The 48,625-nt window shown below is 63.6% G+C and carries 47 protein-coding genes and 1 pseudogene; 21 read left to right on the top strand and 27 right to left on the bottom strand.

The window, feature by feature from the left end:
• The first annotated feature begins 98 nt into the window (after positions 1 to 98).
• The 5 genes from dctP to ABMC89_RS18485 all read left to right on the top strand — a co-directional run bounded on the left by dctP (position 99) and on the right by ABMC89_RS18485 (position 4,518).
• Positions 99 to 1,097, top strand: coding sequence for a TRAP transporter substrate-binding protein DctP (dctP, locus tag ABMC89_RS18505; protein WP_349570628.1), 999 nt, complete (start codon positions 99 to 101; stop codon positions 1,095 to 1,097).
• Positions 1,098 to 1,152: 55 nt separating this feature from the next.
• Positions 1,153 to 1,659, top strand: coding sequence for a TRAP transporter small permease (locus ABMC89_RS18500; protein WP_349570626.1), 507 nt, complete (start codon positions 1,153 to 1,155; stop codon positions 1,657 to 1,659).
• Positions 1,659 to 2,966 (top strand): TRAP transporter large permease, encoded by a 1,308-nt coding sequence (locus ABMC89_RS18495; RefSeq protein ID WP_349570624.1) that lies wholly within the window; start codon positions 1,659 to 1,661, stop codon positions 2,964 to 2,966. The genes ABMC89_RS18500 and ABMC89_RS18495 overlap by 1 nt, the downstream gene beginning before the upstream one ends.
• Before the next feature lie 104 nt (positions 2,967 to 3,070).
• On the top strand, positions 3,071 to 3,835 hold the full coding sequence (locus tag ABMC89_RS18490) for a MipA/OmpV family protein (RefSeq protein ID WP_349570622.1): 765 nt from the start codon (positions 3,071 to 3,073) through the stop codon (positions 3,833 to 3,835).
• 8 nt (positions 3,836 to 3,843) lie between these two features.
• Positions 3,844 to 4,518 (top strand): nitroreductase, encoded by a 675-nt coding sequence (locus ABMC89_RS18485; RefSeq protein WP_349570620.1) that lies wholly within the window; start codon positions 3,844 to 3,846, stop codon positions 4,516 to 4,518.
• A 7-nt stretch (positions 4,519 to 4,525) separates the two neighbouring features.
• Here the strand turns inward: ABMC89_RS18485 and ABMC89_RS18480 are convergent, their stop codons facing one another.
• Positions 4,526 to 4,927 carry a c-type cytochrome gene (locus ABMC89_RS18480; RefSeq protein WP_349570618.1) on the bottom strand — a complete coding sequence of 134 codons (402 nt, stop codon included), beginning with the start codon at positions 4,925 to 4,927 and terminating at the stop codon, positions 4,526 to 4,528.
• Positions 4,928 to 4,952: 25 nt separating this feature from the next.
• Between ABMC89_RS18480 and ABMC89_RS18475 the strand changes: the two genes are divergently transcribed.
• The 8 genes from ABMC89_RS18475 (at position 4,953) to ABMC89_RS18440 (ending at position 12,576) form a co-directional block, all read left to right on the top strand.
• A complete protein-coding gene (locus ABMC89_RS18475) occupies positions 4,953 to 5,213 on the top strand; it encodes a hypothetical protein (protein WP_349570616.1) in 261 nt (86 codons plus the stop codon).
• A 226-nt stretch (positions 5,214 to 5,439) separates the two neighbouring features.
• Entirely contained in the window at positions 5,440 to 7,173 is a 1,734-nt protein-coding gene (locus tag ABMC89_RS18470; protein WP_349570614.1) for a class I adenylate-forming enzyme family protein, read from the top strand.
• Complete coding sequence (locus tag ABMC89_RS18465; protein WP_349570612.1) at positions 7,170 to 8,459, top strand: 3-hydroxyacyl-CoA dehydrogenase; 1,290 nt, start codon at positions 7,170 to 7,172, stop codon at positions 8,457 to 8,459. Before ABMC89_RS18470 ends, ABMC89_RS18465 begins: the two co-directional genes overlap by 4 nt.
• Positions 8,456 to 9,235, top strand: coding sequence for an enoyl-CoA hydratase-related protein (locus ABMC89_RS18460; RefSeq protein ID WP_349570610.1), 780 nt, complete (start codon positions 8,456 to 8,458; stop codon positions 9,233 to 9,235). The genes ABMC89_RS18465 and ABMC89_RS18460 overlap by 4 nt, the downstream gene beginning before the upstream one ends.
• A 75-nt stretch (positions 9,236 to 9,310) precedes the next feature.
• Entirely contained in the window at positions 9,311 to 10,597 is a 1,287-nt protein-coding gene (locus ABMC89_RS18455) for an acyl-CoA dehydrogenase family protein (RefSeq protein ID WP_349570632.1), read from the top strand.
• Positions 10,594 to 11,364 (top strand): SDR family NAD(P)-dependent oxidoreductase, encoded by a 771-nt coding sequence (locus ABMC89_RS18450; protein ID WP_349570608.1) that lies wholly within the window; start codon positions 10,594 to 10,596, stop codon positions 11,362 to 11,364. Before ABMC89_RS18455 ends, ABMC89_RS18450 begins: the two co-directional genes overlap by 4 nt.
• A 4-nt stretch (positions 11,365 to 11,368) precedes the next feature.
• Positions 11,369 to 12,142, top strand: a complete 774-nt coding sequence (locus tag ABMC89_RS18445) for an SDR family oxidoreductase (protein WP_349570606.1) — start codon at positions 11,369 to 11,371, stop codon at positions 12,140 to 12,142.
• 62 nt (positions 12,143 to 12,204) lie between these two features.
• The gene (locus ABMC89_RS18440; protein ID WP_349570604.1) at positions 12,205 to 12,576 is read left to right on the top strand and encodes a VOC family protein; all 372 of its coding nucleotides are present in this window, start codon (positions 12,205 to 12,207) and stop codon (positions 12,574 to 12,576) included.
• Between the two features lie 96 nt (positions 12,577 to 12,672).
• Here the strand turns inward: ABMC89_RS18440 and ABMC89_RS18435 are convergent, their stop codons facing one another.
• From ABMC89_RS18435 to ABMC89_RS18355, 17 genes are all read right to left on the bottom strand, one after another.
• Entirely contained in the window at positions 12,673 to 13,557 is an 885-nt protein-coding gene (locus ABMC89_RS18435; RefSeq protein ID WP_349570602.1) for an acyl-CoA thioesterase, read from the bottom strand.
• 12 nt (positions 13,558 to 13,569) lie between these two features.
• Entirely contained in the window at positions 13,570 to 15,522 is a 1,953-nt protein-coding gene (locus tag ABMC89_RS18430; protein ID WP_349570599.1) for an acetoacetate--CoA ligase, read from the bottom strand.
• Positions 15,519 to 16,718 (bottom strand): serine hydrolase domain-containing protein, encoded by a 1,200-nt coding sequence (locus ABMC89_RS18425; RefSeq protein WP_349570597.1) that lies wholly within the window; start codon positions 16,716 to 16,718, stop codon positions 15,519 to 15,521. The genes ABMC89_RS18430 and ABMC89_RS18425 overlap by 4 nt, the downstream gene beginning before the upstream one ends.
• Positions 16,718 to 17,401 carry an ABC transporter ATP-binding protein gene (locus ABMC89_RS18420; protein WP_349570630.1) on the bottom strand — a complete coding sequence of 228 codons (684 nt, stop codon included), beginning with the start codon at positions 17,399 to 17,401 and terminating at the stop codon, positions 16,718 to 16,720. The genes ABMC89_RS18425 and ABMC89_RS18420 overlap by 1 nt, the downstream gene beginning before the upstream one ends.
• A 14-nt stretch (positions 17,402 to 17,415) precedes the next feature.
• Positions 17,416 to 18,177, bottom strand: coding sequence for an ABC transporter ATP-binding protein (locus ABMC89_RS18415; RefSeq protein WP_349570594.1), 762 nt, complete (start codon positions 18,175 to 18,177; stop codon positions 17,416 to 17,418).
• The gene (locus tag ABMC89_RS18410) at positions 18,174 to 19,505 is read right to left on the bottom strand and encodes a branched-chain amino acid ABC transporter permease (RefSeq protein ID WP_349570592.1); all 1,332 of its coding nucleotides are present in this window, start codon (positions 19,503 to 19,505) and stop codon (positions 18,174 to 18,176) included. The genes ABMC89_RS18415 and ABMC89_RS18410 overlap by 4 nt, the downstream gene beginning before the upstream one ends.
• The gene (locus ABMC89_RS18405; RefSeq protein WP_349570590.1) at positions 19,502 to 20,458 is read right to left on the bottom strand and encodes a branched-chain amino acid ABC transporter permease; all 957 of its coding nucleotides are present in this window, start codon (positions 20,456 to 20,458) and stop codon (positions 19,502 to 19,504) included. Before ABMC89_RS18405 ends, ABMC89_RS18410 begins: the two co-directional genes overlap by 4 nt.
• Before the next feature lie 85 nt (positions 20,459 to 20,543).
• On the bottom strand, positions 20,544 to 21,788 hold the full coding sequence (locus tag ABMC89_RS18400; protein WP_349570588.1) for a branched-chain amino acid ABC transporter substrate-binding protein: 1,245 nt from the start codon (positions 21,786 to 21,788) through the stop codon (positions 20,544 to 20,546).
• Between the two features lie 422 nt (positions 21,789 to 22,210).
• On the bottom strand, positions 22,211 to 23,002 hold the full coding sequence (locus tag ABMC89_RS18395) for an IclR family transcriptional regulator (RefSeq protein WP_349570586.1): 792 nt from the start codon (positions 23,000 to 23,002) through the stop codon (positions 22,211 to 22,213).
• 3 nt (positions 23,003 to 23,005) lie between these two features.
• Positions 23,006 to 24,034, bottom strand: coding sequence for a phosphotransferase family protein (locus tag ABMC89_RS18390; protein WP_349570584.1), 1,029 nt, complete (start codon positions 24,032 to 24,034; stop codon positions 23,006 to 23,008).
• 9 nt (positions 24,035 to 24,043) lie between these two features.
• Positions 24,044 to 24,694 carry a histidine phosphatase family protein gene (locus tag ABMC89_RS18385; RefSeq protein WP_349570582.1) on the bottom strand — a complete coding sequence of 217 codons (651 nt, stop codon included), beginning with the start codon at positions 24,692 to 24,694 and terminating at the stop codon, positions 24,044 to 24,046.
• Positions 24,695 to 24,826: 132 nt separating this feature from the next.
• Positions 24,827 to 25,819, bottom strand: a complete 993-nt coding sequence (locus ABMC89_RS18380) for an NAD(P)H-dependent flavin oxidoreductase (RefSeq protein WP_349570580.1) — start codon at positions 25,817 to 25,819, stop codon at positions 24,827 to 24,829.
• 120 nt (positions 25,820 to 25,939) lie between these two features.
• Positions 25,940 to 27,136, bottom strand: a complete 1,197-nt coding sequence (locus ABMC89_RS18375) for an acetyl-CoA C-acyltransferase (protein WP_349570578.1) — start codon at positions 27,134 to 27,136, stop codon at positions 25,940 to 25,942.
• Between the two features lie 23 nt (positions 27,137 to 27,159).
• Positions 27,160 to 28,086, bottom strand: coding sequence for an SDR family NAD(P)-dependent oxidoreductase (locus tag ABMC89_RS18370; protein ID WP_349570576.1), 927 nt, complete (start codon positions 28,084 to 28,086; stop codon positions 27,160 to 27,162).
• A complete protein-coding gene (locus ABMC89_RS18365) occupies positions 28,086 to 28,907 on the bottom strand; it encodes an SDR family oxidoreductase (protein ID WP_349570574.1) in 822 nt (273 codons plus the stop codon). Before ABMC89_RS18365 ends, ABMC89_RS18370 begins: the two co-directional genes overlap by 1 nt.
• Positions 28,908 to 28,909: 2 nt before the next feature.
• Positions 28,910 to 30,025, bottom strand: a complete 1,116-nt coding sequence (locus tag ABMC89_RS18360; protein ID WP_349570572.1) for an acyl-CoA dehydrogenase family protein — start codon at positions 30,023 to 30,025, stop codon at positions 28,910 to 28,912.
• Positions 30,022 to 31,194 (bottom strand): acyl-CoA dehydrogenase family protein, encoded by a 1,173-nt coding sequence (locus ABMC89_RS18355; RefSeq protein WP_349570570.1) that lies wholly within the window; start codon positions 31,192 to 31,194, stop codon positions 30,022 to 30,024. The genes ABMC89_RS18360 and ABMC89_RS18355 overlap by 4 nt, the downstream gene beginning before the upstream one ends.
• 142 nt (positions 31,195 to 31,336) lie before the next feature.
• On the opposite strand from ABMC89_RS18355, the gene ABMC89_RS18350 reads away from it, so the two are divergent.
• Complete coding sequence (locus tag ABMC89_RS18350) at positions 31,337 to 32,335, top strand: NADPH:quinone oxidoreductase family protein (protein ID WP_349570568.1); 999 nt, start codon at positions 31,337 to 31,339, stop codon at positions 32,333 to 32,335.
• 70 nt (positions 32,336 to 32,405) lie between these two features.
• Here ABMC89_RS18350 and ABMC89_RS18345 read toward each other — a convergent pair whose 3' ends face one another.
• On the bottom strand, positions 32,406 to 33,071 hold the full coding sequence (locus tag ABMC89_RS18345) for a histidine phosphatase family protein (protein ID WP_349570566.1): 666 nt from the start codon (positions 33,069 to 33,071) through the stop codon (positions 32,406 to 32,408).
• A gap of 48 nt (positions 33,072 to 33,119) precedes the next feature.
• On the opposite strand from ABMC89_RS18345, the gene ABMC89_RS18340 reads away from it, so the two are divergent.
• Both ABMC89_RS18340 and ABMC89_RS18335 read left to right on the top strand, forming a co-directional pair.
• Positions 33,120 to 34,124: an NADP-dependent oxidoreductase gene (locus tag ABMC89_RS18340; RefSeq protein WP_349570564.1), complete on the top strand. Its 1,005-nt coding sequence runs from the start codon at positions 33,120 to 33,122 to the stop codon at positions 34,122 to 34,124.
• An 11-nt stretch (positions 34,125 to 34,135) separates the two neighbouring features.
• Positions 34,136 to 34,606 carry a MaoC family dehydratase gene (locus ABMC89_RS18335; protein WP_349570562.1) on the top strand — a complete coding sequence of 157 codons (471 nt, stop codon included), beginning with the start codon at positions 34,136 to 34,138 and terminating at the stop codon, positions 34,604 to 34,606.
• Between the two features lie 99 nt (positions 34,607 to 34,705).
• Here the strand turns inward: ABMC89_RS18335 and ABMC89_RS18330 are convergent.
• Both ABMC89_RS18330 and ABMC89_RS18325 read right to left on the bottom strand, forming a co-directional pair.
• A pseudogene (locus ABMC89_RS18330) lies at positions 34,706 to 34,907 on the bottom strand (ABC transporter permease); the annotation flags it as partial.
• A 101-nt stretch (positions 34,908 to 35,008) separates the two neighbouring features.
• Positions 35,009 to 35,689, bottom strand: a complete 681-nt coding sequence (locus ABMC89_RS18325; RefSeq protein ID WP_349570560.1) for a hypothetical protein — start codon at positions 35,687 to 35,689, stop codon at positions 35,009 to 35,011.
• Positions 35,690 to 36,168: 479 nt separating this feature from the next.
• Between ABMC89_RS18325 and ABMC89_RS18320 the strand changes: the two genes are divergently transcribed.
• Together ABMC89_RS18320 and ABMC89_RS18315 are read left to right on the top strand one after the other, a co-directional pair.
• Positions 36,169 to 37,464, top strand: a complete 1,296-nt coding sequence (locus ABMC89_RS18320) for an AAA family ATPase (RefSeq protein WP_349570558.1) — start codon at positions 36,169 to 36,171, stop codon at positions 37,462 to 37,464.
• Positions 37,465 to 37,467: 3 nt separating this feature from the next.
• Positions 37,468 to 38,592, top strand: coding sequence for a ParB/RepB/Spo0J family partition protein (locus ABMC89_RS18315; protein WP_349570556.1), 1,125 nt, complete (start codon positions 37,468 to 37,470; stop codon positions 38,590 to 38,592).
• Here ABMC89_RS18315 and ABMC89_RS18310 read toward each other — a convergent pair.
• The 6 genes from ABMC89_RS18310 to ABMC89_RS18285 are packed head-to-tail and all read right to left on the bottom strand — an operon-like array spanning position 38,577 to position 45,719.
• Positions 38,577 to 39,962 (bottom strand): FAD-dependent oxidoreductase, encoded by a 1,386-nt coding sequence (locus tag ABMC89_RS18310; RefSeq protein WP_349570554.1) that lies wholly within the window; start codon positions 39,960 to 39,962, stop codon positions 38,577 to 38,579. The genes ABMC89_RS18315 and ABMC89_RS18310 overlap by 16 nt on opposite strands.
• Positions 39,946 to 40,806: an isocitrate lyase/PEP mutase family protein gene (locus ABMC89_RS18305; protein WP_349570552.1), complete on the bottom strand. Its 861-nt coding sequence runs from the start codon at positions 40,804 to 40,806 to the stop codon at positions 39,946 to 39,948. The genes ABMC89_RS18310 and ABMC89_RS18305 overlap by 17 nt, the downstream gene beginning before the upstream one ends.
• Entirely contained in the window at positions 40,803 to 41,405 is a 603-nt protein-coding gene (locus ABMC89_RS18300) for a cysteine hydrolase family protein (RefSeq protein WP_349570550.1), read from the bottom strand. The genes ABMC89_RS18305 and ABMC89_RS18300 overlap by 4 nt, the downstream gene beginning before the upstream one ends.
• Positions 41,402 to 43,462 (bottom strand): hydantoinase/oxoprolinase family protein, encoded by a 2,061-nt coding sequence (locus ABMC89_RS18295; RefSeq protein ID WP_349570548.1) that lies wholly within the window; start codon positions 43,460 to 43,462, stop codon positions 41,402 to 41,404. Before ABMC89_RS18295 ends, ABMC89_RS18300 begins: the two co-directional genes overlap by 4 nt.
• Entirely contained in the window at positions 43,459 to 45,156 is a 1,698-nt protein-coding gene (locus ABMC89_RS18290) for a hydantoinase B/oxoprolinase family protein (RefSeq protein WP_349570546.1), read from the bottom strand. Before ABMC89_RS18290 ends, ABMC89_RS18295 begins: the two co-directional genes overlap by 4 nt.
• Positions 45,153 to 45,719, bottom strand: a complete 567-nt coding sequence (locus ABMC89_RS18285) for a tautomerase family protein (RefSeq protein WP_349570544.1) — start codon at positions 45,717 to 45,719, stop codon at positions 45,153 to 45,155. The genes ABMC89_RS18290 and ABMC89_RS18285 overlap by 4 nt, the downstream gene beginning before the upstream one ends.
• A 125-nt stretch (positions 45,720 to 45,844) precedes the next feature.
• Here ABMC89_RS18285 and ABMC89_RS18280 point away from each other — a divergent pair, with 125 nt between their 5' ends.
• The 3 genes from ABMC89_RS18280 to leuD form a co-directional block, all read left to right on the top strand.
• Positions 45,845 to 46,678, top strand: a complete 834-nt coding sequence (locus ABMC89_RS18280) for a GntR family transcriptional regulator (protein WP_349570541.1) — start codon at positions 45,845 to 45,847, stop codon at positions 46,676 to 46,678.
• Positions 46,675 to 48,066: a 3-isopropylmalate dehydratase large subunit gene (leuC, locus tag ABMC89_RS18275; protein ID WP_349570539.1), complete on the top strand. Its 1,392-nt coding sequence runs from the start codon at positions 46,675 to 46,677 to the stop codon at positions 48,064 to 48,066. The genes ABMC89_RS18280 and leuC overlap by 4 nt, the downstream gene beginning before the upstream one ends.
• Positions 48,063 to 48,625: 3-isopropylmalate dehydratase small subunit (leuD, locus tag ABMC89_RS18270; protein WP_349570537.1), on the top strand; the 563-nt coding region annotated here is incomplete at its 3' end. The genes leuC and leuD, both read left to right, overlap by 4 nt.

The raw sequence follows: 48,625 nt of genomic DNA, 5'->3' as shown, positions 1-48,625 counted from the left end.
GTACCCGTGGGCGGAGCCCACAACCTGAAAGACAGCGCGGGAAAAATCCGCGTTCAAAAAAGACGCGACATGCGTCTCTAACAAGGGAGAAAGACCAAATGAAACATACAATCCTTGGCGGGATTCTCGCCACGACGGCACTGGTAGGAACGGCACAGGCACAAGAGACGCTGACAGCCGTGCACGCCTTTCCGGAATCGTTGATCTATACCCAGTCGTTTCTTGAATTCGTCGAGAAGGTGAATGCCGCCGGTCAGGGCGTGATCGAGATCGAAGTGCGCGGCGGCCCCGAAGCCATCGGCATGTTCCAGCAGCCCGACGCGGTGCGCAACGGCGTGGTCGACATGGTCTATACGCCCGGCAGCTTCTACGCGGGTGCCTTGCCCGAAAAGGACGCGCTTGTGACCTCGAACAAGGTGGCGGCAGAAGTGCGCGAGAACGGCGGCATCGAGCTGATCGACCAGATCCATCAGGAAAAGATGGGTGTGAAATATCTCGGCTGGTTCGACAGCGGCGTGTGCTACAACCTGTGGACCCGCAACGAGCCGACACTGGACGACGGCGGCAATCTGGATGTGTCGGGTCTGAAGCTGCGCGGCAACGCGGTCTATAACGCCTTCTTCACCGACTACCTTGGCGCGCAGGTGATCGACCTGCCGACAACCGAGGTCTACTCGGCGCTGGAGCGTGGTGTGGTGGATGCGACCGGTTGGACGCAGATCGGCCTTATCGATCTGAAATGGAACGAGTTCCTGAACTACCGGATCGAGCCGTGCTTCTTCTCGACCGATCTGGGTGTGATCGTGAACCTCGAAAAGTGGAACAGCCTGAGCGATGACGCCAAGACCATCCTTCAGGATGTGGCCATCGCCCACGAACAGGAATCGGCGCAGAAGCTTCAGACCAAGCGGGACGAGGATTTCGCCGCGCTGGAAGAGGGCGGCATGGAAGTCGTGACGCTGGAGGGCGATGCCGCCGAAGCCTATCTGGCGGCCGCGGTCGAAAAGACCTGGGACCGGATGAAGGGCCTGATGGAGGAATCCCCACAGGGTGCGGGCAACTACGACAAGCTGATCGAGCTGTTCTACGAGCAATAAGACCAGTTGCGCCGGGGATATTCCCCGGCGCTTTTTTGGTGATTGAAGGTGCGCCATGGCAGGACTGAACAGACTCTATCTGGGGATATTATACGCCATGGCGGGTATCGCGGGGGCGATGCTGGTATGGCTGATGATCTCTGTCGTGGTGTCGGTCACGATGCGCAATCTGGGGCTTCAGCCCTTCGCATGGCTGTTCACCTCCAGCGAATACGCAATTCTCTACATGACCATGCTGGGCGCGCCGTGGCTGGTGCGTGAAAAAGGCCATGTGCATATCGAACTGGTGACCGCAGCCTTGCCCGGCCCCGCGCGTCGGATCGTCAGCCGCACGGTGGCGGCGATTTGCGTCGCGGTTTGCGCCATGCTGGCCTGGAAGGGCGGAGAGCTGATGCTGACCAATATCGCGCGCAACGATCTGGATGTGCGCGCCTATTACTTTCCGAAGTGGATCCTGACCGCCGCTTTCCCCGTCAGCTTTGGTCTGATGGCGGTCGAATTCGCGCGGTTCGTCTTTGGCGATGATCTGCTGCACTCTGGCGAAGCGGGGATTCACGAGTAATGGAATGGTTCGAAGCTCTCGGCCTGCTGATCGGGTCGATCCTTGTGCTGATGGCGATCGGGATGCCGGTGGCGCTGGCGTTCCTTGCCGCCAATATCGTCGGCGCGTGGTTTTTCATGGGCGGCGCACGGGGCGTGACCTTGATGCTCAACAACGGCTTCGGGGGGCTGACCAACTTTGCGCTGGTGCCGATCCCGCTGTTCCTGCTGATGGGCGAGATTTTCTTTCATACCGGGCTGGGTGCGCGGATGTTCAACGCCATCGACAAGCTGCTGGGCCGGCTGCCGGGGCGGTTGTCTTATGTCACGGTTCTGGGCGGCACGGCCTTTTCGACGCTGTCCGGATCGTCCATGGGGTCGACCGCCCTGCTGGGCAGCCTGATGGTGCCGGAGATGACGAACCGGGGCTACAAGAAACATATGTCCATCGGTCCGATCCTCGGCACGGGCGGGCTGGCGATCATCATTCCGCCCTCGGCGCTTGCGGTGCTGCTGGCGACGCTGGCGCGCATCGACGTGGGCGCGCTGCTGATCGCTGGGATCATTCCGGGGCTGATCCTGGCGTCCTTCTATATCGCCACGATCTATATCCAGACCCGTATCGATCCCGATGCCGCGCCCGCCTACGATGTCGAGCCGATGTCGGCGGGCCAAAAACTGGGCCTTTTGTTCAAGGATATCCTTCCGATGCTGTCGGTGATGGTGATCATCGTCATCGGCATGGTCGGTGGCCTGATCACCCCGTCCGAGGCCGCGGCCTTCGGTGCGCTCGGCGTGCTGATCCTCGGGGTCGTGTTCCGGTGCCTGACATGGGAGGCGATGAAGAAATCCATCGTCGGCGCCCTGCGGGTGACGCTGATGGCCTATCTCATCGTCTTCGGGTCGGCGACGTTCAGCCAGCTGCTTGCCTTTTCGGGAGCGTCCTCGGGTCTGATCCGCTGGGCCACCTCGTTCGACCTTGCCCCGGTCGCGATGCTGCTGGTGATGTTCGCGGTGCTGCTGCTTCTGGGCATGTTCATGGAGCAGATCTCGATGATGCTGCTGACGGTTCCGATCTTCTTTCCGCTGGCGGCGACGCTGGGGTTCGATCCGATCTGGTTCGGGCTGATCATCCTGCTGGCGCTCGAGATCAGTTTCACCACCCCGCCGTTCGGGTTGCTGCTGTTCGTGATGAAGGGGGTCGCCCCGAAGGATACGACCATGCGCGATATCTACGGATCGGCAATTCCGTATATGGGCTGTTCAATGATCCTCGTCGCCCTACTTATCGTGTTCCCGCAATTGGCGCTCTGGTTGCCGGGATTGTAACGTGGCGGTGATTGCGTGACTTGGGTGTGTACCTCGCGGCGCTCTTCGCCTATTGAATAGGGAAAGCGGGCAGCTGCGTCCGCAGGTTTGTTTGGAGTTTTGTGATGCGGTTCGCTCTTGCTGCAACTGTCGGTTTTTCGGTTCTGTTGGCGCTGCCCGCCGCGGCGCAGGAACGGTCGTTCAATTTTGCCCTGCGCGGCGGTGTCGCGGCGATCCCGCAATATCCCGGTTCTGACGATTACGAGGCTGCGCCGGATTTCGGCTTCACCTTCGGTGCGCTGCGCTGGGGGGGGCTGAATGTCGGCAACGGTGTGCGCGCGCTTCCCGATAACGGCCTGTCGTTCAAGGGCGCGTTCAAGGTGATCGGATCGCGCGACGACGAGGATGCGCCCGAACTGGCCGGGCTTGACGATATCGACACGGCGGTCGAACTGGGCTTTGGCTTGACCTATCAGGAAACCAACTGGCGTGCGTTCGGCGAAGTGCGCAAGGGCGTTACCGGCCACTCCGGCGTGACGGGCACAGTGGGGGCCGACGCGATTTACCGCCCGACCGACCGCTGGTTGTTCACCTTCGGGCCGCGCGTCTATTTCGGTGATGACGAATACGCCAGCACCTATTTCGGCGTCAGCGCCGCCGAGGCGGGGACATCCGGCTTTGCGGCCTATGACGCGGACGGCGGTACGCTTGGCGCGGGGGTCGAACTGCAGGGGACGTATTTCCTGTCCGACCGTTGGGCGGTCGAGGGGGCCGTGACCTATGAACGGCTGCTCGGCGATGCGGGCGACAGCCCGATCACCCTGCAAGGGTCGGACGACCAGTGGCGCGTGCGACTGGGCCTGAGCCGGGTCTTCACACTGAATTTCTAAGGCACTTCATGAATATAGAAGAAGCGATGGCGACACGGCGCTCTATCCGTGGCTTTCAGGACAAACCTGTTTCAAGGGAAACCATCGAAGAGATCATCGCGCTTGCCAACCGTGCGCCATCCTCGATGAACACGCAGCCGTGGCATTTTCACGTTCTGACCGGCGAGCCGCTGGAAAAGGTGCGCGAAGGCAATTCCTCGCGGATGCTGAACGGTGTGCCGCCCGTGCGAGAGATCGTGGATCACGGCGCGTATGAGGGGCCGCACCGCGATCGTCAGGTCGAAATCGCCAAACAGCTTTTCGCCGCGATGGGAATTGCGCGCGAGGACAAGGAAATGCGCCAGGACTGGGTGATGCGCGGCTTTCGGCAGTTCGATGCACCCGTATCCATCGTCGTGACCTTCGACAAAAGCCTTGAGGGCGGGACCATCGCGCATTTCGATCTGGGCGCGGTGACCTACGGGCTGGTGCTTGCCGCTTGGGCGCGCGGCCTTGGCTGCGTCATCAACGGGCAGGGCATCATGCAAAGCCCGGTGGTGCGCGAGCACGCGCAAATCCCCGAGGACGAGGTTATCATGACCTGTGTCGCGATGGGCTGGCCGGATGAGGAATTCTCGGCCAATGCGGTCGTGTCCAACCGGCGCGAGGTGGCCGAGGTCGCCCGTTTCGTCGGCTTCGACTGATCGCGCGTCAGTCCTGTATCGCTTCGAGGTAATCCAGCAGATCGGCAAGCTGTGCGGGCGCGGGCGACATGTGGCCCGCCAGCGGTTTCTTGCGGTCGAAGCCTTGATTGCTGAAATCGGGCATAGGTGCCTCGGGGTCGGCCAGACCGTCCTGCCCGCGGATCATCCATGCCACGTAGAGACGCGGGAAATCGCCGCCGTAGGTCTCTGACAATCCGCGCAGGGAGGGCGGCACCACGCCCAGCCCCAGCGAAGCCGGACCGCCGCCGCGTGCGTCATCGCCGTGACATTGCAGGCAGTTGTTCTCGTAAATCTGCCGCCCACTGGCGTAGGATGTCGGCGGCTCCGTGCTGCATGCCCCCAGCACCGCCATCCCCAGACCAATCGCTGCGATCGCATCCTTGCGCATTGCCCATGCCCCCCGATAGCCGGTTTTGCCATTGATAGAACTGTATCAATCGCCGCCGAGCATAGCAAAAGACTATTCACACCCGTTGGCCGGGCGCAAAGGGCATCATCAGCTGGCGTACCGCCCGAGACTGGAACCGGTTTTCGCCGCAACAGGTGCCTTGCCAAGAATTCCGGAATCGATTGCCCGCATTGCGGTCTTGATTGCACCCGCGCCGGGGCTGGCGCAGCTGCTTTGGCTTGGTGTATTGTTGAAAGGGTTCTTTGCTCCGCGTTCGGTGGGCTGACGAGCCGTTACAGTTCCCTGATTCCGGGGTTGGTTGCTTGGAGTGAGACCATTCATAACATAACTTGTGTTATCACGGAAACGCCGTTGAGGATTCTGCGAAACGTAGTTCCGACATGCGGGATTGTCGCCCGTGTCTTTTGCCCCTAGTCTACCCCCAATCACAGAGTCGCGCGCAAACTTTGGAGGAGGGTTGCGCGCTGGCCAGAAGACTTGGGAGGGTCACCGTGACAGAAGCCGACGCCGCACAGCCCAGTGCCGCCATGACGCCGGAAGAGGCCGTGGCACATGTGGTTGCGACCAACCCGACCTTTGCCGTCGCCCCGACCGAGGTGCGCGGTGTAACCTTTCGGGCGTTCCAGAATATCCCGCCGACCGTGCCCGCGCTGATGGCCGCAGGCGTCGCCCAGCACGGCAACGGCGAATGGCAGTATCTTCTCTATGAGGGCGAACGCTGGACCTACAACCAGTTTTGCGCCGATGTGAACCGCCTGTCGCATGTGCTGCATGCGACGTTCCGCGTGGGCAAGGGCGACCGCGTGGCGATTGCCATGCGCAACTATCCCGAACTGCTGGCATCCGTCCTCGCGATTTCGGCCACCGGCGCGACGGTCGTTTTCGTCAACGCGTGGTGGACCACCGAAGAGCTGGAGTATGCGCTGCGCGACAGCGGGGCGACGCTGGTTCTGGCGGACGGGCCCCGCGCCGAGCGGCTGGCCCCGCTGAAAGACGCGCTGGGGCTGACTGTCATCGGTGTGCGCGACGGCGAGAGCGTGGGCGATCATGCCTATTCCGCGCTGCGCGACGCGGCGCCGAGCGACGCGCCGCTGGCGGTGGAGATCGACACCGACGACGATTTCGCGGTCATGTATTCCTCAGGGACGACGGGCCATCCGAAAGGTGTCGTGCAGACCCACCGGTCGGCGGTCAACGCGGTCTTCAGCTGGCTGATGCAGGCGGTTGTTGCCCCGCTTGTCGATCCGCCCGCCCCCGGCGATCCCGAAAAGCCGCGCCCGTCGGCGCTTGTGGTGACGCCGCTGTTTCACGTCACGGCGACGCATCCGCTCTTCCTGCTCAGCCTCGTGGCGGGGGCGCATGTGACCCTGATGTACAAATGGGATCCGCAGGAAGCGGTCCGTTTGATCCAGGAAGAAAAAATCACCCGTTTTCTGGGCGTGCCGACCCAATCGGCCGAGCTGATGGAGGCCGCGAAGGCGGCAGGCGTTACGCTCGATACGCTCGATTATCTGGGTGCGGGCGGCGCAAAGCGCCCCGGTGCGCAGGTGGCGCAACTGGCCGAAGCCTTTCCCAATGCGGGCATCGCGACCGGATGGGGCATGACGGAAACCAACGCGCTGGGGATCGGCATGATCGGCGACGATTACGTCAAGCGCCCCGAGAGTGCCGGCAAGCTGCATCCGCCGGTGCAGGAACTGCGCCTGCTCGACGATGCGGGCAACGAGGTGCCCTTGGGAGAGCTGGGCGAGATCACCGTGAAATCCCCCGCCAACATGCGCTGCTATCTGAACAAGCCCGAAGCGACCGCCGAGGTGCTGTCGGACGGCTGGCTGCGTACCGGCGATCTGGCCATGATGGATGCCGAAGGCTTTGTCACCATTCTGGACCGCAAGAAAAACATCATCATCCGGGGCGGTGAAAACATCGCCTGTCTGGATGTCGAGGGGGCGCTGCACAAGCTGCCGCAGGTGCTGGAAGCCTGCGCCTTCTCGGTGCCCGACGAAAGGTTGGGCGAAGTGGTTGGCGCGGCGGTTCAATTGCGCGAAGGTGCAACCCTGACACGCGGGGAAATGGCCGAAGCGCTCGGCGGGCACCTCGCTGGTTTCAAGGTGCCGCAGTATCTTTGGACACAACACGCGCCGCTCCTGCGCGGGGCGACCGATAAAATTGACCGGCGTGGACTGCGCAAGGTTTGTCTGGAAAACGAAGAGGCAAAGACATGACACCAACAGAAGAAGAAATCGGCCAATACATCGCCAAGGCGGGACAGAAGGCGTGGGAGGTACCGGGCCTCGATGCCGGAACGGCCCACCGCGAGATCAAGACAGTCGGCATCATCGGTGCGGGCACCATGGGCGGCGGGATCGCGATGAACTTTGCCACCGCAGGCTATCAGGTCAAGATCGTCGAGACGACGCAGGAGGCGCTGGACCGCGGTCTGAAAGTGGTGCGCGGCAACTACCAGCGCTCCGCCGACAAGGGCCGCTTTCCGCAGGACGAGGTCGAGGCGCGGATGAACCGTTTCGACGGGCGGCTTGAGCTTGCCGATCTTGCGGAATGCGATCTGGTGATCGAGGCGGTGTTCGAGGACATGGGCCTCAAGCGGAAGATCTTCACCGAACTCGATCGCGTGATGAAGAAGGGTGCGATCCTCGCAACCAACACATCGGCGTTGGACATCAACGAAATCGCGGGCATGACGCAGCGCCCCGAAGACGTGATCGGCCTGCACTTCTTCTCGCCCGCGAACGTGATGAAGCTGCTGGAGATCGTGCGCGCCAAGCATACTGCCGACGACGTGGTCGCAACCTGCATGGCGCTGGCCAAGGATATCAACAAGATCGCGACGCTTGTCGGCGTCTGCCCCGGCTTTGTCGGCAACCGGATGCTGTTCCAGCGCCAGAAGCAGGCCAACAAGCTGCTTCAGCAGGGCCTGATGCCGTGGGACGTGGACGCGGCGCTGAACGCCTTCGGCTTCAAGATGGGGCCGTTCCAGATGAGCGACCTTGCCGGTCTGGACATCGGCTGGTCCAAGGGGGCGACCACCGACAATCCGATCCGCGACGCGCTGTGCGAAATGGACCGGCGCGGGCAGAAAACCCAGGCGGGCTTCTACGATTACGACGAGAACCGCAAACCGATCCCGTCGGAGGTGACCGCCGGCATCATCCGCGAGATCACCGGAGCCGAACCTTCGACCATGAGCGAAGAAGAGATCATCGAGATCTGCATCTACCCGATGATCAACGAGGGGGTGAAAATCCTCGAAGAGAACAAGGCGCAGCGCCCGTCCGACATCGATGTGGTCTGGCTGAATGGCTACGGCTGGCCTGCCGACAAGGGCGGCCCGATGTTCTACGGTGATATGGTCGGTGCCGACGCGGTGCTGACACGCATGGTCGAACTGGGGGCAGAAGATGATGAATTCGCCCCCGCCGAATTGCTGCGCAAGCTGGCCGCCGATGGCGGCAAGTTCACACAGATCGACACCGGAGGGCTGAAAGTATGAGCTTTGAATTCATCACCACCGAAAAGCGCGGCCATATCCTGCTGGTGACCATGAACCGTCCCGAGGTCTACAACGCCGTGCACGCCGATATGCACCACGAGATGGCCCAGTGCTGGGACGATTTCGCAGCCGATCAGGACCTGTGGGTCGCGGTGTTGACCGGTGCAGGTGACAAGGCGTTTTCGGCCGGGAACGACCTGAAGGCGACGGCGACGGGCGGCAACAGCAAGGGGATGCCCGACAGCGGCTTCGCCGGTCTGTCCTCGCGGTTCGATCTGGAGAAACCCATCATCGCGGCCGTCAACGGTTTCGCCATGGGCGGCGGTTTCGAAACCGCGCTCAGCTGCGATATCCTGATCGCGTCGGAGAATGCGAAATTCGCCCTCCCCGAGGTCAAGGTCGGCTTCTTTGCCGCCGCGTCCGGGGTGCAGCGCCTGTCGCGGTATATCGGACGTCTGGCCGCGCAGGAAATGATGTTCACCGGTCGCACCATCATGGCCGACGAGGCGCTGAAGATGGGTTGCGTGAACGAAGTGGTTCCGCACGACCAGCTGATGGACCGCGCGATGGCCAAGGCCGAAGAGCTGTGCACCGTGTCGCCCTCGGCTGTGAAGGCGACCAAGCGGGTGCTGAACGAAATGGCCAAGGCCGACGGCATGGCCGCCAGCATCGACTATTCGCGCGAGGTCATCAAAGACCTCAGCAAGACCGAAGATTTCAAGGAAGGCGTGAATGCCTTCGTCGAAAAACGCAAACCCCAGTGGGTCAACAAGTAAATCACATAAACTGAAACAGGCGCGCAGCCGTGCGTGCAGGAATAGGAAAAGCATATGCCCGAATCCAGAATGGAAATGAACAACCTCGAAATGTCCGAGAAGAACAAGCCGCTGCTGGCGGCTGTCATCAAGCACATCCGCGAGAACGTCGACCCGATCACCGAAGAATACTTCCGCCTCGGCGAGGGCCGTGCGGACCGCTGGTCCCACGCCCCCGGTCAGCTGGAACTGCTGGAGACCGCCAAGCAGAAAGCGCGCGAGAGCGGGCTTTGGAATTTCTTCCTGCCCAACGCCGAAACCGGTGAAGGCCTGCCAAACCTCGACTACGCCTATATCGCCGCCGAACTGGGCAAGAGCCCGCTGGCCTCGGAAACACTGAACTGTTCGGCCCCCGATACCGGCAACATGGAAGTGCTGGAGCGGATCGGCACGAAAGAGCAGAAAGAACAGTGGCTGAAGCCGCTTCTGCGCGGTGAAATCCGCTCTGCCTTTGCGATGACCGAACCCGATATGGCGTCGTCGGATGCCAAGAACATCTCGACCTCCGCCGTTCTGGAGAATGGCGAATGGGTCATCAACGGCGAGAAATACTATATCTCCGGTGCCGGCGATCCACGCTGCAAGATCATGATCACCATGGTCAAGACATCGCCGGACGCCGAACCCTTCCGCCAGCAGAGCCAGATCCTCGTGCCGATCGACACCCCCGGCGTCGAGATCGTCGGCCCGATGCATGTCTTCGGCCACGACGACGCGCCCCACGGACACATGCACATCAAGTTCAACAATGTGCGCGTGCCCGAGGAAAACATCCTCTGGGGTGAGGGCCGCGGCTTCGAGATCAGCCAGGTCCGTCTCGGGCCAGGCCGCATCCACCACTGCATGCGCTCCATCGGCGCGGCGGAAAAGGCGCTGGATCTGATGATCGAACGCGGCCTGTCGCGCGAAGCCTTCGGCAAGCGGATCATCGACCTTGGCAAGAACATGGAAACCATCAGCCGCGCCAAGATCGAGATCGAGGCGATGCGCCTGATGGTCCTGAAAGCGGCCAAGGCCATGGACACGCTGGGCAACAAGGAGGCCCGCATCTGGGTGTCCATGATCAAGGCCATGGTGCCGGAGAAGGTCTGCAACATCATCGACGATGCGATGCAGGTGCACGGTGCGACCGGCATCAGCCAGTGGTCGCCGCTGTCGGGCATGTACACCTCCCAGCGTACGCTGCGCTACGCGGATGGCCCGGACGAGGTGCACCACCACGTCGTCGCCCGTGCCGAGGTCAAGGACTACCAGGAGTCCAACGCCCGCACATCGCGCGCCCGCGAGGAAATCGCCACTGGCCGGACGCGGGGGGGCGTATGAGCACCCTCTTCGATCTGACCGGAAAGGTCGCCCTGCTGACGGGCGCCTCCAAGGGCATGGGCCTTGCCATGGCAACCGCGCTGGCAGAACACGGCGCGACTGTCGTGATCTCGGCACGCAAGCAGGACCAGCTTGACGAAGCAGCCGAGGGTATCAACGCCCTCGGCAAGGGCCGCGCCTATAGCGTGGCCTGCAACGTCGGCTACAAGGAACAGCTTCAGGCGCTGGTCGATCAGACCCACGAAAAAGCGGGCAAGATCGACGTGGTCATCGGCAACGCGGGCGTGAACCCCTATTACGGGGTGACGTCGGAAATTCCCGACGATGCCTATGACAAGACGATGAACGCCAACGTCAAATCCAACCTCTGGCTGGCGCAGATGGTCGTGCCCGACATGATCGAGAAAGGCGCCGGGTCGATGGCGTTCACCTCGTCCATCGGGGCGTTCAAGCCGTCCGTCATGCTGGGCACCTACGGGATGTCGAAGCTGGCGCTGATCGGATTGTGCCGCAACCTTGCCGCCGAGTTCGGCCCGAAGGGCGTGCGTTTCAACGCGATCTGCCCCGGTCTGGTGAAAACCGAATTCGCGCGCGAGTTGTGGGAAAATCCGGAGACGGAAAAGCGGATCAACAACGACATCCCGCTGCGCCGTCTTGGCGATCCCGAGGATTTCAAGGGGCTGGCGGTCTATCTGGCCTCCGATGCCTCGAAATACATGACCGGGCAGGCGTTGACCGTTTGCGGCGGCTCCAACATGTGGACGTGACGATATGGAGTTGAAAGACAAGATCATCGTCGTCACCGGCGCCGCATCGGGGATCGGGCGGGCCATGTGCGTCCGCTACGCCGAAGAGGGCGCGAAACACATCGCCTGCGTGGACCGCGATCTGGCCGGTGCGGAAGAGACCGCGCAGATGATGGGCGGCACCGCGCATCAGGTGGATGTGTCGAAACAGGACCAGATCACTGCCATGATCGACAAGGTCGAGGCCGAGGTCGGCCCGATTGACCTTTTCTGCTCGAACGCGGGGATTTCCGTCGCCGGCGGCGTGGAAGTGCCCGACGAGGACTGGCAGCGGATCTGGGAGATCAACGTGATGTCGCATGTCTGGGCCGCGCGCCACCTTGTGCCGAAAATGTCCGAACGCGGTGGCGGCTACCTGCTGAACACCTCCTCTGCCGCCGGTCTGCTGAACCAGGTCGGCAGCGCGCCCTACGGCGTGACGAAACACGCGGCTGTCGGGCTGGCGGAATGGCTGGCGCTGACCTACGGCGATCTGGGGATCAAGGTCTCGGTGCTGTGCCCGCAGGCGGTACGCACCGAGATGACCCGCGGCCACGAGGACCACGTCGCGGCCATCGACGGCATGATGGAACCCGGCCCCGTGGCCGAGGCCTGTGTGCAAACGATCCGCGACGAGACATTCCTGGTGCTGCCGCACAAAGAAGTCGCGCAATACATGAAGAACAAGACGGACAACTACGACCGCTGGATCGGGGGAATGCGCAAGCTGAACCGCCGCTTCGGGCGGTGGGATAGTTGATCCCCGGGGCACCGGCGTTGCCGGTGCCCGATTTTTTCCAGACAAAATGACAGGAGGCCGCGATGATCGGCTATGCAACCATCGGTGTCGCGGATATGGCGCGCGCCAAGACATTCTACGGCGAACTTTTCGCCCCGAAAAATGCGAAAGTGGTCATGGATCAGGGGCGTATTGCGTTTCTGTCAGCGGGGCGCGACAAGCCGATGCTGGCCATGTGCGAACCCTACGACGGCAAGGCGCCCTCCCCCGGCAACGGCCAGATGATCGCCTTTCCCTGCGAGAGCAAGGAAGAGGTGGACGAGATGTATGCCCGCGCGACCGGTCTGGGGGCAACGGACGATGGCGCACCGGGCCAGCGGATCCCCGACCGTTTCTACGGGGCCTACGTGCGCGATGCCGACGGCAACAAGCTGTGCTTTTTCGTCTTCGGCTGACCGCGGGCGGGATCACCCGGTCGCCTCTGCGGGATTGAGTTTAGGGGCAAAATGGAGAACCGCGGCAGAGGGGGTGGCCCCTTTCCGCCGCGGCGTTTAACTGCGCGCCTTGCCGGTTTTGGGGGTCAGCGGGCGCACGAGCCCTTCCTGCGCGGTGCTGGCGACCAGACGTCCGTCGGAGGCAAAGACCGACCCGCGGTTGAAGCCGCGCGCCTTGCCGGTCCACGGCGCGTCGAGATCGTACAGGTGCCAGTCGGAGAAATCGATCGGCCCGTGAAACCACATGGCGTGATCGAGGCTCGCGCTCATCACGCTGCCCTGGAACCATGTCACCCCATGCGGGCGCAGGGAGGATCCCAGAAGGTTCATGTCCGAGGCGTAGGCCAGAAGGCAGTGCTGCATCTGTGGCCCCTGCCCTTTGGCGGCCTCCATCCGGAACCACAGGTGATTGCGGTCGTCCGCCTTTTCGGGATTGAAGAAGTCGCGCGGGGCGACCTCGCGCAGTTCGATCGGGCGTTCGCGCAGGAAATCGGCGCGGTGTTTTTCCGGCAGCCTGTCCGCGTGGGTTTCGCGCAGGGAGTCGCGGCTCGGCCAGTCCTCGGGCGCGCCGACCTGCGGCATCGGGTGCTGGTGGTCCCACCCTTCCTCGTCGATGTGGAAGGATGCGGACATGTTGAAGATCTGCTTGCCGTGCTGGATCGCCACCACCCTGCGGGTCGTGAAGCTACCGCCGTCGCGGGCGCGGTCGACCTGATAGATCACCGGGATATTCGGATCGCCGGGACGGATGAAATAGGCGTGCAGGCTGTGGCACAGCCGGTCCGGCACCGTGCGGTAGGCCGCCATCAGCGCCTGCGCGATGACGTGGCCGCCAAAGATGCGGGTGCTGGTTTCGCCGCCTGTTCCGATGCCGCGAAACAGATCGATTTCGAGCTGTTCGATATCGAGAAGCTCAAGCAGTTCGTCCGCAACGGTGCTCATTCGGGTGGGCCCTCAGCTTTTGGCCCGTGCGTCGGCATAGGCGATGAAGAAATCGAAGCTGTCGGGGTTTGCCATGCTGTCACGGTTGACCACGCGCTCCGGATCGCCGCCCAACATGAGCTTTTTCACGGGAACCTCAAGTTTCTTTCCCGAAAGCGTGCGGGGAATTTCGCTGACTTCGACAATCTCGTTGGGGATGAACCGGGCCGACACGTTTTCGCGGATGGCGCCGTTGATCCTGTCGCGCAGCGCATCGTCGAGCGTCACGCCCTGGGCCGGCACAACGAAGAGGGGCATGAAGCTTTCGCGGCCCAGAAACTCGAGATCGACCACGAGGCTGTCGAGCACTTCGTCCAGCCCTTCGACGGCCTGGTAGATTTCGGCGGAGCCGAGGCGCAGGCCGCGCCGGTTGATCGTGGCGTCCGAGCGCCCGTAGATGATGCTGCTGCCGTCCTCGGCGATGGAAATCCAGTCGCCGTGCCGCCATACGCCTGGGTATGTGTCGTAATAGCTTTCGAACAGGCGGCTGCCGTCCTCGTCCCCCCAGAAGAAAAGCGGCATAGAGGGAAGCGGCTCGGTGCAGACCAGCTCACCCACCTCGCCGATCAGCTCGCGGCCTTCCGGGTCGTAGGCGCGCACGGCATTCCCCAGTGCGCGGCATTGCATTTCGCCCGCGCGGACGGGCATGCTGGGGTGGCCCAGCACGAACGCGCCCGCCAGATCGGTGCCGCCGGAGATCGGCGCGAGCCAGACGTCTTGCTTGACCTGTGAATAGATCCAGTCGTAGCCATCGCTGCTGAGCGGCGATCCGGTGGAGCCGAGCGAGCGCAACGCGGAGAGGTCCACCGCCTCGCGCGGGGAGACGCCCGCCTTGAGGCAGCCGGAGAAGAAGGCGGCCCCGGCCCCGAAGAACGTGAGCTTTTCGCGCGCGACGAACCGCCAGACCGCCAGCATGTCGGGGTGGTTGGGCGCGCCATCGTAAAGCGCGACAGTGGCCCCCTGCCCCAGCGCCATCCACTGCGCGTTCCACATGATCCATCCCGAGGAGGTCAGCCACGAAAATCTGTCGCCGGGGCGCAGATCGTGGTGGAGCGACTGTTTCGCCGCCTCCAGCGCGATGCCGCCGTGGCCGTGCACGATCGGTTTCGGATTGCCCGTGGTGCCGGAGGAATAGACGATCCAGAGCGGATGGTCGAATTCGACGGGAAGCGCATCATAGGGCGCTTCGGTTCCAGTCAGGTCGTCCCATGCCACATGCCCGTCGGGCAGGTCGCCGACCACGGGCAGGGTTACGAAATGGCGCACCGACGGCAGGCCCGCGCCGATCCCGTCGAGCAGCTTGCGCCGGTCGATGGTCTTGCCCGCGTGGACATAGCCGTCCTGCGCGATCAGCACCTTCGGTTCGATCTGGCGGAAACGGTCGAGGATCGCGACATGGCCCATATCCGGTGCGCAGATCGACCAGATCGCCCCGACGCTCGCAGTCGCCAGCAGGGCCACCAGTGCGGCATCGGTGTTGGGCAGGATCGCGACGACGCGGTCGCCTTTCTCTACCCCCATTTCGCGCAGGTGATGGGCCACCGACGCAACCTGTGCACGCAACGCCCCCCATGACAGTTCGCGCCGGCCAAGGGTTTCCGACTGGCTGATCAGCGCGGGAATATCCTCGCGGCCTTCTGCGTGTTTCAGGATCTGGTCGGTGTAGTTCAGCATCGCACCCGGGCACCATTCGGCACCGGGCATGTCACGCTTGCCGAGGATCCTGTCGTAGGGCGTGCTGGCGCGGATACCGAAGAATTCCCAGATCGCGGCCCAGAACGCGTCGAGCTCGGTAACGCTCCAGTTCCACATCGCGTTGTAATCCGCGAATTCCAGCCCGCGGGTGTCTTTCAGAAAACGCTCGAAATCCGCCATGGTCGAGGCGTTCGCGCGCTCCTCGGACGGCTCCCAAAGAACGCGGGTCATGTCAGCGCCCCGTGCACGAGCGCTTTCAGCTGCGGACGGGCGGGATAGGCGCTCGACGGGATAAGCTGGGTGAAGAACACCGCGGAAATATCCAGCACCGGATCGACCCAGAAGAATGTCGAGGCCATGCCGCCCCAGCTGAAATCACCGATGCTGCCGGGGGCGCGGGCGCGCCCGGGGTTCAGCAGAACCGCGCCACCGAGGCCAAAGCCCATGCCTTCCATCGGCTGTTCGGCAAAGCTTTGCGGTCCCATGCTGGCGATCTCGCCGGGCAGATGGTTGCGCATCATGAAGTCGAGCGTTTTCGGCCCGATGATACCCGCCCCACCGGTGCGCAGCGCCTCGCAAAATTTCATGTAGTCGTCGATGGTCCCCACCAGACCGCCACCGCCGCCGAACAGCGAGGCATTCAGAAACGGGCTTTTGTCGGTGCCGTCGATCTCGCGCAGGCTGTCGGCGTCGGCCGCGATCTTGCCGACAGTGAAGCCACCGTCCGCCAGCGGTGTATAGGCGGCGGCGAAACGGTCGCGCGCCGCGGTGGGCACGGAAAACCGCGTCTCGTCCATACCGAGAGGATCGAAGATATGGTCGATGAAATACTGCTCCAGCGTCTTGCCGGAGACGACCTCGACCACGCGCCCCAGTACGTCGATGGCAACGGAATATTCCCACCGTGTGCCCGGCGCGAAGGCCAGCGGCAAGGCAGCGGCGCGGTCGCACATCTCGGCCAGCGATCCCTGATTTGCGCGGAATTCGACCTTGGCTTCGGCCATCGCTGCTCCGACGAGGCCGGGGTTGAACGCATAGGTCAGGCCGGAGGTATGGGTCAGCAACTGGTGCAGCGTGGGTGTGGCACAGGGGGCTGTCTGATCGATCGAGGTGGCACCGGGCACCAGCGCGCGCATCTCGGCAAAGGACGGAATGAAATCCGACACCGGCGCGTCGAGGTGAAACAGCCCCCGTTCGGCCAGTTGCATGATCGCGAGCGACGTGACCGGTTTTGTCATCGAATAGATGCGCGCCACCGTGTCGCGTTCAAACGGTGTCTGGCCCGCGACATCGCGCAGGCCGGTCTGATGGTAATAGACTTCCTTTCCGCCCTGCGAAATCAGAACCGAAGCGCCCGCAAAGCGGCGCGCGTCGATATAGCCCTGCATCCATGTGGCGATGCGGTCCAGCCGGTCGGTATCGAACATCAGACTTCCAGCCACTCCTTGCGCACATCGTCGCGGGCCTTCAGCTCGGCGGGAGTGCCTTCGAACACCATCTTCCCGTGGCCCATCACATAGACACGGTCGGCGATGTCCATCGCGATCGACAGCTTCTGTTCCACCAAAAGGGTCGAGATCCCCTTTTCGGCAATCGCCTTGAGAACTTCGGCCACCTTCTGCACCATCTGCGGCGACAGACCTTCGGTCGGCTCGTCGATCATGACGAAATCGGGGTCGCCCATCAGCGTCCGGCACATGGTCAGCATCTGCTGTTCACCGCCCGACAGAACCGATGCCTCGACATCCGCGCGGCGGTCGAGGTTCTCGAACATGTCGAACATCATCTGCATCGACCAGCGGCCCGCGCCGTCCTTCTGGCCGGGCTTCAGGCCCAGCGTCAGGTTCTGGCGCGTGGTGAGACCGGGAAAGATATCGCGGTTCTCTGGCACGTATCCGATGCCCATGTTGGCAACTTCATAGGCTTTCTTGCCCGCGATCTCCTGGCCCTTGAACTTGACCGAGCCCTGCGGCTCCACCTCGCCCATGATGGCCTTGCAGGTGGTCGAGCGGCCAACGCCATTGCGGCCCAGAAGGGCGACGATCTCGCCCTCCTTCACGTTCATCGTCACACCCTGAAGGATGTGTGATTTGCCGTAATAGGCGTGCATGTCCTGAACTTCGATCAATGTTCTGCCTCCAATGCAGCGCCCAGATAGGCTTCCTGAACTTTCGGATCGGCGCGCACGCGCTCTGGCGTGTCGGTCGCGATGATCTCTCCGTAGACCAGAACGCTGATCCGGTCGGCCAGACCGAACACCACACCCATGTCATGTTCCACCATGATCAGGGTCTTGCCTTCGGTGACCTTCAGGATCAGGTCCATGATATAGTCGGTTTCGGTGTTGGACATCCCCGCGGTGGGTTCGTCCAGCATGATGACATTGGCCCCGCCCGCGATGGTGATCCCGATTTCCAGCGCGCGCTGCTCGGCGTAGCTGAGCGTGCCCGCGGGCAGCTGGGCGCGTTCCGTCAGGTTGATCTGCTCGAGGATCGCTTCGGCGCCTTCGGTCAACTCGCGGCTGCGACTGACCAAATTCCAGAAGCTGTACTTGTACCCCTGCGCCCACAACAGCGCGCAGCGGACGTTTTCGAAAACCGTCATCTTCGGAAAGATGTTGGTGATCTGGAAGGACCGGCTCAGGCCCTTGCGGTTGATCTGGAAGGGCTGCAACCCGGTCAGATCCTCACCGTGCAGCTTTACCGTACCCGATGTCGGCGGGAAGCGGGCGGTGATCAGGTTGAACAGCGTGGATTTCCCCGCGCCGTTCGGCCCGATGATCGCGTGACGCTCGGACTTGCCGATCGTCAGGTCGATGCCGCGAATGATCTCGGCCTTGCCAAAGCTCTTTTTCAGACCTTTGAGTTCGAGGGCTGGCGTGCTCATGCTGCACCTCCTGCTGTGTTGGCCGAATTCCACGCTTCGCGCAGCGATCCTGCGGTTGCCCGCACGAGACCCAGACCGATCAGTGCCATCGCACCGAACAGGATCCAGGGCAGCGCCGAATGGGTGTCGAATGTGGTCCAATAGACCGTGATGTCGTTGTCACCCTGTGCCGAATGGCGGACATGGAATGTCATTTCCACCAGCGCAGCCAGACCGAACACGCCGATCAGTCCCGGCACGAATGTCTTGAGATAGGGAACGATCAGTAATCGCGCCTTTCCCAGCTTGAACGCGGGCACATGCATCATGATGAGCCCCGCCAGACCCCCGGGGAAGAACATCACCGTCGCCACGAACAGAACACCGGCGTAGAAGGCCCAAAGTTCGGTTTGAAGGCTGAGAACGGTTTGCAGCAGCGTGAAGGCCACGGCCCCGATGATCGGCCCGAAGAAGAAGCCGACACCGCCCAGAAATGTCACCAGCAGGATGATCCCCGAAGAGGTGGTGTTGAGGTTTTCCTCGGTCAGGATCTCGTAGTTGATCGCGAAAAGAGCACCGGACACACCGGCAAAGAAGCCCGAGGCGACGAAGCTGTAGAACCGGACCCAGCGCGCGGAATAGCCCAGGAACTCGGCCCGTTCGGGGTTGTCGCGCACGGCGTTGGCCATCCGGCCGACGGGTGTGCGGCTCCACAGATACATCAGTACCGCCGAGATGATGACCCAGGCCGCTGTCAGGTAATAGACCTCGATCTGTTGCAGGAACTCTACGCCGAAGAATGGCTGCGCGTAGGTCCGGTTGCCCGAGACGCCTTCCTCGCCGCCGAAGAAGGCAACGATGATGACCGAACAGGCGGCGATGAGTTCGCCTACACCGAGCGAGATCATCGCGAACACTGTGCCCGCCGACCGGGTAGAGAAGGCGCCGACGATCATCGCGAGGCCCATGCCGAACAGCCCGCCGAAGATCGGCAATAGCGGCAGTGGGAAGCTGGCGAAGAAATCGGACATGTTCATAATGTGCATACAGGCAAAGCCGCCCACACCCGCATAGACCGCATGTCCGAACGACAGCATCCCGCCCTGCCCCAACAGCATGTTGTAGGCCAGCGCGAAGATGATCGTGATCGACATCTGGTTCATGATCGTCAGCGCGGAATTGTTCGTGAACACCACCGGCAGGAACATCAGGATCGCAGAGGCCACAACCCATGGCGCAATGGTCATGATGAAGGATCCCGCGCCCATCCGCTCCGAGGCAGGAACCTGACGTGTGGTGATCTGCTTCTTGGGCTCGGCGCCCTTGGTATCTTGATATGGATCGCTCATGAGTCACGCTTTCCGAAAAGGCCCTGAGGGCGGAAGATAAGGATCAGCACCATCAGGATGTAGGGAATGATGTCCGCAATCTGCGGGCTGGTCAGTGCCCAGAAATCCCTGAAGATATTCTCGTCCAGGTTTTCCGGTGTGCTGAGGCCGATCGTATTCAGGATCGTTTCCATCTCGACGTTGTAGGATTTCGCGAAGGTCGTGATCCAGCCGATCAGAAGCGACGCCACCAGCGCCCCCCAGAGCGACCCGAGACCGCCGATCACGATGGTCACGAAGACGATGGATCCCAGCACGAAGGCCATGCCCGGGAAGGTGCCCAGCACCGGCCCCGCGATCACCCCGGCGACACCGGCAAGGGCCGTGCCCACCCCGAAGACGCCCATGAAGATCAGCGGCACGTTATGGCCCAGTGCCTCTACCGTGCGCGGATAGCTCAGCGCGGCCTGGATGATCATACCGACGCGGGTGCGCGTCAGGATCAGCAGCAGACCGATGAAGATGCCCACCGAGATGAAGATCATGAAGATCTTGTAGGCGGGGATCGAATTCCCCGAGATCGCGAAAGCCGTGAAGTTCAGAATATCAGGCACATCGTAGGGCATCTGGTTCTTGCCCCAGATGAATTGCACCAGTTCCTCGATCAACAGGGCCAGCCCGAAGGTAAAGATGAGTTCCGGCACGTGGCCGTATTGGTGGACGCGGCGCAGGCCGTAGCGTTCGACACCCGCCCCCAGCACCCCGACGATCAGCGGCGCGATGAGCAGGCCCATCCAGAACCCCAGCGCGAGGCTGATCTGGTAGGCGAAATACGCGCCGAGCATGTAGAAACTCGCATGCGCGAAGTTGAGAACGCCCATCATCGAGAAGATGAGGGTCAGGCCGGCGGACAGCATGAAGAGCAAGAGTCCGGTCACCAGCCCGTCGATCAGATTGACGAGAATGAGGTCCATGAGGCCCCTCCGGGATCAAAGGTGAAGCAAGAGATGAAAACGCCCGCCCCCGGCATTCGGGGGCGGGCGCGAAGTCAGTGCCCGATCAGGGGCGCTTCATTTCGCATGTTGTCGGTGCATCCATGGACGCCATCTCGACCGTGGATTCGTTCACGATGCCGAAACCGGACTGGTCGTAGTCGAAATCCAGGTTTTCGTCGGTATGAACGCCAACGTGCATGTCCTGGATCAGCTGGTGATCCTGTGGGCGCATGAACAGTTTGCCGCCCCACATGCTGTCGTACTCCATCCCTTCCAGCGCGCTCGCGACCGCAACGACGTCATCCGCCGTGCCCGCTTCCTCGATGGCCTTGGACAGCATGCCGATCACGTTGAAGATCCGGCTCTGGTCGATGTTGCCGTCGGGATACTTCGCTTCGAAGGCGTTATAGAGCTCACGCGCTTCTTCCGACCCGATGGGGTTGATGCTGCCCTGAGAAATCAGGCGGATACGATCCTTGCCGCTTTCGCCGAAGGCCGCCGTGATACCGGAGCCCGCCGCGTAATAGGTATAGATCGGCCCTTCAAAGCCATTCTCGATGATCGACTTGCCGAGGCCCAGCATGTCCGCGCCCCAGTTGCCGGTGATGACGGCATCCGCACCCGAGGATACGACCTTGCGGGCGTAGGGTGTGAAATCCTTCACCTTGCCGATGGGGTGCAGTTCGTCGCCGACGATCTCGATGTCGGGGCGCTTTTCGCCCAGCATCGAATTTGCGGCATCCGAAACAGCCTTCCCGAACGAATAGTCCTGCCCGATGATATAGACCTTCTTGATGTCCTGCTGCTCGGCGATCACGTCGGTCAGCGCGTCCATCTTGATGTCTGCGTTGGCATCGAAGCGGAAGTGCCAGAAGTTGCACTTGTCGTTGGTCAGTGCCGGATCGACGGCGGCGTAGTTCAGGAACAGAACGCGGCTGTCGGGGTTGCGGCGGTTGTGCTTGTCGATGGCTTCGGTCAGTGCGTTCGCCACGCCCGAGGAGTTACCCTGCACGATGTAGCGGATGCCCTGGTCGATCGCGACCTGAAGCTGGATCAGCGATTCTTTCGGGCTGATCTTGTTGTCGAAACCGACGACTTCCATCATCTGACCATCGAGCAGACCGCCCTTGTCGTTGACCATGTATTCGGCAGCGAATTCAAACTGGTGCAGACCGTTGGTGCCGGTGCTTGCAAAGGGGCCGGACAGCGGATCGATGAACGCGATCTTGATGTCTTCGGCGAATGCGGCGGTGGCGCCGATCATGAGCGACAGCGCGGAAACCGCACCGATTTTGGTAATCTTCTTCATAAAGTCCTCCCTAGTGGGGCCCGTCGCTAGAAGCGGGTTTTTTAAATTTTTTGGGCCTCGTGGCAGAGAGTTGCATACCCCCGTGGTAAGTCAAGGCATGTGGAGAGGGTTGAACCCTTGATTTTTTCAAATTGACCCTAGGGAAGGCCCCCGCGCGGCACGGTTTCAGCCCCCGAAACCGCGATCCTACGCCCTTTAACCTACTGATTTTTATAAATAACAAGATTCTGAAAAATAATCACGCTGCGGCGCAACAATCGACATGCCTGCTTGTAAATTTCTTGTATTTTCTACCTGAGGGAGGGGCGAAATACGTCCCCCGCTCCGCCCATCAGCCAGAGCCGTGGTATACTTATTCCGCTATGCGGAACATCTGCCCGTTCGATGGTCCGGGCGCGCCACGCCGCGAATCCGGATCGGGCTCAGGGCCTGAGACTCAGCCGGCGCGCGGCCGTGATCAGCCGCTCCGCGTAGACGCTTTCCAGCTGCTTGGGTTTCACGCGGTAGGCCGGGCCGCCGACGTTCAGGCCGAACACGCGATCCCCCTGAAGCTGGTGGACAGGTACCGCGATGCCGTTCACGTCCGGTCGCCAGTTTCCGTAGCCGGTGCAGAATCCCTTTTCCGCAAACTCGGCAATCGCCTCGTTCATCTGGAGTTCCGCATCCTTCGCTTTTTCCGGAGTGTGCTCTGCGACGAAATCCAGCGCGCGGCCGCGTTGGGCGTCATTCATCCCGACCAGCACCGCCTTGCCCATGGCCGAGTGAAAGAGCGGCAGGCGCGATCCGACACGGATCACCAGCGACACATCCTCGCCAGAGGTTTCGGTCGCGATATAGACAACTTCGTCGCGGTGCTGCTCGCCCAGGGCCACCGTGATGAAAGGGTTCGGCCCGTCGTCGCGCAGGCTGCGCATTTCGGGTGCGACCCTCTCGCCCAGATCCATCGCCGTCAGCGCGGCAAAGCCCAGTTGCAGCACACCGGTGCTGAGCCTGTATGTGCCCACACGGCTGTCCGCGACGAGGTAGTCCAGCGCGCAGAGCGTATGCGTCAGCCTCGAGATCGTCGCCTTCGGCATGCCGGTGCGTTCGGCGAAATCGCTGTTGGTCAGGGTCACTTCGGTCCCGCGGAAACATCTGAGGATTTCGAGCCCGCGCGCGAGCGCGGTGACGAAATTCCGATCCTTGCCTTCGAGTTCCGGGTCGAAGTGATCCATAACCTATCCTTGCTTCAGTGCATCCAGCCCGTGCTGGGCGAAGACCGGCACGTATTGCCCGACTTTCATCGCCCGCTCCGGGTTGGAGGCGTTGCCGTCAAGCGCACGTTTCAGAACGCCTTGGATGATCCCCGCCATGCGGAAGAACGTGAATCCGAGGTAGAAACCGAAGTTGTCGATCCCGTCGATCCCGCGCCGCTTGCAGTATTGCGCGATGAACTCCTCGTCCGAGGGAAGCCCGAGCGCCTTGCGGTCGAGCCCCGCCATCCCGCGCCCCTCGGTGCCCGCGGGCATCTGCCATTGCATGATGACGGCGGCCAGATCCGCGTAGGGGTGGCCGATCGTCGAAAGCTCCCAGTCGAGAACGGCGCGGCAATCGGTGGTTTCGGCGTCGAAGATCATGTTGTCGAGGCGGTAGTCACCATGCACCAGCGTGCGCTGGCCATCCTCCTGGGGTGTTTCTTCGGCCAGACGCGCCATCAGCTCGTCCATCGCCGGGATCTTGTCGGTTTCGGAGGCTTTGTACTGTTTCGTCCAGCGCCCGATCTGGCGCGCGTAATAGTTGCCCTCGGGGCCATAGTCGCTCAGGCCGCGGGCTTCGATATCGACCTCGTGCAGGGCGGCAAGGACGCGGTTCATCTCCGAGATGATGCGGCCGCGATCCTGCGGAGAGACACCCTCCATCGACGGCAGGTTGAAGTTCCGGCCCGGCACGTGATCCATGATATAGAACATCGACCCGATTACATCGTCGTCCTCACAGAGCAGATGCATCTTCGCCACCGGCACGTCGCTGCCCTGCAAGGCGCTTTGCACGCGGAATTCGCGGTCCACCGCGTGGGCGGATTTCAACAGCGTTCCGGGGGGCTTGCGGCGCAGGACGTAGTCATGCGCGGGGGTCTTCAGCAGAAAGGTCGGGTTGGACTGGCCGCCCTGAAATTTCCTGACCTCCATCGGCCCCTCGAAGCCGGGCAGATTCTGCTTGAGATAGTCGGCCACCGCCGCTTCATCGAGAGTTTGGGTGTCGGTCATTGTCTTACCTCAACTGTAGCTCATCAGGTCCGCCCGTTCGGGCGACGCGAAATGGGGGGTGGCGTTGAATTCGCTCAACGAAAACAGGCTACCCGAAAACTGGAAGCGCGTCATCGCGCTGTTCTTGATCTGCAGGTTCAGCTGCATCATCTGCTGCGCGGGGGCGCCCAGCGATGCCGCGACAAGCTGCCCGATGACGCCGCCCGAACTGACGACCAGCACACGGCGCGCATCGGTATCGGTCGCAAAGCTGCGGGCCGCCTCGACGCGGGCGGTGAACTCGCCCCATGTTTCGGCCGCGTCGTCGAACGCATCCTTTTGCCATTCGAAAACGGTTTCGCGCAGGGTGCGGAAATGGGTCTTGCGGTCACCCTTCACCAGATCAGGCACATCGCCCTTGAACCTTGCGCGCAGAAGGTCGGCAAAATCGTATTCGTTCAGGCCGGGGTGTTCTTCGGCGGTCCCGTCGAAGCCCATCGCCTTCAACGTGTCGCGCTGCCGCTCGAGCGTGCCTGTGACCAGACGGTCCGGCACCCAGCCCATCTCGCGCAGCCACGCGCCCGCCGCCGCCGACTGGCGGTGACCGAGGTCAGACAGAACGTCGTAATTGGCCTGCCCGAAAGCGGCCTGCCCGTGGCGGATGACCAGAAGCTCAGCCATCGCTTGCCCTTTCGGCCTTGCCTGTTCGGGGGCCGGCAATCTCGGGCCCTGCCGCGTGGGGTGCGGTCGCGCATGAGTTTATTGGCAAAATGGAGAAGCAGGCCGGTGGGGCGGATCGCGGGCGGGGGTGGATCATGTGAACTCTGCCGCCAGCTTCTTGCCCGCCGCCGCGTATTCCTCGGCCATGCGGTCCACGATCTTGTGCGCGGGTCCGACGGATTTGATCGCGCCGATGCCCTGCCCGGATCCCCAGATGGTTTTCCAGGCCTTCGGTTTCTCGCGGTCCTGACCGAAGTTCATCGAGGATGCGTCCGCTTCGGGCAGGTTGTCGGGATCCATGCCCGCCTGTCTGACCGATCCCTTCAGGTAATTGCCCCACACCCCGGTGAAGAGCGAGGAATAGACGATGTCTTCGGCGCCGCTGTCGACGATCATGTCCTTGTAGCCCTGTTCGGCATTGGCCTCGTCCGTGGCGATGAAGGGCGATCCGGTATAGCCCAGATCAGCGCCCGCGGCGCGCGCGGCGAGAAGGCTTTCGCCTGTCGCGATGGCACCCGACAGCGCCACCGGGCCGTCGAACCATTCGCGGATCTCGCGCATCAGGGCGAAGGGCGACTGCTGGCCTGCGTGACCGCCCGCACCGGCGGCCACCGCAACGAGGCCGTCGGCGCCCTTTTCGATCGCCTTCTTCGCGAAGGTGTTGTTGATGATATCGTGCAGGACGATCCCGCCGCAGCTGTGCGCCGCCTCGTTCACCTCGACCCGCGCGCCGAGCGAGGTGATCCAGATCGGCACCTCGTGCTTGGTGCAGATCTCCAGATCCCGCTCCAGCCGCCCGTTCGAGCGGTGCACGATCTGGTTGACCGCGTAGGGGGCCGCGGGCCGGTCGGGATTGGCCTGGTTGTGGCGGTCCAGTTCCTCACGGATCTCCGTCAGCCATGTGTCGAGCAGCGGATGCTCGCCCTCGCCCTCGCGGGCGTTCAGGGCGGGAAAGGATCCCACGATCCCGGCCTTGCACTGGGCGATCACCAGTTTCGGCACCGAAATGATGAACAGGGGCGAGGCGATGAGCGGAATGCGCAGCCCTTGCAGGGCTTTGGGCAGGTGGGAATCGTCGCGGGGCATGGCGGCTCTCTTTGTCATGTTGACGGTCAGGGGGCGGGTAAACCCGCCCCGTTTATTTGCGAAACGCATCGAAGCTGCCCCTGCGAGGAGCGCCCGAAGGGCAGCGAGGAGCGCGCGGGGTCAAAGAACCTCGAAGAGGCCCGCGGCACCCATGCCGCCGCCGACGCACATGGTGCAGACCACGTATTTCGCACCGCGGCGTTTGCCTTCGATCAGCGCGTGGCCAACCATACGCGCACCTGACATGCCGTAGGGGTGCCCGATCGAGATCGCCCCGCCGTTGACGTTCAGAATGTCGTTGGGGATGCCCAGCACATCACGCGAATGCAGAACCTGCACGGCAAAGGCCTCGTTCAGCTCCCACAGGCCGATGTCGTCCATGGTCAGGCCATGGGCCTTCAGCAGCGGTGGCACGGCGTAGATCGGGCCGATGCCCATCTCGTCGGGTTCCAGGCCTGCGGCCATGACGCCCACGTAGCGGCCCAGGGGTTCGAGGCCCAGCTGCTCGGCCTTCTTGGCCTCCATGATGACCGATGCCGAGGCACCGTCTGACAGCTGCGACGCATTGCCGGCGGTGATGAACTTGCCTTCCTGGATGTGGATGCCGTCCTTGAACACCGGCTGCAGACCGGCGAGGCTTTCCTTCGTGGTGCCGGGCCGGTTGCCCTCGTCCTTTTCCAAAGTCACCTCATGCTCGGTAATTTCCTTGGTTTCCTTGTTCTGCACCATCATCATGGTGGTCATCGGCGCGATCTCGTCGTCGAACTTGCCCGCTTCCTGCGCCTCGTGGGTGCGCTGCTGGGACTGCGCGGCATATTCATCCTGCGCTTCGCGGCTGACGTTGTAACGCGCCGCCACGGTCTCCGCCGTCTCCAGCATCGACATGTAGATCTCGGGCTTGTTTTCCTTCAGCCACGGATCGGCCTTCACGCGCATTTCGGGCGTCTGCACCATCGAGATGCTTTCGCTGCCGCCACCGATCACGACGTCCATACCGTCCATCACGACCTGCTTTGCCGCTGTGGCGATCGCCATCATGCCAGAGGCGCATTGCCGATCCAGCGACATGCCTGCCACGGTCACGGGCAGCCCGGCCCGGATGGCGGCCTGACGCGCGATGTTGCCGGCCGAATGGCCCTGCTGAAGCGCCGAGCCCCAGACAACGTCCTGGATCTGTGCCGGATCGACGCCCGCGCGTTCGACGGCGTGCGCGATGGCGTGGCCGCTCATCGCCTGCGGCGTCGTGTTGTTGAAAGCGCCCCGATAGGCTTTGCCGATCGGGGTGCGGGCTGTGGATACGATGACTGCGTCACGCATGGTGTCTCTCCTTTTGAATGATATTACCAGTCCAGCTTCAGGCCACGGGCCTTGGCTGCACTGAGGGCGTATTTCTTGGTCTGGCCGAACGCGTCGGGGATCTGTTCCTGTCCTTGTGCGTCGGTGATCTCGGCCCAGCGGGCCGCGACGGCTTCGGGTGTATTGTCGTCCCCCGTCAGCGTGATGCCTTGGGTTTCGTACACACGGGTTTGCGCGAAACTTCCCGCGCCCGCGCCAAGGATCACCTGGCTGGGTCCGTCCTCGCTCACGAGATAGAGCAGGCCGGGGGTGATCGTCTCGGGGGCGAGCAGCTCCTGCGCCGCTTCGGGCAGCAGGTCCGCCGTCATGCGGGTGGCCGCCGTGGGCGCCAGCGTGTTGACGCGGATGTTGTCGCGCGCGCCCTCCATATGCAGCACGTTCATCAGCCCCAGCATCGCCGCCTTCGCCGCGCCATAGTTGGACTGGCCGAAGTTCCCGTACAGGCCGGACCCCGAAGAGGTCAGCACCACGCGTCCGTATTTCTGCGCGCGCATGTGCGGCCAGCAGGCATGGGCCACATTGGCCGACCCGATCAGGTGCACGTCCACGACCTTGCGAAAGGCGCTCATCTCCATCTTGGCAAAGGTCTTGTCCATCAGGATGCCGGCGTTGTTGACAGCGATGTCCACGCGTCCCCAGCGATCGACCGCCTGCGCGACCATATCTTCGACCGCCTCCTCGTCGGAGACATCCGCGCCGTGGGCGAACGCCTCGCCGCCCATGGCCTCGATCTCGGCGACGACAGCATTGGCGGCGTCAGACGAACGGCCTGTGCCATCGCGCGACACGCCCAGATCGTTGACGACCACGCGGGCGCCGCGCTGCGCCAGACCCAGCGCGTGGCACCGGCCCAGACCGACACCCGCGCCGGTGACGATGGCCACACGGTTATCGAAACGTATCTCGCCCATCAGTGCAGCGCCTGTTCAAAGATATTCGGGCCCGACATCACGTTGATGCCCCCCGACACCGGGATCGTCGCACCGGTCACATAGGCTCCGCCGCGTCCGCACAGGAACAGCATGCAGCCCGCGATATCCTCGTCGCGGCCCACGCGGCCCAGCGGGACATCCTTGCCCACCTTGCCGCGCATGTCCTCGTCGTGGGTGGCAAAAGCGGTCATCCGGGACACGAAAGGTCCGGGAGCCAGCGAATTGACAGTGATGTTCTCGCCCGCCAGTTCCTTGGCGAGGATGCGGCCCAGATGCATGATCGCGGCCTTGGAGGCGGAATAGCTGTATGCACCGTCGCCCATTTCGCGTTCGCCCATGACAGAGCCTACGTTGACCACCCGCGCCGGATCGTCCGCCGTCGCGGAGGCTTTCAGCATCGGCAGCAGCTTCTGCGTCAAATCGAAGGCACCGGCGACGTTGACGTTCATCACCTTGTCCCACGCCTTGAACGGGAATTCGCCCATCGGCGCGCCCCATGTCACGCCCGCGTTGTTCATCAGGATGTGCAGCGTGTCGGTCCGTTGCTTGACCGCCGCGACCAGCGCGTCGACGCCTTCCTCGCTGCCGACATCCCCGGCAAAGCCGATGGCCTTGCCCGAAGCGCCCAGATCGTTCAGCTCTTTCGCGACGGCTTCGCAGGCGTCGCCCTTGCGGCTGGCCAGCAGAACGGTCGCGCCCGCGCGCACCAGTGCCTCGGCGGCCATGCGGCCGATGCCGGTGGCCCCCCCGGTCACGAGGGCCGTCTTGCCTTCGAGCCCGAACAGCGTTTGCACATCCATCTTCAGAATCCTCTCAGTTCGGCGATTTTCTCCGCGTGATAGCTGTAATCGCCCAGCCACTCCGCCGCGACCCGCGCGCGTTTCATGAAAAAGCCCATGTCGTAATCGTCGGTCATGCCGATGCCGCCGTGCATCTGCACGCCTTCCTGTACCGCAAGCGTGGCTGTCGCGGTCGCGCGCGCCTTGGCCAGCGACACCGCCAGACCCGCGTTGTCGGGATCTTCATCGAGCTTGCGGCCCGCGTGCAGGATCGCCGAGGCGGTCACTTCCGCCTCGCTCCACAGATGCGCGGCGCGGTGCTGCAATGCCTGGAAACGGCCGATCTCGGTGCCGAACTGCTTGCGCTCTTTCAGATAGTCCACGGTCATGCCGAAGGCACCGGCGGCAAGGCCTGTCATCTCGGCGGCAAGCGCCGCCTGACCGGCGCGCAGCGCGGGACGCAAGACATCCATCGCGTGGTCGACCTGCCCCAGAACATCCTCGCCGGTGGCTTCCACATCCTCGAAGGCGATCCGCGCGGCATCGCGGGCATCGATCATGTTCGACTGCACACGGGTCACGCCCGCGCGGTCCGCCGGAATGTCGAAAAGGGTCAGCCCCTCGGCGGTGCGCGCCAGCACCAGCAGCCTGTCGGCCATGGCGCCGTCCACGACGAATGTCTTGGTGCCGGTCAGGCGGAAGCCGTTGCCGTCGGCGCGTGCTTCCATCTGCGTAGCGTCCGGATCGTGCTTGATGCCCTCGTCCGTGGCCAGAGCGTAGGTCACGTCACCGCTGGCGATCTTTGCCAGCGCCGCCTTGGCACGGTCGTCGCTGACCTGCCGCAGCGCCGTCGCCGCGATCACGGCGGTCGACAGGAACGGCGACACCGCAAGCGTCTTGCCCATTTCCTGCGCGATCACGTTGGCCGCCGCGAACCCCATGTCCGATCCGCCCGCGTCCTCAGGCACCAGCACACCGGCCCAGCCCATGTCGGCCATGTCTTTCCACATCTTCGTGTCGTGGGTCTGGCCCGCGTCGCGCATCTTGCGGAAGGCCGACACCGGCGCCGCACCATCGAGATACCCGCGCGCCATGTCGGCCAGCATCGTCTCTTCTTCTGTCAGGACCAGTTTGCTCATGCCGGCAGCCCCAGCACACGGCGTGAAATGATGCTCAGCATGACCTCGCTGGTGCCTCCTTCGATAGAGTTTGCTTTCGTGCGCAGCCAATTGCCCGCGCGGTTGCCCAGCGGGCCGTCCCATTCCAGCGCGTCGGACCCGCCAGCCGTCATCATCAGCTCGTGGCGGCGCTTGTTCAATTCGGTGCCCATGTATTTCAGCATCGCCGACGCATCGCCCGCGCCCTGCCCCGCCTCGGCCTGGTCCTTGTAGCGCTCCAGCGTCAGACCGATGGCCAGCGCGTCGATCTCGCAGCGCATCGCATCGGCACGCAGGGTCGCACCCATGCCGTTCTCCATCGTCTCGGCCAGCACGGCACCCAGAGCGCGGCCACCGCCCGACAGGCCAGCGCCGCCGCCCGAAATCATCTCGCGTTCGTGGGTCAGCAGGTATTTCGCCACGTCCCAGCCCCGGTTCTCCTCACCTACGATGCGGTGTTTGGGCACCTTCACGTCGGTAAAGAACGTCTCGCAGAAAGGCGAGATGCCGCTGATCATCTTGATCGGGCGCGTCTCGACGCCCGCGTCCTCCATGTCGATCAGCAGGAACGAGATGCCCTTGTGCTTGGGGGCCTCGCGGTCGGTGCGCACCAGCGCGAAAATCTGGTCGGCCTTGTCGGCGTAGGAGGTCCAGATCTTCTGCCCGTTGACCAGCCAGTGATCGCCCTTGTCCTCGCCGCGCGTCTGCACATTGGCCAGATCCGATCCGGCGTTCGGTTCGGAATAGCCCTGACACCAGCGCACCTCACCGCGCGCGATGGGCGGCAGATATTCCAGCTTCTGTTCGTGGCTGCCGAAGTGCAGCAAGGCGGGGCCCAGCATCCAGATACCGAAGCTTTCAAGCGGCTTGCGCGCATCGATGCGGTCCATTTCCTCGACGAAGATCTTTTCCTGATCGCGCGTCAGACCGGCACCGCCGTATTCCACCGGCCATGTGGGCACGGTGTATCCCTTGGCGGCACACCGCTCCAGCCATTGCTTCTGGGCCTCGGAGGTGAATTTCCAGTTGCGTCCGCCCCAGCAGGTGGCATCCTCTCCCAGACCGCCATCGCGCATTTCTTCGGGGCAGTTCGCCTCCAGCCAGCCGCGCAGCTCGGCGCGGAATTCTTCTGTGGATTGCACAGCGCTCATTGGTCGTCCTCCCGGTTCGGATCACTGGCGCCTCTTTGCGGGCACCCATTCCGCACAGCAGAATTGCATTTCGATATTCGATTGACAAGCATCAGTTGCACTGGCCCTTATGTGGCCCAATGAATGCGGAGGAGACAGACCTATGAAAGCGATGCTGAGCCACGAACCGGGCGGACCCGAAACCCTGAAACTGACGGAAATGGACACGCCCGAACCCAAGAAGAAACATGTGCGGATCAAGGTCCACGCGGCGGGCCTGAATTTCCCTGACACCTTGATCATCAAGGATATGTACCAGATGAAGCCGCCCCGCCCCTTTGCCCCCGGTGGCGAAGTCGCGGGCGAAATCGAGGCCCTCGGCGAGGGTGTGGAAGGTCTGAAAGTCGGTGACCGCGTGCTTGCGATGACCGGCTTTGGCGGCTTTGCCACGCATATCTGCGCCGAAGCCGCGCGGGTCATGAAGATCCCCGACGACATGCCATATGACGAAGCGTCATGTCTGGTGCTGACCTACGGCACCTCCCATCACGCGCTGAAAAACCGCGCCGAAATCCAGCCTGGCGAATCGCTGCTCATCCTCGGCGCGGCCGGTGGTGTGGGGGCCGCGGCCATCGAACTGGGCAAGGCCGCGGGCGCGAAAGTCATCGCCGCCGTGTCCTCGGAGGAAAAGGCGCAGTTCTGTCGTGACCTCGGCGCGGACGAGACGCTGATCTACACCCGCGACATGGACGACCGCGACAAGCAGAAAGAGTTCTCCAACAAGATCAAGGAGCTTTCGGGCGGTGAAGGTGTCGATGTCGTTTACGACGCCGTTGGCGGTGCCTACGCCGAACCCGCCGTGCGCGCGCTTGCGTGGAAGGGCCGTTTTCTGGTGGTGGGCTTCCCGGCCGGCATCCCGAAAATCCCGCTGAACCTGACGCTTCTGAAGGGCTGCCAGATCGTCGGTGTCTTCTGGGGGGCACACACCCTGCGCGAGCCCGACATGCACGCCGAAAACATGGCGGACCTGTTCAGGATGTATTCGGACGGCAAGATCAAGCCGCGCATCTCGGCGCGCTTCCCGCTGGAGGATGCCGCAAAAGCGCTGGAGATGATGGAAGACCGCAAGGTGCTGGGCAAAGTCGTTCTGGACGTGGCCTGACAGGGCCATGACAGCCGCTTTGCGCGTTTGCGTCCGCGCGGGCCCCGCGACAGGGGTCCGCGCGGGACAGTTACATCACGCCGTCAAGGTGCGACACGTCGTTGAACCCGCGCGCGATCATGCGCGGCCCGTGGATCACGATACGGCTGATCGATCCGTTTGCCGCCCCGTTGAACGCGAAGGGCTGCGCGCCGGTGGCGATCGCCATGGCGGCCCCCACCACGCCGCCGTGCACCACGACGGCCACCGTGCTGTCGGGATGCGCCGCGGCAATCCGGCGCAATCCGCGTTCGACACGCGCGTGCAGATCCGCCGTGGTTTCCGCACCGGGGAGTTCGCCCCATTCATGCCGCTCCCGGGCGCGCAGGAAGGCCGGATCGTTGGCCGCCGCGCGGAACCGGTATTCGCCCCCGTCCCAATCGCCCAGATAGACTTCGCGCAGATCCCGTTCGACCTGCGGCGTAAGCGAGAGGGCCTGCGCCAGCGGCGCCGCCGTCTGGTGTGTGCGCTGCATGGTCGTCACCCAGATCGCGCCGATCTGCCAGTCGCGCAGCCGCGCCGCGACGGCTCTGGCCTGCGCTTCACCTTCGGGGCGCAGCGGCGGATCACCCTGCCCGTCGACCATCGGGAAACTTTCGCCGCGCCGCGCCGCCTGCGTCTCTCCGTGACGGATCAAAAGCAGATCCGCCGCCCCTTCGGGCAGGGTGAACCTGTGTTGCCGTGCCTCTTCGCTCATATTCGAACTCCCTGATTTCAACCGAACCCTAAAGCCAAGGACACACAGATGACAAACCGACAAATCACTGTCGCCGAACTGCCCAAGGGCGCGCTCAAGCCGGAACACTTCACGCTGAGCGAAGCCGAGATGCCCACCCCCGGCGCGGGCGAGGTGCTGCTGCGGGTGATCCTGATGTCGATCGACGCGGCCAACCGGTCTTGGTTGCAGGGTGCGACCTACCGCGCGGCGGTCAGACAGGGCGACGCGATGCCAACCTATGCGATCTGCGAAGTCGTCGAAAGCAAGTCAGACCGTCTGGAAACAGGCGACATTGTCGCGTCCGAGGCGACGTGGTCGGACTATATCACCGCACCCGCGCACAAGGTCCAGAAGATGCCGAAGGTATCGCCGCTGTCGCATCTGATCAGCCTCTACGGCATCGCGGGCAAGACCGCCTATCACGGGCTGATGTCCATCGGCCAGCCCGAACCGGGCCAGACGGTTCTGGTCTCGGCCGCTGCCGGATCGGTCGGCGGATTCGTTGGCCAGATCGCCAAGGCACTGGGGTGCCGCGTGGTGGGGATCGCGGGCGGCCCCGAGAAATGCGCGTGGGTCAAGCAGACCCTGGGGTTCCACGAATGCATCGACTACCGTGCCGACGGTCTGTTCAAGGCGATCCGCGCCGCCTGCCCCGAAGGGGTCGATATCTATTTCGACAATGTCGGAGGCGAGATCCTGGAAACCGCGCTGAACCTGATGAACGAACGCGGGCGCGTCGTCTGCTGCGGCGCGATCAGCCAGTATCAAAGCACCGCTCCCACAGGCCCGCGCAACCTGCCGGGTGCCGTCGTGGTGAAACGTCTGCGCATGGAGGGGTTCATCGTCACCGATTTCGTGGCCGAGGATGCCAAGGCCGTGCGCGCCTTGCAGGCGTTGACCGACGCTGGCCACATCACCGTTACCGAGGATATCGTCGAGGGGCTGGAGAATGCGCCGCATGCGCTCATTGGCCTGCTGAACGGCGACAACAAGGGCAAGCGCATGGTGCGCGTGTCCGCTGACCCAAGCTGAGGAGACCCGCAATGTCATCGATGAAAGAAGCGCTTGCTGCGACCGAGAAGCTGCTCGACACCGAAGTGGGTGTGTCGAACTGGATCCTTGTCGATCAGAAGATGATCGACGATTTCGCCAAGACCACCCACGACGAGCAGTGGATTCACGTCGATCCCACCCGCGCGGCGGCTGAAACGCCCTTTGGCGGGGCCATCGCCCACGGGTTTCTGACGCTGTCGCTCGCCAGCCGCTTTGCCTACGATTGCTTCAGCATGCTGCCCGGACAGGTGATGGGCATCAACTACGGCATGAACAAGCTACGGTTCCTGAAGCCCGTGGTGGCCGGATCGCGGCTGCGGGGCCGGTTCACGCTCAAGGCGGTATCGGCAAAAAGCGATACGCAGATGCTGCGCGAGAACCGCCTGACGATCGAGATCGAGGGCGAGGAAACACCGGCCCTGATCGCGGATTGGCTGGGCATGGCAGTCTTCAAGGACTGACGGCGCGAGGTCCCGCCAAAAGCCGCCGCGCCCCGTCTTAGGGTGCGGTGGCTGGAAGACAATCGCCTGATGCACGCACGCCACAGGCGGCGGGCGAGACCAGGTGAGGGCGAGGTTGACCGTGATGGCACGGCCGATGAGCATCATCCCGAGACCAAGCGCCAGCGCGAAGTCGCCCTTTCGGGTTTCTAGGGCAATGGCGGTCGTCAGGACGCGGGTCGCGTGTTCGATATTTCCACCGACGACCATGAATGAGTGCGCCAACTTCACCGATAACGCGGCCGTACCCTCCCAGAGAGCTGTCATCGGAGCGAATTCACGGGTTGGCCCTACCTATCGGGAGACGTCGGCGGATTCAGCGCCCAGAACCGGCATCACGACCGGGGAACGCGGCAACGCCTTTTAAAGGGTGATCCTGATTTCGGAAATGTCGCTGTCGACCGCGCGGCAGGCCACCAGAACCCGTGCCGCGAGATGGGTCTGGACATAGGCCCCGTGAAAGCGGCTGGGCGCACGCAGGGTCAGCCGGCCCCCTGCCCGCTCGACACGGGTAAGCGCGCGCAGCCAGCTGCCGTAAAGGCCGGGATCCTCGGCGTGAAGCAGCCCCTGCGCAAGCGACCATTCGGTCGCGTCGGAGATATCGGGTGGGGTAACCTTGCCCCGCACCGGCAGCGGGACGACATCCGAGGTTTCGGGCGCGCCACTCATCCGGAGATCGAAATCCGGCCCGACGCTGGGCCAGATCGGTTTGGTGTCGTCGAGAATGCGCTGGATGTCGATGCCGTATTGGGTCACCCGCCCGCGCGCGCCCTGGCGGCGCACCACGAGCCATCCCAGCGCGCGCAGCTTGGCCATCTCGCGCTTGACGGTGCGGGTATCCACGCTCCACAGATTCGCGATTTCGTGCTGGCCGACGCTCAGGTCATCGCGTGCCCAGTTATAGCGCGCGGTGACCAGTGTCAGAAACCGAAGCGCGAGGCGCTGTTCGTGTTTGCCCTTCGACAGGGCATGCGCGCCAATCGCCGTGATAAAGTCGTACTTGCGCGCGGCCGCACCACGGCCGACGGGTTTTGGTGACAGCATGGGACTGCTCCGGTTGGTCCGCGAAGGGGACATCTCTGCCTCTGAAGCCGGAAGAGGTCCGGCACCCGGCGTTTCGGAACGCTCTTGGGGATGTTGGACTGATTAGCGTCCGAAAGGGGGGGAGTGTCAAGCCTTGGGTTGGGAGGGGACGGGATGGAACCCGATCAAAAAGAAAAAAACAGGTATATTGGTATAGGGGGTCATGCAGGGTGACCCTCATTCCGGCTGAAATGTCCCCCAATTGCCGTTTTCGGGTCTGGTTCTGTCCCTCTTTGGTGCGGGCGGTATGACGCGCGGATGCGAATCGGAGCCGGCGCGTTTCACCTTGAAACTGCGCTGTTTTGACGAAAACCAAGTTTTAGGATGAACTCTCTTTCCAAGGAATGCAAATTCGGCATAAATCAGGAGAGAATGATAATTAGCGTTCTGCCCGGGGCCGGTTCCCCGCGGGGAACCATCGAGCGGTATGAGGCACAGACATGTTCACCCACAACGACCTTGCACGTTTGCAGGCACAATCCCTCAAGATGCAGGGATACATCCGGCAACAGACATACTCTCCGGAGATGGAAAAGACGCTCAGGCGGTTCTCGAGTTGGGAGGTAGCCGAGCTGATCCTGAAGATGAACCCGTCGACGTTGCGCGGCCGGCTTGCCGCGGATCCTTCGCTGCCCGAAGGGCATGTAGAGGAGGACGGGCGCCAGCGGTGGTATTCGCTGGAGGAGGTCAACGAACTGCGCCGCAAGATCAAGGTGAAGGGCAAGTCGCTGGTGCCGCCACGGCCGTCGGGCAAGAGGGCCATTCGCGCGGCCATCGCGAACTTCAAGGGCGGGGCCGGCAAGTCAACGGTTGCCCTGCATTTTGCCCACGCGGCAGCGCTGGACGGCTACAGGGTGCTGGCGGTGGATTTCGACCCACAGGCCACGCTGAGCCATTCCATGGGGCTGTCGGACGTATCGGAGGAATTCACCGTCTGGGGTATCATGGCGCGCGATCTGATCCGCGAGACCGAACGGATGAACGCGGCGGCGGGCGGAGCGGAGAGCGGCACCGCCCTGCCCCGCCGGACGCTCCCGGCCTCTGTCACCGGCATGGGGCTGGACGATCTGCGCACCACCGATTTCATCAAGCCGACAAGCTGGCCCACGATTGATCTGATCCCCAGCTGCGCCAATGCGGCCTTTGTCGAGTTTGCCTCGGCGCAGTACCGGCACCTGAATCCGGAATGGTCGTTTTTCGCCGCCGTCTCGCGCTACCTCGATCTGTTGCCGGACGATGCCTATGATCTGGTGATTTTCGATTGCCCGCCCGCGATCGGCTATCAGTCGATGAATGCGGTTTTCGCGGCGGACGTTCTGTATATCCCGTCGGGGCCCGGGTATTGGGAGTACGACAGTACGACCAGCTTTATCGGGCAGCTGTCCGAGGCGCTGGAGGATCTGGGGCGGTTCCGTGGATCCGCCGGTGCCGGTGTCAGCCCGGACAAGGCATTTGCCGCGGTGCGTTTTCTGCTCACGCGCTTCGAGCCGAACAATGATCTGCACCGTGCGATGAAGTCAGCTTTTGGTCAGGTCTTTCGGTCACATGTGGCCGAGCACCCGATCGAGATGACGCGTGCGGTCGAGCAGTCGGGGCGTTTCCTGTCGTCGATCTATGAAATGGATTACCGTCAGATGACCCGTGAGACTTGGCGGCGGGCGCGCACGTCCTTTGACCGCGCCTACGAGGAGTTTCGCGATACGCTGATCGAGGCATGGGACAAGGTGGAGGATTGATAGATGGTTAAGAAGCGCAGTGTATTCGACATAGATTTCGACCCCGACGCGGAGGAGGATGGGTTCCCCGCGGGGAACCAGCCGGCGCCCGAGACGAAATCCTACGCCGATGTTCAGGGCCATCCGTTGCAGAACGCGACCCCGGCGCCAAAGGCACGCCGTTCCCCGATGGCCAGCGCCATCGCCGAAACAGCCGACGCCGTCGGAGAGCGCGCCGGAGCAGAAGCGGCCATTCGCGCTGAGAACGATGCGCTGGCGCTGGAGCATGTGCGCCTGAAGCGGCTGGGGCTGATTACGGATCTGATCGAGACCTCGCAGGTCAAGACCACCAAGTTGATCCGTGACCGGTCCGTCGATGTTGATCCGGAGCTCGAGGAGCTGATTGAATCGATCAAGGCGGTCGGTCTGTCCAACCCGATCCGTGTCGAGCAGACCGAGGACGGCTATGAGCTGATCCAGGGTTACCGCCGCCTGAATGCATTCAAGGCGCTGGCCGCCCAGACCGGCGACGCGCGGTACCGCAAGATCCCGGCGGCACTTGTCCTGCGGGGTGAGCCGCTGGCGAACCTCTATCGCAAGATGGTCGATGAAAATCTCGTCCGGAAAGACCTGTCTTTCGGTGAAATGGCGCAGCTTGCGCTTGCCTATGCCCATGAGGCGCAGATCGACGTAGGCGAAGCGGTTGGCGTTCTCTACGCCTCGGCGCTGAAGCAGAAGAAAACCTACATCCGGCAGTTTGCCCGCGTGATGGAAGCGCTCGGCGATGTTCTGCGGTTCCCCGAGGCGATTCCGCGGGCGCTGGGGCTCGATCTTTACCGCTTCATGGAGATCGACGCCGCTGCGGGGGAGATGATCCGCCGCCGTCTTTCGAAGGCCGCGATGCGGGACGCCGAAGACGAACTGCGAATTCTGCGGCACTGTCTAGCGCAGCCCCGCGACGCAAAGGCACAGAAGGCGGGCAAGACGGTGTCGAAGACATCCCTGCGCCTGACCCGCAAGGAGGGCGAAGCGCGACTGACCGCACAGGACGGTCGGGTTGAGCTGCGCCTGAACAAGGATTTCTCGGCGATCAGCCGTGAAAAGCTCCAGCGCGGGCTGGAGGCTTTTCTGGCTCAGCTCGACGATTGAGCGCGCCCGGCGATATAGCCAAGTCCGACAGCGGCCAACAATCCGTTTCCTGACAGGTAGCCGCTGTCGCCTTTGCCCGAGACACCGCAGGCCGCACCACCAGCCGCGTACAGATTATCGAATAGCCCACCGTCGGTGGTTCTGACACGCGCGGTCCCCGGATCCACGTCTAGGCCCCCCTGCGTGTGAAATAGCGCGCCGGTCACCTTGACCGCACAAAAGGGGGCGGTAAGGGCAGGGGCGTTCCACGCCCGCCCGAAGCGGTCTACGCCGCCGTCGCCGGGCAGATCGCTGATCTCGGCGCGCAGGTTCCCCGCGGGGAACCGGCAGAGATCCTCCAGCGCCTCCAGACTGTCGGCCATCAGAACCGCACCTTGCCGTTCGGCCTGTTTGAAATCCTCGAACTGGCGGGCGATGTCGGCGATCCTGCTGTCAAAGATCGCCCAGGCCGTCCCGCCAGGCTGCGCCAGAACGGCGCGCGCCGCTTCCGAATAGCCCTGCGATTCGTTCCAGAACCTCTTGCCGTCACGATTGACCTGCACACCGCCTTCGCCGATGACCGCCCAAGTGATCAGAATGCCGTGCGGATGGGCCACGTTCCCGTGCCCCTGATAGGCCCCAAGATGCCGCGTGGCGGCGCCGAGCTTCTCCGCCCAGAGCACGGCTTCACCCCGGTTTCCATCGTGCCCGAACCACAGGCCATCCTCGATTTCAGGCATGTGCGCGTGAACCATTGCGCGGTTTCCGCCAAAACCGTTACAGGCGAGAATGACGCGCGCGGCCTTCACGGTCTCGACCGACCCGTCGGGAAGTTCCATGCCGACGCCGTCGATGCGCTCGCCCCTTGCAAACAGCGTCACCGCCCGTCGGTCGCAGATCAGGGGGATCTCCGATGCCTCGATGCAGACACGCAAGGCGTCCACCAACTCACGACCGGCGCGGGTCGGCAGGCCGTGCATCCGCCGCCGGCTGTGGCCAGGATAATCAAAGTCGGCGACGACAGAAAAGGGCAGCCCGTGCCGGTCCGCCAGCCACTGCACCACCTTGCCGGAGGTATGCGCCAGCGCGTCGACCAGCGCCTGTTCGTTTTCGTCATGGGCCTTGGCCTGAATGTCTTTCGCGAAAAGCGCCGGGTCATCCTCGATCCCGAGATTGCGCTGGAATTCAGTCCCTGCAGCCGGGATCAGACCCGCACTCAACGCCGTCGACCCGGAGGGCAGGGGGTCCGCTTCGATCAGCAGAACGTCCTCTCCCGCCTCCTGCGCCGCCAGGGCCGCGACCATCCCGCAGGCCCCCGCCCCGACGATCAGCGTGCCGACTTCCAGATCGTAGGAGGCAAGCGGGGCTGCGACCTCAACCTGTCCCGTCATAGCGTTTCCCCAGTGCCAGCATGTCCGGTGTTCCGATCGCCGCATTCAACCCGTCGAAATCGTGCATCCTGTCCGAAAAGCGCTTGTTAGAGCCGTGCTCGCGCAGGCTCGCGTAATACTCCTGCGCGGTGCGGGCCAGCGCACGGACAATCCCGCCGGGAAAGATCACGATATCAAACCCCATCGCCTCAAGATCCTTGTCTGAGGAAATCGGCGTCGCCCCCCCTTCAACCATATTGGCAAGCAGCGGCACGCGGCCGCCGAAGGTTTGCGGGATGCGCGACAGCTCGTCGCGGTCGCGGGGCGCTTCGATGAACAGAACATCCGCACCCGCCTCGATATAGGCTCCGGCACGGTCGACCGCTGCCGAAAACCCCTCGACCGCAATCGCATCGGTGCGCGCAACGATCAGCGTGTCGTGGCGCCGGGCGTCCGCCATCGCGCTGATCTTTCCGGTCATTTCATTTAATGTAATCAATGACTTGTCTGAAAGGTGGCCGCATTTCTTCGGATATGTCTGATCTTCGATCTGCAAGGCGGCGGCACCGGCGCGCTCGTAGGTCTGCATCGTCCTGCGCGCGTTCAGCGCATTCCCGAAGCCGGTGTCGGCGTCCATGATGACCGGCAGATCGGTCCGGTCCGCGACCAGGGCCATGGTATCGGCCATTTCGCTCGCAGTGCTCAGCCCGATGTCCGGACGGCCCAGACGGGTATAGGCGACGGCCGCCCCCGAGAGATACAGCGCCTCGAACCCCGCATCCGTCGCCAAGGCAGCCGTCAGACCGTCGTAGACACCGGGCGCCACAAGGATGTCGGCAGAAGTCAGTCTTTCACGAAGGGTCATTGCATCTCTCCAATCCGCTTCAGCGCCGCGTCGCAGGGCATGATTTCCGAGAGCGACCCGAGCGATGCGAGAGTGGCGTCATGCACGTCTTCGCGAAAAGCCGCGCAGCCATCGGACAGAAGCACCGTATGGATGTCTCGCACATGGGCGTCGCGCACGGTGCTGGCGACGCCACCGTTCGTGACAATCCCGCCGATGATCAGCGTGTCGATCCCGACCCTGCGCAGCACGTATTCAAGGCGTGTCTGGTAGAAGGCGGAGTAGGCGACCTTCTCGATCGTGAAATCCGCCGGCTGCAAACGGTCGACCAGCGCATGGCCGAACCCGCCGGGCGTGAAATCGCCCTTGGTCAGAAACGGGCGCAAGCGGCGCAGGTGCTCCGCGATCAGCGGTGCGCCACCACGGCCCGGAACCAGCGTGAACTGGGCGGAGATGTAAGTGCCCCCCGCCGCGATCAGCGCATCGCGCAGCGGGGCGATGCGGTCGGGCAGGGCGGTGATTGCCTCTGCCGTTTGTCCCGCGCGGCCATAGGCGCCCTCGGGGTGCAGGAAGTCATTCTGCAAATCGATTGTCAGCAGGGCCGTGCGTTCGGCAATCATGGCGTCACCCTTTCGATCAAGGTGTTTCCGAAGTCGTCCACACGCCCCACCAGATCGGGCTCGATCAGCACGGTTGTGTCGGGTTGCTCAAGGATCGCGGGGCCCTCGATCACGGCGCCGACGGGCAGGGCCAGACGGTCGTAGATCCGCGTCTCGTGCCAGCTGTCGGCGAAATGTACCCGCCGGGTGCCTTTCAGCGCGGCCTCTGCCGACCCGCCCTGTGGTGCCAGCGTCGCCAGATCGAAACGCGGCCGTTTGCCGGTGACGGCCGAGCGCAGGTTCATCACCCGGCGCGCGCCACCTTTCAGCAACCTGCCATAGGTTTCGCGGTAGGTCGCGTCGAACGCATCGGCGATCTGCGCCTCGGTCGGCGGGGTGACCTTTCCGCCGGTGACGGTAACGGGCAGGGGCACGCTGACGGTATGTGTCTGGCCGACATAGGCCATATCGAGCGTGAAGGATGTCTCGCGCGCTTCGAACCGCGTGCGCGCCGCGTCCAGCGTGGCCAGACCGTCGGTGACGTGGCGCTGCATGAAGGCAGCCAGCGCGTCCGTGTCGATCCCGTCCAGCATCGTGTTGATGGTCTGCACGAAATCCTGCCGCATGTCCGCGATCACGCAGCCCATGGCAGAGGTCACGCCGGGATAGCGGGGCACGATGGCCCGCGCGAGGCCCACCTCGGCCAGCATCGCGCCGGAATGCAGCGCACCGCCGCCGCCGAACGGCATGAAGGCAAAGCGCTTCGGATCGAATCCGCGCTCGATCGACACCAGACGCAGCGCCCCCGCCATCCTGCTGTTGGCGACTTTCAGGATCGCCTCGGCTGCCGCCAGCGCGTCCAGACCCAGAGGCTTGCCCACATGTTCGAGGATCGCGGCCTCCGCCGCCTCGACATCCAGCCGCTCGAGCTTGCCGCCGATGGGGTTGTCGGGGTCGATCCGGCCCAGAACCACGTTGGCATCCGTGACGGTCGGGCGCGTGTTGCCCTGTCCGTAGGCGACGGGGCCGGGGGTGGATCCGGCGCTTTCGGGGCCGATGTTCAGCAGACCGCCCTTGTCGACCCATGCGATGGATCCGCCGCCCGCGCCGATCGTGGTAATCTCGATCATCGGGGACCGGACAACCATGCCGAAATCGATGGAGGTCTGGGGGCTCAGCATGGATTGGCCGCCCGCGATCAGCGAGACGTCGAAGGACGTGCCGCCCATATCGCCCGTGATCACATCGGGAAAGCCTGCGGCCTCGGCGATGTAGCCGGCGGCGATCACACCCGCAGCGGGGCCCGACAGGGCGGTCCGCACCGGCAGCTTTGCCGCCGTGTCCACATCCATCACGCCGCCGTTGGATTGCACGATCATGAATTCGCCCGCAAATCCGCCGTCTTTCAGCGCGGTTTCCAGCCGGTTGAGATACCCCGATACCTCGGGCTGCAAATAGGCATTAAGCGCGGTGGTCGAGAACCGTTCGAACTCGCGGATCTCCGGCAGGATTTCGGACGAACAGGACACATGCGCGTTCGGCCAGACCTCGCGCACAGCGGCGACCGCGCGCTCCTCGTTCTCGGCATTGGCGTAGGCGTTGGCGAAGAGCACCGCCACCGCAAGGCAGCCGTCGTCGATCAGCGTCTGTGCCGCGGCGCGCACCGCATCCAGATCGACGGGGGTGCGGATCGTGCCGTCCGCCAGCGTGCGTTCGGGCACCTCTAGCCGCTGCGCCCGATCCACCACAGGGGTGAAATCGCCGCGCAGCCCCCATGTGCGGGGGCGGTCCCGGCGGCGCATTTCCAGCACATCGCGCAGGCCCATCGTGGTGATGACGCCGATCCTGGCGCCCTTGCGCTCCAGCAGGGCATTGGTGCCCGCCGTGGTGCCGTGCACCACGACCGATACATCCGCCAGATCATCCACGCGTGTGCCGATCCCCGACAGGAAGCCGCCGGACTGGTCGGGGCGGGTTGTGGGCACCTTGGCCACTTCGGCCACGCCACGCTCTTCGTCGAGGACGAAAATATCGGTGAATGTGCCGCCTACGTCGACACCGATCATCTTGCCGGTCATTGGCCTGCCTCCTGCCACGCGGGCCCGTATTCCTTGTCGGCTTTTTCGGCGCTCAGAAAGCCCGCCGCGACGTCCCGTGCGACGGCCTCGGGCGCGCGGTCGGATGCGGGGCCGTAGCCACCGCCACCGGGGGTCTCCAGCCGCACCGATTGCCCTTGTTCGAGCCTGATACCAACCATTTTCGAGGCCATGGGCGGCTGGTGCCAGCCATCCGCCTGCTCGTAGCTGAAGACGTTCAGCGCGGCGTCGCCCCCGCCCGCGGCGCCCTTGGGCGCATAGCGGCCACGCTCCCCGAACAGGAACGCCTTGGCGCCGTTGCCTTCCAGCACTTCGATCTCGTAGGTGGCGCCCATGCCGCCGCGGTGCTGGCCGGCACCGGCGCTGTCGGGGCGCAGCGCCCATTGCCTGAACATCACGGGATAGGCGGCCTCGAGAATTTCCATCGGCGGGATCGTCGCGGTCGAGATCGGCGCATTGCCATGGTTCAACCCGTCGCCGTCAACCGAGGCGCCGTGCCCGCCGCCGTAGAAACTGAACATGACCCACGGCTGGCCGTTGTCGCGGGTGCCGGAAATCGACAGCGCGTTGATGGTGCCATAGGCATTGGCCACCACCCGCTCCGGCGCGGCCTGCGCGGCGGCGGAAAAGATCACGTCGATCATCCGCAGAATGGTTTCAGTATAGCCACCCACCGGTGCGGGGAAGGGCGCGGACAGCAAGGAGCCGTCGGGAATGCGCACGTCGATGGGCCGCATCACGCCCGCGTTGGCGGGCAGGGCGGGAAAGATATGCTTGATCGCGACATAGGCCGTGGCCACCGCCGTCGGCAGGGCGATGTTGACCGGACCGGCGCAGCGCGGTGCCGTGCCCGTGAAATCCAGCGTCATCCGGTCGCCGCTGATCTCCAGCGCGACGCGGATCGGCAGCGGTGTGTCGGTGATCCCGTCGTTGTCGAGAAAATCCTCCGCCTCCCAGCGGCCATCGGGCAGGTCGGTCAGTTCGGCGCGCATCAGCGTTTCCGCGCGGTCCTGCAGCGCGTCCAGCCCCGCGCGCACCGTTTCGGCGCCGTATTCGGCCAGCAGCTCGTCCATCCGCCTGACCCCCAGATCGAGCGCGCCGAGCTGGCCGTTCAGATCGCCCTGCGCCGATTGCGGCAGGCGGGTGTTGCGCATCAGGATGTCGATGATGTCGGTCTGGATCTCTCCGCCCTTGGCAAGCCGGACGGGGGGCAGCACGAAGGCCTCCTGAAAGGCGTCGGTCGCTGCGGGGTTGTAGTTGCCCGGCACGGCGCCGCCGACATCGTGCCAGTGGCCCACGGACGCGAGATAGCAAAACAGCTTTCCGTCGTGAAAATAGGGTCTGACAAGGCGCATATCGCTCAGATGGGTGCCGCCGAGGTGGGCATCGTTGAAGATATAGATATCGCCGTCCGCCAGATCGCCGTTCTCGGCTGCCTTGTCGATGACCGCCTTGACCGCAAAGCTCATCACGCCGACGAAAATGGGCAGGCCGCTTTTGCCCTGCACCAGCGTGTCGCCCGTGGTTGCATGGTAAAGCCCGTGCGAGGCGTCATGGGCTTCCGCGATGATCGGGTTGAAGGCGGCGCGGAACAGGGTCGCATCCATCTCGTCCGCGATCTGTTCCATCCGGCCGGCCAGAACGGCCAGCGTAATCGGGTCTATCTCTGCACTCATGTTGCCCCTTTCGTTTCGGAAATGTCGTTCCAGACGTCCTGAAGTGTGATCAACCCGCCCGTCACCTCGAAGCGGTCGATGAAGCGGATGCCGTCAAAGGGCGTGCCGTCGGGCCATTCGCCCGACAGCGTGCCGCGGCAGTAGACGATCGCCGCCTCGCCGCCGGACTGGAGGGCATCGAACCCTTCGTAGGTCTTGGTGACAAAGCGGTATCGCGGCGCGGCCCAGTCGATGAGCTCTTCGAGCCGCGTCATGCGCACGCCGCCCGGAAAGGTCATGGCGAAACCCGCCCCCAGCATGTCGCGGGCAAGGTCGATCTCGCGCGCCTCCATGGCCGACAGGTAGGTGCGGACAAGGGTCACGGGATCGGGCAGGGCGGGCGCTGCGCTGCGGTGCTGGCGCCCGCGCATGTATCCGGCAGGCTGCATTTCGTGGATCATCACGGTCACCGCTTCGGGTGGAGCGGGAAGAACGATTCGCACGGCGTCTGTCAGCGCCTCGCACAGCCGTTTCTTGGCGTCGTCGTCGTAGCCGTCCATTACATGCAGTTCGATCACCGGCATGGCGCACCCTCCGTAAATCTGTATCTTTTATAGTACAGATAAAGTTTCAGGCATAGTGCTGATTTTTCGCCCGTGATGAGATAGATTTCTTGCAATCGAGTTTTTCGACGTTAGGCTCGGTTCCATTGAAAAGGGATGATGACGTGCAGCGTGACCCCGAGGACAAACCTATCAGCGGACTGCCCGAAGGCGGCAAGGCGCGGCGTGTCTATCTGCAACTGCGCGACGAAATCCAGCGCGGCGCCTACGGCGAGGGTGCGCTTTTGCCCGCCGAAAAGAAACTTGCGGCCAGCCTCGATGTCAGCCGGGTCACGGTGCGCCGTGCGCTGGATGCGCTGGCCGCGGACGGGCTGATCGACCGGCGGGCGGGATCGGGCACCACCGTGCGCGCGATCCGCGATGTGCCCGGGGTGTCGGCGGACATCACGACGCTGATCCCGCAGGTCAAGCAGATGGGCGACGAGACCACGGCGCGCCTGATCTCGTTCAGCTACGGGCCGCCGCCCGGCTTTGTCGCCACCGCGATGCAGATCCGCCCGGACGCGCGGGTGCAGACCGCCGTGCGCCTGCGCCAGATCGAGGGCCGGGCGTTCTCGCATCTGACGACTTATGTGCCCGAGGAAATCGCGCAGAACTACTCCGAGGCGGAGCTGGCCACCACGCCGCTCTTCCGGCTGCTCGAACGCTCGGGCGTGCAGGTGGAAAGCGCGGACCAGAGCGTCAGCGCCACGCTGGCGTCGCCCGAGGTCGCGGCGCATCTGGATCTGAGCGTCGGCGCACCGCTGCTGTCGCTGAACCGCGTGGTGCGCGACGGGCAGGGCAGGGGGGTGGAATACCTCGCCGCGCTTTATCGCCCGGACATGTTCAAGCTGGAAATGACGCTCAGCCGCGTGGGTGCCGGCGAGGGGCGGCATTGGGAGCCGGTGCTGAACAATGCGGCACAGGAGGCGGCGGAATGACCGGAACGCTTCTCGACAAGCTTTGGGACAAACACGAGATCCTGTGCCGCGAAGACGGCACGTCGCTGCTGTGGGTGGACCGGCATCTGGTGCACGAGGGATCGCACCACGCTTTCGCCAAGCTGAAATCGCGCGGTATGCCGGTGGCTCAGCCGCATCTGACCTTCGGTGTCGTCGATCACTATGCGCCGACCCGCGACATCGAGGTTGCCGCCGACATCCGCCGGATGATCCGCACATTGGGCGAAAACGCGGCCGAGACGGGGATCAAGCTTTTCGATCTGAGGGACCCCGAGCAGGGGATCGTGCATGTGATCGGCCCCGAACAGGGGCTGACCCTGCCGGGCCTTCTGATAAATTGCGGCGACAGCCACACGTCGACCCACGGGGCCTTCGGGGCGCTGGCCTTCGGCGTCGGTGCGACCGAGGTGGCGCATATTCTGGCGACCCAGACGATCTGGCAAAAGCGGCCCAAGACCATGCGCATCACCTTCAACGGGCAGCTGCGCGCAGGCGTCACGGCCAAGGATATGGCCCTGCACTGGATCGCCAGGCTGGGCGCCGATGGCGCGCGCGGACATGCCATCGAATACGCCGGCCCTGCGGTCGAGGCGCTGTCGATGGAGGGGCGCCTGACCCTGTGCAACCTGTCGATCGAAGGCGGCGGGCGGCTGGGTATGGTCGCCCCCGATGCGCGGACATACGAATACATCCGCGGCCGGCCCTTTGCGCCGACGGGCGACGGATGGGACAGCGCCGTGGCCGACTGGGACGCGCTGCGCAGCGATGCGGACGCGCGGTTCGACCGCGAGGTCGAGATTGACGCGGGCGATATCGCGCCCACGGTCACATGGGGCACCACCCCCGAAGAGGCGCTGCCGATCACCGATACCGTGCCGCATCCGGGCGATCTGCCCGGCGGCAAATCGGACCACGCCCGCGCGTCGCTCGATTATATGGCGCTCGAAGCGGGCAAGCCGCTTGATGGCATCGCGATCGATCAGGTCTTTATCGGCAGCTGCACCAATGGCCGGATCGAGGATCTGCGCATGGCGGCGAAGGTTCTTGAAGGCCGCCGCGCCAAGGTGCCCGGCCTTGTCGCGCCCGGATCGGCGCAGGTCAAGAAACAGGCCGAGGACGAGGGGCTGGCAAAAATCTTTGTCGATGCGGGTCTGGAATGGGCCAGTGCGGGATGTTCGATGTGCGTGGGCATGAACGGCGATCTCGTCGAAAGCGGCAAGCGCTGCGCGTCCTCGACCAACCGGAACTTTCGCGGCAGGCAGGGCAGGGGGGCGCGCACCCACCTGATGAGCCCCGCCATGGTCGCCGCTGCCGCCGTTGCGGGCCATCTGACCGATGTGCGCCCCTTGCTGGAGGGCCGGACATGAGCGGATGGACCCGGATAGACGGCCCCGCCGTGGCGCTGCCGCAGGCGAATATCGACACCGATCAGCTGATCCCGGCGCGATTCATGTCGCAGCCGCGTGCCGACGGGTACGAGGATTTCCTGCTGCACGACGTGCGCGAGAACAACCCCGACCATCCGCTGAACCGCAACAGCGGTGTGCGGATCATCGTCGCACGGCGCAACTTCGGCAGCGGGTCGAGCCGTGAGGCGGCGGTCTATACGCTGGTCGATTCCGGCATCCGCGCCGTCTTCGCCCCGAGCTTCGGCGATATTTTCGCGAGCAACGCGGTGAACAACGGGCTTTTGCCCGCGCGGCTGGACGAAGACACCATCGAGGAACTGATCGCGGCCCTCGGCGAAGACAGCGCCGATGCCCGGGTCGATCTGGAGGCGGGCCGCGCGGAGATCGCGGGCAAAGAGGTCGCATTCGAGCTCGACGAGGTCTGGCTGCAAAAGCTGATCAACGGCTGGGACGACATCGATCTGACCGCGCAGCACGGCGACCGGATCGAAGAATTCCGCGCCGCCCGTGTGGCGCA

It is taken from the genome of Sulfitobacter sp. HNIBRBA3233 (genome assembly GCF_040149665.1).
Lineage (GTDB): Bacteria > Pseudomonadota > Alphaproteobacteria > Rhodobacterales > Rhodobacteraceae > Sulfitobacter > Sulfitobacter marinivivus.
The sequence above is the reverse complement of the archived record's forward strand: the minus strand, read 5'-3'. Positions and strand labels throughout refer to the sequence as shown.

Bases quoted from the DNA above. Each gene is read 5' to 3' on its own strand.
- dctP (WP_349570628.1), top strand. From the start codon at position 99: ATGAAACATACAATCCTTGGCGGGATTCTCGCCACGACGGCACTGGTA.
- ABMC89_RS18500 (WP_349570626.1), top strand. From the start codon at position 1,153: ATGGCAGGACTGAACAGACTCTATCTGGGGATATTATACGCCATGGCG.
- ABMC89_RS18495 (WP_349570624.1), top strand. From the start codon at position 1,659: ATGGAATGGTTCGAAGCTCTCGGCCTGCTGATCGGGTCGATCCTTGTG.
- ABMC89_RS18490 (WP_349570622.1), top strand. From the start codon at position 3,071: ATGCGGTTCGCTCTTGCTGCAACTGTCGGTTTTTCGGTTCTGTTGGCG.
- ABMC89_RS18485 (WP_349570620.1), top strand. From the start codon at position 3,844: ATGAATATAGAAGAAGCGATGGCGACACGGCGCTCTATCCGTGGCTTT.
- ABMC89_RS18480 (WP_349570618.1), bottom strand. From the start codon at position 4,927: ATGCGCAAGGATGCGATCGCAGCGATTGGTCTGGGGATGGCGGTGCTG.
- ABMC89_RS18465 (WP_349570612.1), top strand. From the start codon at position 7,170: ATGACACCAACAGAAGAAGAAATCGGCCAATACATCGCCAAGGCGGGA.
- ABMC89_RS18460 (WP_349570610.1), top strand. From the start codon at position 8,456: ATGAGCTTTGAATTCATCACCACCGAAAAGCGCGGCCATATCCTGCTG.
- ABMC89_RS18455 (WP_349570632.1), top strand. From the start codon at position 9,311: ATGAACAACCTCGAAATGTCCGAGAAGAACAAGCCGCTGCTGGCGGCT.
- ABMC89_RS18450 (WP_349570608.1), top strand. From the start codon at position 10,594: ATGAGCACCCTCTTCGATCTGACCGGAAAGGTCGCCCTGCTGACGGGC.
- ABMC89_RS18445 (WP_349570606.1), top strand. From the start codon at position 11,369: ATGGAGTTGAAAGACAAGATCATCGTCGTCACCGGCGCCGCATCGGGG.
- ABMC89_RS18440 (WP_349570604.1), top strand. From the start codon at position 12,205: ATGATCGGCTATGCAACCATCGGTGTCGCGGATATGGCGCGCGCCAAG.
- ABMC89_RS18435 (WP_349570602.1), bottom strand. From the start codon at position 13,557: ATGAGCACCGTTGCGGACGAACTGCTTGAGCTTCTCGATATCGAACAG.
- ABMC89_RS18430 (WP_349570599.1), bottom strand. From the start codon at position 15,522: ATGACCCGCGTTCTTTGGGAGCCGTCCGAGGAGCGCGCGAACGCCTCG.
- ABMC89_RS18425 (WP_349570597.1), bottom strand. From the start codon at position 16,718: ATGTTCGATACCGACCGGCTGGACCGCATCGCCACATGGATGCAGGGC.
- ABMC89_RS18420 (WP_349570630.1), bottom strand. From the start codon at position 17,401: ATGCACGCCTATTACGGCAAATCACACATCCTTCAGGGTGTGACGATG.
- ABMC89_RS18415 (WP_349570594.1), bottom strand. From the start codon at position 18,177: ATGAGCACGCCAGCCCTCGAACTCAAAGGTCTGAAAAAGAGCTTTGGC.
- ABMC89_RS18410 (WP_349570592.1), bottom strand. From the start codon at position 19,505: ATGAGCGATCCATATCAAGATACCAAGGGCGCCGAGCCCAAGAAGCAG.
- ABMC89_RS18405 (WP_349570590.1), bottom strand. From the start codon at position 20,458: ATGGACCTCATTCTCGTCAATCTGATCGACGGGCTGGTGACCGGACTC.
- ABMC89_RS18400 (WP_349570588.1), bottom strand. From the start codon at position 21,788: ATGAAGAAGATTACCAAAATCGGTGCGGTTTCCGCGCTGTCGCTCATG.
- ABMC89_RS18395 (WP_349570586.1), bottom strand. From the start codon at position 23,002: ATGGATCACTTCGACCCGGAACTCGAAGGCAAGGATCGGAATTTCGTC.
- ABMC89_RS18390 (WP_349570584.1), bottom strand. From the start codon at position 24,034: ATGACCGACACCCAAACTCTCGATGAAGCGGCGGTGGCCGACTATCTC.
- ABMC89_RS18385 (WP_349570582.1), bottom strand. From the start codon at position 24,694: ATGGCTGAGCTTCTGGTCATCCGCCACGGGCAGGCCGCTTTCGGGCAG.
- ABMC89_RS18380 (WP_349570580.1), bottom strand. From the start codon at position 25,819: ATGCCCCGCGACGATTCCCACCTGCCCAAAGCCCTGCAAGGGCTGCGC.
- ABMC89_RS18375 (WP_349570578.1), bottom strand. From the start codon at position 27,136: ATGCGTGACGCAGTCATCGTATCCACAGCCCGCACCCCGATCGGCAAA.
- ABMC89_RS18370 (WP_349570576.1), bottom strand. From the start codon at position 28,086: ATGGGCGAGATACGTTTCGATAACCGTGTGGCCATCGTCACCGGCGCG.
- ABMC89_RS18365 (WP_349570574.1), bottom strand. From the start codon at position 28,907: ATGGATGTGCAAACGCTGTTCGGGCTCGAAGGCAAGACGGCCCTCGTG.
- ABMC89_RS18360 (WP_349570572.1), bottom strand. From the start codon at position 30,025: ATGAGCAAACTGGTCCTGACAGAAGAAGAGACGATGCTGGCCGACATG.
- ABMC89_RS18355 (WP_349570570.1), bottom strand. From the start codon at position 31,194: ATGAGCGCTGTGCAATCCACAGAAGAATTCCGCGCCGAGCTGCGCGGC.
- ABMC89_RS18350 (WP_349570568.1), top strand. From the start codon at position 31,337: ATGAAAGCGATGCTGAGCCACGAACCGGGCGGACCCGAAACCCTGAAA.
- ABMC89_RS18345 (WP_349570566.1), bottom strand. From the start codon at position 33,071: ATGAGCGAAGAGGCACGGCAACACAGGTTCACCCTGCCCGAAGGGGCG.
- ABMC89_RS18340 (WP_349570564.1), top strand. From the start codon at position 33,120: ATGACAAACCGACAAATCACTGTCGCCGAACTGCCCAAGGGCGCGCTC.
- ABMC89_RS18335 (WP_349570562.1), top strand. From the start codon at position 34,136: ATGTCATCGATGAAAGAAGCGCTTGCTGCGACCGAGAAGCTGCTCGAC.
- ABMC89_RS18325 (WP_349570560.1), bottom strand. From the start codon at position 35,689: ATGCTGTCACCAAAACCCGTCGGCCGTGGTGCGGCCGCGCGCAAGTAC.
- ABMC89_RS18320 (WP_349570558.1), top strand. From the start codon at position 36,169: ATGTTCACCCACAACGACCTTGCACGTTTGCAGGCACAATCCCTCAAG.
- ABMC89_RS18315 (WP_349570556.1), top strand. From the start codon at position 37,468: ATGGTTAAGAAGCGCAGTGTATTCGACATAGATTTCGACCCCGACGCG.
- ABMC89_RS18310 (WP_349570554.1), bottom strand. From the start codon at position 39,962: ATGACGGGACAGGTTGAGGTCGCAGCCCCGCTTGCCTCCTACGATCTG.
- ABMC89_RS18305 (WP_349570552.1), bottom strand. From the start codon at position 40,806: ATGACCCTTCGTGAAAGACTGACTTCTGCCGACATCCTTGTGGCGCCC.
- ABMC89_RS18300 (WP_349570550.1), bottom strand. From the start codon at position 41,405: ATGATTGCCGAACGCACGGCCCTGCTGACAATCGATTTGCAGAATGAC.
- ABMC89_RS18295 (WP_349570548.1), bottom strand. From the start codon at position 43,462: ATGACCGGCAAGATGATCGGTGTCGACGTAGGCGGCACATTCACCGAT.
- ABMC89_RS18290 (WP_349570546.1), bottom strand. From the start codon at position 45,156: ATGAGTGCAGAGATAGACCCGATTACGCTGGCCGTTCTGGCCGGCCGG.
- ABMC89_RS18285 (WP_349570544.1), bottom strand. From the start codon at position 45,719: ATGCCGGTGATCGAACTGCATGTAATGGACGGCTACGACGACGACGCC.
- leuC (WP_349570539.1), top strand. From the start codon at position 46,675: ATGACCGGAACGCTTCTCGACAAGCTTTGGGACAAACACGAGATCCTG.